At 37.1% G+C, this 57,671-nt stretch carries 58 protein-coding genes and 1 riboswitch; of the genes, 8 read left to right on the top strand and 50 right to left on the bottom strand.

Annotation, left to right across the window (positions count from 1 at the left end):
- Nucleotides 1–166: 166 nt before the first annotated feature.
- The 11 genes from EW028_RS22380 to nusB all read right to left on the bottom strand — a co-directional run bounded on the left by EW028_RS22380 (nucleotide 167) and on the right by nusB (nucleotide 11,312).
- Nucleotides 167–1,114, bottom strand: coding sequence for a SpoIVB peptidase S55 domain-containing protein (locus tag EW028_RS22380; protein ID WP_009370207.1), 948 nt, complete (start codon nucleotides 1,112–1,114; stop codon nucleotides 167–169).
- A gap of 121 nt (nucleotides 1,115–1,235) precedes the next feature.
- Nucleotides 1,236–2,927, bottom strand: a complete 1,692-nt coding sequence (recN, locus tag EW028_RS22375; protein ID WP_131522461.1) for a DNA repair protein RecN — start codon at nucleotides 2,925–2,927, stop codon at nucleotides 1,236–1,238.
- Between the two features lie 33 nt (nucleotides 2,928–2,960).
- Complete coding sequence (ahrC, locus tag EW028_RS22370; RefSeq protein WP_004231170.1) at nucleotides 2,961–3,410, bottom strand: transcriptional regulator AhrC/ArgR; 450 nt, start codon at nucleotides 3,408–3,410, stop codon at nucleotides 2,961–2,963.
- 100 nt (nucleotides 3,411–3,510) lie between these two features.
- A complete protein-coding gene (locus tag EW028_RS22365; RefSeq protein ID WP_131522460.1) occupies nucleotides 3,511–4,329 on the bottom strand; it encodes a TlyA family RNA methyltransferase in 819 nt (272 codons plus the stop codon).
- Nucleotides 4,329–6,230, bottom strand: a complete 1,902-nt coding sequence (gene dxs / locus EW028_RS22360) for a 1-deoxy-D-xylulose-5-phosphate synthase (protein ID WP_131522459.1) — start codon at nucleotides 6,228–6,230, stop codon at nucleotides 4,329–4,331. The genes EW028_RS22365 and dxs overlap by 1 nt, the downstream gene beginning before the upstream one ends.
- A gap of 163 nt (nucleotides 6,231–6,393) precedes the next feature.
- Nucleotides 6,394–7,275, bottom strand: coding sequence for a polyprenyl synthetase family protein (locus EW028_RS22355; protein ID WP_131522458.1), 882 nt, complete (start codon nucleotides 7,273–7,275; stop codon nucleotides 6,394–6,396).
- 3 nt (nucleotides 7,276–7,278) lie between these two features.
- Complete coding sequence (gene xseB, locus EW028_RS22350; protein ID WP_008179899.1) at nucleotides 7,279–7,512, bottom strand: exodeoxyribonuclease VII small subunit; 234 nt, start codon at nucleotides 7,510–7,512, stop codon at nucleotides 7,279–7,281.
- Nucleotides 7,509–8,867, bottom strand: a complete 1,359-nt coding sequence (xseA, locus tag EW028_RS22345; protein ID WP_131522457.1) for an exodeoxyribonuclease VII large subunit — start codon at nucleotides 8,865–8,867, stop codon at nucleotides 7,509–7,511. Before xseA ends, xseB begins: the two co-directional genes overlap by 4 nt.
- Before the next feature lie 230 nt (nucleotides 8,868–9,097).
- Complete coding sequence (locus EW028_RS22340) at nucleotides 9,098–9,913, bottom strand: undecaprenyl-diphosphate phosphatase (protein ID WP_131522456.1); 816 nt, start codon at nucleotides 9,911–9,913, stop codon at nucleotides 9,098–9,100.
- A 129-nt stretch (nucleotides 9,914–10,042) separates the two neighbouring features.
- Complete coding sequence (gene folD / locus EW028_RS22335) at nucleotides 10,043–10,897, bottom strand: bifunctional methylenetetrahydrofolate dehydrogenase/methenyltetrahydrofolate cyclohydrolase FolD (protein ID WP_131522455.1); 855 nt, start codon at nucleotides 10,895–10,897, stop codon at nucleotides 10,043–10,045.
- 31 nt (nucleotides 10,898–10,928) lie between these two features.
- Nucleotides 10,929–11,312 (bottom strand): transcription antitermination factor NusB, encoded by a 384-nt coding sequence (gene nusB / locus EW028_RS22330; RefSeq protein WP_004231146.1) that lies wholly within the window; start codon nucleotides 11,310–11,312, stop codon nucleotides 10,929–10,931.
- Between the two features lie 383 nt (nucleotides 11,313–11,695).
- On the opposite strand from nusB, the gene EW028_RS22320 reads away from it, so the two are divergent.
- Nucleotides 11,696–12,598 (top strand): MerR family transcriptional regulator, encoded by a 903-nt coding sequence (locus EW028_RS22320; RefSeq protein WP_131522454.1) that lies wholly within the window; start codon nucleotides 11,696–11,698, stop codon nucleotides 12,596–12,598.
- Between the two features lie 124 nt (nucleotides 12,599–12,722).
- On the top strand, nucleotides 12,723–13,892 hold the full coding sequence (locus tag EW028_RS22315; protein WP_048392291.1) for an MFS transporter: 1,170 nt from the start codon (nucleotides 12,723–12,725) through the stop codon (nucleotides 13,890–13,892).
- Nucleotides 13,893–13,988: 96 nt separating this feature from the next.
- Here the strand turns inward: EW028_RS22315 and EW028_RS22310 are convergent, their stop codons facing one another.
- Nucleotides 13,989–14,399: an Asp23/Gls24 family envelope stress response protein gene (locus EW028_RS22310; RefSeq protein WP_004231142.1), complete on the bottom strand. Its 411-nt coding sequence runs from the start codon at nucleotides 14,397–14,399 to the stop codon at nucleotides 13,989–13,991.
- Nucleotides 14,400–14,513: 114 nt separating this feature from the next.
- Nucleotides 14,514–14,837, bottom strand: a complete 324-nt coding sequence (locus EW028_RS22305; RefSeq protein ID WP_131522453.1) for a nucleoside triphosphate pyrophosphohydrolase — start codon at nucleotides 14,835–14,837, stop codon at nucleotides 14,514–14,516.
- Between the two features lie 103 nt (nucleotides 14,838–14,940).
- Here EW028_RS22305 and EW028_RS22300 point away from each other — a divergent pair, with 103 nt between their 5' ends.
- Nucleotides 14,941–15,348: a hypothetical protein gene (locus EW028_RS22300; protein WP_131522452.1), complete on the top strand. Its 408-nt coding sequence runs from the start codon at nucleotides 14,941–14,943 to the stop codon at nucleotides 15,346–15,348.
- Nucleotides 15,349–15,527: 179 nt separating this feature from the next.
- Here EW028_RS22300 and EW028_RS25945 read toward each other — a convergent pair whose 3' ends face one another.
- Entirely contained in the window at nucleotides 15,528–15,662 is a 135-nt protein-coding gene (locus EW028_RS25945; RefSeq protein WP_255501764.1) for a hypothetical protein, read from the bottom strand.
- Between the two features lie 975 nt (nucleotides 15,663–16,637).
- Nucleotides 16,638–17,576 carry a 3-hydroxyacyl-CoA dehydrogenase NAD-binding domain-containing protein gene (locus EW028_RS22295; RefSeq protein WP_131522451.1) on the bottom strand — a complete coding sequence of 313 codons (939 nt, stop codon included), beginning with the start codon at nucleotides 17,574–17,576 and terminating at the stop codon, nucleotides 16,638–16,640.
- Between the two features lie 166 nt (nucleotides 17,577–17,742).
- On the opposite strand from EW028_RS22295, the gene EW028_RS22290 reads away from it, so the two are divergent.
- Together EW028_RS22290 and EW028_RS22285 are read left to right on the top strand one after the other, a co-directional pair.
- Complete coding sequence (locus EW028_RS22290) at nucleotides 17,743–18,312, top strand: TetR/AcrR family transcriptional regulator (protein WP_193767446.1); 570 nt, start codon at nucleotides 17,743–17,745, stop codon at nucleotides 18,310–18,312.
- Between the two features lie 505 nt (nucleotides 18,313–18,817).
- A complete protein-coding gene (locus tag EW028_RS22285) occupies nucleotides 18,818–19,015 on the top strand; it encodes a hypothetical protein (protein ID WP_131522449.1) in 198 nt (65 codons plus the stop codon).
- Nucleotides 19,016–19,682: 667 nt separating this feature from the next.
- Here EW028_RS22285 and EW028_RS22280 read toward each other — a convergent pair.
- The 14 genes from EW028_RS22280 to EW028_RS22220 all read right to left on the bottom strand — a co-directional run bounded on the left by EW028_RS22280 (nucleotide 19,683) and on the right by EW028_RS22220 (nucleotide 28,908).
- Nucleotides 19,683–19,868, bottom strand: a complete 186-nt coding sequence (locus tag EW028_RS22280; RefSeq protein WP_131522448.1) for a hypothetical protein — start codon at nucleotides 19,866–19,868, stop codon at nucleotides 19,683–19,685.
- Nucleotides 19,869–20,206: 338 nt separating this feature from the next.
- Entirely contained in the window at nucleotides 20,207–21,574 is a 1,368-nt protein-coding gene (gene accC / locus EW028_RS22275) for an acetyl-CoA carboxylase biotin carboxylase subunit (RefSeq protein ID WP_004231135.1), read from the bottom strand.
- Between the two features lie 14 nt (nucleotides 21,575–21,588).
- Nucleotides 21,589–22,095: an acetyl-CoA carboxylase biotin carboxyl carrier protein gene (gene accB, locus EW028_RS22270; protein WP_004231133.1), complete on the bottom strand. Its 507-nt coding sequence runs from the start codon at nucleotides 22,093–22,095 to the stop codon at nucleotides 21,589–21,591.
- A 200-nt stretch (nucleotides 22,096–22,295) separates the two neighbouring features.
- On the bottom strand, nucleotides 22,296–22,850 hold the full coding sequence (locus EW028_RS22265; RefSeq protein ID WP_004231131.1) for a SpoIIIAH-like family protein: 555 nt from the start codon (nucleotides 22,848–22,850) through the stop codon (nucleotides 22,296–22,298).
- Nucleotides 22,851–23,270 (bottom strand): hypothetical protein, encoded by a 420-nt coding sequence (locus tag EW028_RS22260; RefSeq protein ID WP_131522447.1) that lies wholly within the window; start codon nucleotides 23,268–23,270, stop codon nucleotides 22,851–22,853.
- A 62-nt stretch (nucleotides 23,271–23,332) separates the two neighbouring features.
- Nucleotides 23,333–23,476 (bottom strand): hypothetical protein, encoded by a 144-nt coding sequence (locus EW028_RS25410; protein WP_004231124.1) that lies wholly within the window; start codon nucleotides 23,474–23,476, stop codon nucleotides 23,333–23,335.
- A gap of 1 nt (nucleotide 23,477) precedes the next feature.
- Nucleotides 23,478–24,389 (bottom strand): stage III sporulation protein AE, encoded by a 912-nt coding sequence (locus EW028_RS22255; RefSeq protein ID WP_004231121.1) that lies wholly within the window; start codon nucleotides 24,387–24,389, stop codon nucleotides 23,478–23,480.
- Between the two features lie 12 nt (nucleotides 24,390–24,401).
- Nucleotides 24,402–24,779 carry a hypothetical protein gene (locus tag EW028_RS22250; RefSeq protein WP_016994741.1) on the bottom strand — a complete coding sequence of 126 codons (378 nt, stop codon included), beginning with the start codon at nucleotides 24,777–24,779 and terminating at the stop codon, nucleotides 24,402–24,404.
- A gap of 5 nt (nucleotides 24,780–24,784) precedes the next feature.
- A complete protein-coding gene (locus tag EW028_RS22245) occupies nucleotides 24,785–24,994 on the bottom strand; it encodes a hypothetical protein (RefSeq protein ID WP_012295089.1) in 210 nt (69 codons plus the stop codon).
- Nucleotides 24,995–25,084: 90 nt separating this feature from the next.
- Complete coding sequence (locus tag EW028_RS22240) at nucleotides 25,085–26,092, bottom strand: NAD(P)H-dependent flavin oxidoreductase (RefSeq protein WP_131522446.1); 1,008 nt, start codon at nucleotides 26,090–26,092, stop codon at nucleotides 25,085–25,087.
- A 194-nt stretch (nucleotides 26,093–26,286) separates the two neighbouring features.
- Nucleotides 26,287–26,844 (bottom strand): elongation factor P, encoded by a 558-nt coding sequence (gene efp, locus EW028_RS22235; protein WP_004231115.1) that lies wholly within the window; start codon nucleotides 26,842–26,844, stop codon nucleotides 26,287–26,289.
- A gap of 17 nt (nucleotides 26,845–26,861) precedes the next feature.
- Nucleotides 26,862–27,923, bottom strand: a complete 1,062-nt coding sequence (locus EW028_RS22230; RefSeq protein ID WP_131522445.1) for a M24 family metallopeptidase — start codon at nucleotides 27,921–27,923, stop codon at nucleotides 26,862–26,864.
- A 2-nt stretch (nucleotides 27,924–27,925) separates the two neighbouring features.
- Complete coding sequence (gene aroQ / locus EW028_RS22225; protein ID WP_004231111.1) at nucleotides 27,926–28,360, bottom strand: type II 3-dehydroquinate dehydratase; 435 nt, start codon at nucleotides 28,358–28,360, stop codon at nucleotides 27,926–27,928.
- Between the two features lie 122 nt (nucleotides 28,361–28,482).
- A complete protein-coding gene (locus tag EW028_RS22220; protein ID WP_048392286.1) occupies nucleotides 28,483–28,908 on the bottom strand; it encodes a hypothetical protein in 426 nt (141 codons plus the stop codon).
- Between the two features lie 112 nt (nucleotides 28,909–29,020).
- On the opposite strand from EW028_RS22220, the gene EW028_RS22215 reads away from it, so the two are divergent.
- On the top strand, nucleotides 29,021–29,992 hold the full coding sequence (locus tag EW028_RS22215; RefSeq protein WP_048392285.1) for a DUF1385 domain-containing protein: 972 nt from the start codon (nucleotides 29,021–29,023) through the stop codon (nucleotides 29,990–29,992).
- A gap of 36 nt (nucleotides 29,993–30,028) precedes the next feature.
- Here EW028_RS22215 and EW028_RS22210 read toward each other — a convergent pair whose 3' ends face one another.
- The 10 genes from EW028_RS22210 to EW028_RS22160 form a co-directional block, all read right to left on the bottom strand.
- A complete protein-coding gene (locus EW028_RS22210; protein ID WP_131522444.1) occupies nucleotides 30,029–30,763 on the bottom strand; it encodes an ABC transporter permease in 735 nt (244 codons plus the stop codon).
- Nucleotides 30,760–31,485: an ABC transporter ATP-binding protein gene (locus tag EW028_RS22205; protein ID WP_131522443.1), complete on the bottom strand. Its 726-nt coding sequence runs from the start codon at nucleotides 31,483–31,485 to the stop codon at nucleotides 30,760–30,762. The genes EW028_RS22210 and EW028_RS22205 overlap by 4 nt, the downstream gene beginning before the upstream one ends.
- On the bottom strand, nucleotides 31,475–31,942 hold the full coding sequence (locus tag EW028_RS22200) for a DUF3021 domain-containing protein (RefSeq protein ID WP_131522442.1): 468 nt from the start codon (nucleotides 31,940–31,942) through the stop codon (nucleotides 31,475–31,477). The genes EW028_RS22205 and EW028_RS22200 overlap by 11 nt, the downstream gene beginning before the upstream one ends.
- 10 nt (nucleotides 31,943–31,952) lie before the next feature.
- Nucleotides 31,953–32,435: a LytTR family DNA-binding domain-containing protein gene (locus EW028_RS22195; protein WP_227745006.1), complete on the bottom strand. Its 483-nt coding sequence runs from the start codon at nucleotides 32,433–32,435 to the stop codon at nucleotides 31,953–31,955.
- A 413-nt stretch (nucleotides 32,436–32,848) separates the two neighbouring features.
- Nucleotides 32,849–33,775 (bottom strand): alpha/beta hydrolase fold domain-containing protein, encoded by a 927-nt coding sequence (locus EW028_RS22190; RefSeq protein ID WP_131522440.1) that lies wholly within the window; start codon nucleotides 33,773–33,775, stop codon nucleotides 32,849–32,851.
- 165 nt (nucleotides 33,776–33,940) lie between these two features.
- Entirely contained in the window at nucleotides 33,941–34,243 is a 303-nt protein-coding gene (locus tag EW028_RS25710) for a hypothetical protein (RefSeq protein ID WP_227745005.1), read from the bottom strand.
- Between the two features lie 650 nt (nucleotides 34,244–34,893).
- Complete coding sequence (locus EW028_RS22175; RefSeq protein ID WP_054549155.1) at nucleotides 34,894–35,370, bottom strand: hypothetical protein; 477 nt, start codon at nucleotides 35,368–35,370, stop codon at nucleotides 34,894–34,896.
- Entirely contained in the window at nucleotides 35,367–36,152 is a 786-nt protein-coding gene (locus EW028_RS22170) for a Nif3-like dinuclear metal center hexameric protein (protein ID WP_131522439.1), read from the bottom strand. Before EW028_RS22170 ends, EW028_RS22175 begins: the two co-directional genes overlap by 4 nt.
- Before the next feature lie 133 nt (nucleotides 36,153–36,285).
- Complete coding sequence (locus EW028_RS22165; RefSeq protein ID WP_131522438.1) at nucleotides 36,286–38,856, bottom strand: vitamin B12-dependent ribonucleotide reductase; 2,571 nt, start codon at nucleotides 38,854–38,856, stop codon at nucleotides 36,286–36,288.
- 200 nt (nucleotides 38,857–39,056) lie between these two features.
- On the bottom strand, nucleotides 39,057–39,887 hold the full coding sequence (locus EW028_RS22160) for a lipoate--protein ligase family protein (RefSeq protein WP_048392686.1): 831 nt from the start codon (nucleotides 39,885–39,887) through the stop codon (nucleotides 39,057–39,059).
- 212 nt (nucleotides 39,888–40,099) lie between these two features.
- Here EW028_RS22160 and EW028_RS22155 point away from each other — a divergent pair, with 212 nt between their 5' ends.
- Nucleotides 40,100–40,486, top strand: coding sequence for a rhodanese-like domain-containing protein (locus EW028_RS22155; RefSeq protein WP_004231073.1), 387 nt, complete (start codon nucleotides 40,100–40,102; stop codon nucleotides 40,484–40,486).
- Nucleotides 40,487–41,050: 564 nt separating this feature from the next.
- A riboswitch (glycine riboswitch) is annotated at nucleotides 41,051–41,127 on the top strand.
- Nucleotides 41,128–41,292: 165 nt separating this feature from the next.
- Nucleotides 41,293–42,630 (top strand): amino acid permease, encoded by a 1,338-nt coding sequence (locus EW028_RS22150; RefSeq protein ID WP_131522437.1) that lies wholly within the window; start codon nucleotides 41,293–41,295, stop codon nucleotides 42,628–42,630.
- Between the two features lie 33 nt (nucleotides 42,631–42,663).
- Here EW028_RS22150 and EW028_RS22145 read toward each other — a convergent pair whose 3' ends face one another.
- From EW028_RS22145 to EW028_RS22095, 11 genes are all read right to left on the bottom strand, one after another.
- Nucleotides 42,664–43,629 carry a glutaminase gene (locus EW028_RS22145; RefSeq protein WP_131522436.1) on the bottom strand — a complete coding sequence of 322 codons (966 nt, stop codon included), beginning with the start codon at nucleotides 43,627–43,629 and terminating at the stop codon, nucleotides 42,664–42,666.
- Nucleotides 43,630–43,698: 69 nt separating this feature from the next.
- Entirely contained in the window at nucleotides 43,699–45,114 is a 1,416-nt protein-coding gene (locus EW028_RS22140) for a M20 family metallopeptidase (protein WP_131522435.1), read from the bottom strand.
- 19 nt (nucleotides 45,115–45,133) lie between these two features.
- Nucleotides 45,134–46,354 carry an MFS transporter gene (locus EW028_RS22135; protein WP_131522434.1) on the bottom strand — a complete coding sequence of 407 codons (1,221 nt, stop codon included), beginning with the start codon at nucleotides 46,352–46,354 and terminating at the stop codon, nucleotides 45,134–45,136.
- 300 nt (nucleotides 46,355–46,654) lie between these two features.
- A complete protein-coding gene (locus EW028_RS22130) occupies nucleotides 46,655–47,956 on the bottom strand; it encodes a hypothetical protein (protein WP_131522433.1) in 1,302 nt (433 codons plus the stop codon).
- Nucleotides 47,957–48,108: 152 nt separating this feature from the next.
- On the bottom strand, nucleotides 48,109–50,958 hold the full coding sequence (locus EW028_RS22125; protein WP_131522432.1) for a hypothetical protein: 2,850 nt from the start codon (nucleotides 50,956–50,958) through the stop codon (nucleotides 48,109–48,111).
- Nucleotides 50,959–51,222: 264 nt separating this feature from the next.
- Nucleotides 51,223–53,577 carry a sensor histidine kinase gene (locus EW028_RS22120; protein ID WP_227745004.1) on the bottom strand — a complete coding sequence of 785 codons (2,355 nt, stop codon included), beginning with the start codon at nucleotides 53,575–53,577 and terminating at the stop codon, nucleotides 51,223–51,225.
- Entirely contained in the window at nucleotides 53,550–53,708 is a 159-nt protein-coding gene (comX, locus tag EW028_RS22115; protein WP_131522431.1) for a competence pheromone ComX, read from the bottom strand. The genes EW028_RS22120 and comX overlap by 28 nt, the downstream gene beginning before the upstream one ends.
- A gap of 273 nt (nucleotides 53,709–53,981) precedes the next feature.
- Nucleotides 53,982–54,368 carry an SMI1/KNR4 family protein gene (locus tag EW028_RS22110; RefSeq protein WP_131522430.1) on the bottom strand — a complete coding sequence of 129 codons (387 nt, stop codon included), beginning with the start codon at nucleotides 54,366–54,368 and terminating at the stop codon, nucleotides 53,982–53,984.
- A gap of 30 nt (nucleotides 54,369–54,398) precedes the next feature.
- Nucleotides 54,399–55,346 carry an ADP-ribosylglycohydrolase family protein gene (locus EW028_RS22105; protein WP_131522429.1) on the bottom strand — a complete coding sequence of 316 codons (948 nt, stop codon included), beginning with the start codon at nucleotides 55,344–55,346 and terminating at the stop codon, nucleotides 54,399–54,401.
- 30 nt (nucleotides 55,347–55,376) lie between these two features.
- The gene (locus EW028_RS22100) at nucleotides 55,377–56,147 is read right to left on the bottom strand and encodes a macro domain-containing protein (RefSeq protein WP_131522428.1); all 771 of its coding nucleotides are present in this window, start codon (nucleotides 56,145–56,147) and stop codon (nucleotides 55,377–55,379) included.
- A 515-nt stretch (nucleotides 56,148–56,662) separates the two neighbouring features.
- Nucleotides 56,663–56,875, bottom strand: a complete 213-nt coding sequence (locus EW028_RS22095; protein WP_131522427.1) for a hypothetical protein — start codon at nucleotides 56,873–56,875, stop codon at nucleotides 56,663–56,665.
- Between the last annotated feature and the right edge of the window lie 796 nt (nucleotides 56,876–57,671).

Genomic DNA, 57,671 nt, shown 5'->3' with positions numbered 1-57,671 from the left:
ATTTAGTAGATAAAACTACAGTTTTTTTAAATATCATGCCTTCTTCAGGAAATTATCGGAAATACATGTTGGATTCGATGAAATAAAGGTAAAAAATCCGTGTAGTTTCCCGCAGCTTTTGTCCTGCCTGGGGAAAATTAAACGGATTTTTACCTTTCATACCTTTTTATGAAGACCTTCTTAACATTTCCGCTACTGTTAGCGCTGCACCTTTTTTCGGCTCCTCCACAAACATATGTGTCACAGCACCGACAAAACGACCGTCTTGGATAATAGGACTGCCACTCATTCCCTGCAAAATGCCACCTGTTTTTTCAATGAGCTTCTCGTCAGATACTATAAATTCAAGGCGTTCATTTTCCACTTTGGTAATTTCTATTGAAAAGGTTTCCACCTTACTGCCTTCAATGGCTGTATAGATTTCAGCTTTCCCCGTTTTTATATCTTTTTCATGCATAATTTCTATCGCTTTGGGCAATCTTTGTTGATAACCGTCTTCCCAGCGGCCAAAAATACCATAAATAGTATTTTTATCTATACTGCCTAGACGTTCTTGATGCTTTTCAATGGAGGAAATTTTATAGCCTGGTTGGCCTGGTGTGCTTTTTCGGATTTGCTGAATAGAAGCTAAAAAAATGGAGCCAGCTCTAAAAACAGGGGCTTCTTGTAGGGTTGAATCGACAATTTGATGACCTAGTGCACCGTAATTTTTTGTCTCTGGATCAATATAAGTCAGTGTTCCTACTCCATCTGTTTCATCTTTTAAAAAGGAAATGACATGCTCTGCTTCTTGATTTTGTAATTCCAATGTAATTTGTTGGCCTTCACTATTGATCGTCCATTTCTGTTGGCCATCTTTTGCCACAGCCTGCTTGGCATCAGCAAGGGATTTTACTGGTATATCGTTTATTTTTTCAATAACAGCGCCTCCTTTCATCCACTGATTGGAAGCTAATAGTACATCGTGTGCGACAAATACATGTGACAATTGAAGTTGAATTCCAATTGCTTCGCCCATCGGTATAAGCTTTTTGGCGGCTAAAGCTTGTATAGGCATCACTAATAAAAAGATGAGCATAGGCAAAATGACTAATTGACGCCAATGACGATTCATACGACACCTCCTTTTCATTTTTGTCTTTTTACTATGTGTTGTTGTGACGTTCTTATAAGCGGTAAATATTTGTGCAAAATGAAAAAAGCCAGAAACAGCTGAACTGTTTCTGGAATAATGGTTAACGCATTTGTTTTTTTCGTTCATCTGCCATTTTTAAAAGCTCCGTGGCATGCTGTAGTGTCAAAGCTGTAATTTCTGTTCCGGACATCATACGGCTAACTTCCTCTATACGAGCATCTTGATCAATTTCTGATAAGGAAGTAAACGTTCGATCATGCTCGACTTCTTTTTTGATGAAGTAATGATGATCAGCCATCGCTGCAACTTGAGGTAAATGTGAAATACATAAAACTTGAGAATTAACAGAAATTGCGGCAATTTTCTCTGCAATCGCTTGCGCAACACGACCACTGACACCTGTATCCACCTCATCAAATATAATGGAAGTAATTCCATTGGAAGAAGAGAAAATCGTTTTCAACGCTAGCATCATTCGTGATAATTCTCCACCTGATGCAATTTTCGGTAAAGACTTTGGTGGTTCCCCAACGTTTGTGGAAATGTAGAAGATAATTTGATCTTTCCCATTGGCATCGAAATAGGGTAATTCATCGAAATTGACAATAAATTTTGCTTTTTCCATATGTAATTCACGTAGCTCTGCCATAATTGCTTCACTCAATTGTTGAGCTGCAGCTTTACGTACAGTTGAAAGTTCACTAGCCAGCTCATTGAGTACAGCTTCCATCTCTAACACACGTCGTTCTTTCACCTGCAAAATCTCATCACGATTCAACAGCTCATTTAACTCGTTTTTAATTTTTTCATAATAAGCCAAGATCTCTTCCACTGTCGTACCATATTTGCGTTTTAAAGTTTGCAACAGCGCTAAACGTTGCTCAACTTCGTTTAAACGTGCAGGGTCAAATTCTAATTCATCTAACACATTTTTTACCTGATAGGCTGCATCCTGTAATGCATAAAACGCAGTTGTCACTGCCTCAGATGACTCTTTGAATTGCTCATCAACCGTCGCAGCATCTTCTAAAGCACCCATTGCCGTTCCAATCCAATCAAGCCCTTTTGTTTCACCCTGAATGGCTTCATAGGCTGCACTAGAACGTTCAAAAATTTTGTTAAAATTCATCAAACGACGGCGTTCATCTAGAAGCTCGTCTTCTTCACCTAACTTTAAATTAGCTTCGTCCAACTCTTTAATTTGAAATTGATACAAATCGATACGTTGTGCCATCAACTGCTCATCAATGGATATAGAAGCTAAGTCTTTTTTGAGCAAACGGTATTCATCGTATTGGGAACGATAGTTTTTTTGAATTGGCGACAGCTCTTCTTCTGCAAACTGATCCAGCAAATTGATGTGCTGTTTTTCATCCATTAGCTCTTGATTTTCATGTTGGCCATGAATATCAATGAGACTTGCCCCAATGTCTCTTAGTACCGATAAAGGCACAAGCTTACCATTCACTCGGCAAATACTCTTACCAGTATCATTCAAATCACGACGTAAAATAATTGTATCTTCTTCTATTTCAATGCCTGCTTCTTCTAACTTTTTCAGAACAGGATGAGCTGAACTCGAAATTTGAAATAAGCCACCCAATTCTGCTTTTCTTGCGCCATGACGAATAAATTCAGTGTTGCCTCGTCCACCTGCAAGTAAATGCACCGCATCAATGATAATGGATTTCCCGGCACCTGTTTCCCCAGTGAGAACTGTTAAGCCTTCTAAAAAGCTGACAGTCAAATCCTCAATGATAGCAAAGTTTCGAATACTAAGCTCTCTTAACACAAATTGTCACCTCTAAATCAAATTAACCATTTTTTATAGCATGTCTAATAAACGATTTTTTGTATTTTCACGCTCATTTTCATTTCGACAAATAATTAAAATGGTATCATCTCCAGAAATTGTCCCTAAAATTTCCGGCCAATCTAAATGGTCAAGTAGGGAAGCAATGGCATTCGCATTCCCAGGAAGAGCTTTCATGACTAAAAAATGTGATGCCCCATCAATACTTACAAAAGCATCCGCTAATGCACGATGTAATTTTTGGACTGGATTGAAACGTTGATCCGCGGGTAGGCTATATTTATAACGCCCATCCTGTAATGGTACTTTTACTAAATGAAGCTCTTTTATATCTCTTGATACTGTAGCTTGTGTCACATTATAGCCTGCTTCTTTTAAAAAATCGACTAAATCATCTTGTGTTTCAATTTCATGATTGGCGATAATATCCCGAATCCGTATATGTCGTTGCCCTTTATTCAACGAAATCACCTCTTATAAATAATTGTATATGTGTATAATCACACTACCATTTTCAACAAAAAAGCACAAGAAAAAACACGGCTCTATAAGCGAGCACGTGTTATTTTAAAGAATTATGCGCTTCTTCAACGAGTGCATTAAAAGCTGTATATGCAGGTAGCACTTCTTGTTCAATAGGATTCACTAAATGGAATAAAAATTCAATATTTCCTTCTCCACCTGTGATTGGAGAGAACGAAGCATCTTTTACAACAAAACCAATTTCAGTTGCCATTGCAGCCGTTTTTTCCAAAACTTCTAAATGTACTTTTTTATCACGAACAATTCCCTTTTTACCTACTTTATCTTTCCCAGCTTCAAACTGAGGTTTCACCAATGCCATAACATCCCCGCCTGGCAGCAATAATGTTTTTAATACTGGTAAAATCAGTGATAACGAAATAAAGCTAACATCGATTGTTGCAAAATCAGGTAAACCTTCTGATAAATCGGCTGCCGTTGTATAGCGAAAATTCGTTTTCTCCATTACTGTCACTCGTTCATCGGAACGTATTTTCCATGCTAATTGGTTCGAACCAACATCTAGTGCATAGCAATGTCTTGCACCATGTTGTAAGGCACAATCTGTAAAGCCACCTGTAGAGGAGCCAATGTCAAGCATTAGCTTCCCTTCTACAGACATATCAAAAATTTGTAGCGCCTTTTCTAATTTAAGGCCTCCACGACTCACATATTTTAAATCTGAGCCCTTTACTTGTAGCGGTGCATCCACGGCAATTTTCTCGCCTGCCTTATCAATTCGTATTTCATTTGAAAAGACAAGGCCTGCCATAATGGACCGTTTTGCTTTTTCTCTTGTTTCACATAGTCCACGCTCTACAAGTAAAATATCTACACGTTCTTTTGGTTGTTTTGTCATTATTTATTCAAACCCACTTGCTGTTTTTGTTGAAGTAATACATGCATACGTGCAACCGTATCTTCTGCTGTCATATGAATTTCTGCGAGTAGCTGATCTACGTTGCCATGCTCAATATATTGATCTGGGATGCCCATTCGATCAACTAGCGCATTTAAATAGCCGTGGTCATGAGCAAACTCTAATACACCACTACCAAATCCACCTTGTAGAACAGCTTCTTCAATTGTTAAAATCGGTTTTTGACTAGATAATATACGGTGTAGCACATCCTCATCCATCGGTTTGATAAAGCGTGCATTGACCACTTCAATATCGATTCCTTGTTGCGCAAGCATTTCAGCAGCAGCCATTGCCATTGGAATCGTTGTTCCAAATGTCAAAATAGATGCATCTTTCCCCTCACGTAAAACTTCCCAGCTACCAATTGGTAAAGCTATAAGCTCATCATCTAATGGCACACCAATTCCATTACCACGTGGATAACGAAGTGCAATAGGACCACCATCATAATCAATTGCTGTTTTTACCATATGTTGCCCTTCATTCTCATCCTTTGGCATCATAATTGTCATGTTTGGAATATGACGAAGGAAAGCAATATCAAATACACCTTGATGTGTTTCCCCATCTGCTCCCACTAAACCAGCCCGATCAATACCAATAAAGACATTTAAATTCGGGCGAGCAATATCATGCAATACTTGGTCATATGCACGTTGCAGGAACGTAGAATAAATCGCTAAAAATGGCTTCATCTTTTGCGTAGCTAATCCTGCAGCCATCGTTGCCGCATGCTGCTCCGCAATCCCTACATCAAAGAAACGATTTGGGAAGTCCTTTTGAATACCTTGTAGCTTTGAACCTACAGGCATGGCAGGTGTAATCGTTACCACTCGCTCATTTTCATGAGCAATTTTACGAACCGTCTCAGCAATTAAACTACTCCAAGCTGGTCCAGTAGTCTCAGACTTCACAAAGGCACCATTTTCAATTTTATAAGGACCTGTTCCATGCCAATTTCCGATTGTATCATCCTCGGCTGGTTTATAGCCCTTTCCTTTTTTCGTAATAACATGAACAAGGACTGGCCCTTTTACTTTTTTCGCATGTGATAATGTCATTTCAAGCGCTTCAAAATCATGTCCATCAATTGGACCAAGATATTTAAAACCTAGCTCCTCAAAAAACACACCAGATACTACTAAATATTTTAAGCTATCCTTTACGCGTTCAACAGTAGAGGCAAGCTTTCCACCTAATACTGGAATCTTATTAATAAGTGATTCCAGCTCTTCCTTGGCTTTTGAATACTCCTTGGCTGTACGTAGACGACCTAAAACATTGTGTAATGCGCCAACATTTGGTGCAATCGACATTTCATTATCATTGAGGATGACAATCATATTTGTTTTTGCATGGCCAATATGATTTAATGCCTCAAGTGCCATACCACCTGTTAAAGCCCCATCACCAATAATAGGGATAACAAAGTTGTTTTCTTTTTTTATATCACGTGCTGCTGCCATACCCATGGCTGCTGATAAAGATGTCGAGCTATGACCTGTTTCCCACTCATCATGTTCACTCTCCACGCGCTTTGGAAATCCACAAAGCCCTTTGAACTGACGTAGTGTGTCAAATTGACTCGCACGACCTGTTAAAATTTTATGCACGTAAGCTTGGTGGCCAACATCCCACAAAAACTTATCTTTAGGACTGTCAAACATTTTATGCAGCATCATCGTTAACTCAACTACGCCTAAATTCGGCCCGATATGCCCACCTGTGACAGAACATTTTTCGATTAAGAAGGTACGAATTTCTTGGGCAAGCTGCTCAAGTTCCTTCTTATTTAAGTTTTTTAAAAAGGATGGACTAGTTATTTTATTTAAATCCACCTTTCTCACACACCTTTTCAATAAAATATTCACCGCAATTGTGTTTCCACCATTATAGCAGTGTTATCAATATGCTAAAAGTACGAGCACTTCATTGTTTACATATTGCAAACGTTCCCACCTATTCTAGCATATTCTTTTCCTTCAACGCCTTGATTTTCTCTTAGTTTTTACGATGAACTATATAAGCAGCAAAGTCACGTAATAGGCTGACATCTATTGGTAATTGATCGAGTGCGTTAATGGCATGTTGATAATGCTCAGCAAGCTTTTCTTTTGCTCCCTCTAGGGTTAAGAGGGCTGGATAAGTGCTTTTATCACTAGCGACATCTTTTCCAGCTGTTTTTCCTAGTTCTTCAGTCGTTCCCTCAATATCTAAAATATCGTCTTGAATTTGGAAAGCTAAACCAATATGATGCGCATATTGTTTCAATGTAGCACGGTCTTGTGCTGATACATCTGCAAGTACGGCTCCCGCTTCAATACTAAAACGCAATAAAGCACCTGTTTTATTGACATGGACTTGTTCCAATTCAGCTAAATTAAGCTGACGTTGCTCCCCTTCCATATCTAGTACTTGACCACCAACCATGCCTTCTGCACCTGCTGCAACGCTTAGCAATTGGACAAGTTCAATACGCTTTTCAGCAGAGATATCCATACGTGCTAAAATGCCAAATGCCAGTGTGTTTAATGCATCTCCAGCAAGCGTAGCCAGCGCTTCTCCATAAACTTTATGATTTGTTGGCTTGCCTCTTCTGAAATCATCATTATCCATGCTTGGTAGATCATCATGAATTAAAGAATACGTGTGAATGATTTCAATGACCGAACCGACAATCAAACCGTCCTGAAGATTTTCGCGGTAAAGCTCTAGTACCGCTAACACAAAAAGAGGACGAATTCGTTTCCCCCCTGCCTTTAATGAATAAAGCATGGATTCCTTTAAATCTGCGGGTGCATCAATTTGTTCAACAAGTGCAAACATCGTCTCTTCAATTTGTGGTGTATTGCTTTCAATAAAGTACTTTAATGGCTCATTCATTTCCTAATTCTCTCCCTTTAGTGGATCAAATGCTGTTGTTTCACCAGTCTCTTGGACAATTGATACAAGCTGCTCCTCAGCATGTTGCAGCTTACTATGGCAAAACTTTGATAGCTCCATTCCTTGCTTGTATAAATCAATCGCATTTTCCAATGGCACATCACCCTGTTCTAACTGGCGAACGATTTCTTCTAATGCCGTCATGGCTTCTGCAAATGTTTGTTGTTTTTCAGTCACAACAATTCCCCCTCATTCTTTGGCAAGATATTCGTCACTTTAGCCACAACCTTTCCATCATGGAAGGTCAGTGTCAGTTGATCTTGCTTTTGCACCTCAGTGGATGATTTGATCATTTGCTGATCTTTATATGCTACTGTAAATCCTCTTGTTAGAATGGACAGTGGATTTAAAGCTTCTAATGTTCTAACGGTTGACTCAAATTGTTGTTGCTGTTTTGCCACATAATACGTTGTAGCACGTGATAATTGTTGAACGCGCGCTTCAAGCTCTCTCTGATGAAAAGCAAGTGCCTTTTTGGGTGAATGTTGCTCCACCGTACTATGTAATTGTTGAAGTTGGGCAGCTTTTTTCATCAAGCTCACTTGCATTGCTGCCTGCAACCCTGACTCAAGCTGTGCCAATCTTTCTGTAAAAGGTCGATAAAGTCTTTCCGGCATGGACAATGGATAAGACTGCTGGAGCTTATTTAGACGTTGTCGCTCTGCCATAAGTTGCGACCTAACCATTTGATGAAGCTGTGATTTCTGCGTAAGCACACGTTGGTAGAGATCCGCTTGATCTGGCACAGCCATCTCTGCAGCAGCTGTTGGAGTAGGTGCACGTAAATCGGCTACATAATCGGCGATCGTTGTATCTGTTTCATGGCCAACCGCACTTATAATAGGGATTCGGCTTTCAAAAATAGCTCTTGCCACAATTTCTTCATTAAAAGCCCATAAATCCTCGATGGAGCCTCCTCCTCGCCCGACAATCAACACATCACAGCTTGCCTCTTGATTAGCACGTTGAATATTTTGCACAATATTCGGTGCAGCCTGAGCTCCTTGCACAAGTGTTGGATAAATCAAAATTTCAGCAAGTGGATAACGCCTCTTTAAGGTTGTACAAATATCCCGTATAGCTGCACCAGTTGTTGACGTGAGTACACCAATTTTTTCAGGAAATTTTGGTATCGGTTGTTTCCACTCAGGTTTAAAAAGGCCTTCTTTTTGTAATTGCTCTTTTAATTGATTGAAGGCAACAAATAAGCTACCAATGCCATCCGGTTGCATTTCTTGTACATATAGCTGATAGGTTCCATAGCCTTCGTAAACGTTTACATCCCCTCGGATAAATACTTGCATACCTTCCTTTGGTTCAAACGCTAATTTGGTAGCCGCTGTTTTAAACATCGTCGCAGCTATTCGGGCACCATCATCCTTTAATGTAAAGTAAATATGGCCGGATTGATGAATTTTCACATTCGATAACTCACCTTTTACATACACTTCACGCAAATGTGGATCTGCATCGAATTTTCGTTTAATATATTTTGTTAACGCTTTTACTGTTAAATAAGAAGCAGAGGACATGTTTTCGGCTCCTTTACTAAAATCAAGTTTTTCACAAAACTACACCTATCATAACATTTTTTGCAGTCGTTGACGTGCCAAAATGCAGTTTCGGTAGAAAAAATGACTGTCTTTCTTCTATTGAAAAACAACTATAACACATTCCTACACGTTCTCACTATTAGAAACCGTATATTATGACAAATAACAAATAAAGCCCCATAACTTCATACGTTATGAGACTTTATATTTTAATAGAATAGTAATAAAAGAGTTCCTACAATAAAACAATAATACGTAAAGTAGCTAAGTTTACCACTTTTCATAATGCCCATAAACCAACGCATCGCAAAATAAGTCATAATGAGAGTTGCCAAGAAAGTGGCGGCATATGGAAGAGCTAATGCACCTTTACTCGGCTCGTCTAAAAAATCTGTAATGCCAAGGACTACCCCACCTAAACTTACAGGAATATAAAGCATAAAGGAAAAACGTAAGGCTGTATCCTGCTTCATTCCTACTGCTATGGCGGAAATAATCGTGGCTCCTGAACGGCTAATACCTGGCGTTAAAGCAACTGCTTGCCCCAGCCCTACAATGATGGCATCTTTAGCACGTAAATCCGCATCGTTCTTCTTGCCACGCATATTACGAATTAGCCATAATGCAGTCCCTGTCACAAATAGCATGAGCGCAATCGTCGTCATACTTACGTTATCTGCAATGACATCACTTAATAACACCCCTAAAACGCCAGCAGGAATTGAACCGATGATAATATAGAGAGCAAAGCGAAAATCCGCGTTATACCGCTTTTCTCCAGTTTTTAAGTAAAGAAAAAAATGACTGATCAGACGAACAATATCCTCACGATAAATATACATAATAGCAAGTAACGAAGCTGTATTTGTTAAGATAGCAAAAGTAAAACCTTGTTCACCTAGTCCCAGCATTTCGCTAGCAATCATTACATGTCCACTCGACGATACAGGAATTGGCTCTGTAAAGCCTTGGACAAGTCCAATAATGATATGCTTGACAATTAACACAATATCGATATTTTCCATAAAAACCTCCTCCTCAGTATGTATGTCCCAAACGTTACATTAGACGACATAATCGAAGAAAAGTTCTGATTTTACACAACAAAAAAGTCACCTCAAACAATGTTGAGATGACTTTTTTCAAAAGGTCTTTTATTTTGCAAGCGTATTTTCAGCTGCTTGCACTGTGTTGAATAGTAACATCGTGATGGTCATGGGTCCTACACCACCTGGTACAGGCGTAATATGAGACGCAATTCCATCTACTTCTGCAAAGTTTACGTCACCGCATAATTTATTGTTGTCATCGCGATTAATGCCTACATCAATAACAACAGCCCCTTCTTTCACGTGCTCTTTCGTAATAAAGTTTGCACGTCCAACTGCAGCAATTAAAATATCTGCTTGTTTTGTAAATGAAGGTAAATCTGGCGTTTTAGAGTGTGTATAGGTTACCGTAGCATCCTTTTGTAAAAGTAGTTGTCCCATTGGTTTACCAACGATATGACTACGACCTACGATTACAGCATGCTTTCCTGCGATTTCAATTCCTGAATACTCAAGAAGCTTCATCACGCCAAACGGTGTACAAGGTAAAAATGTATCTTGGCCAAGCATCATTTTCCCAACGCTTACAGGTGAGAATCCATCGACGTCCTTCTCGACAGCAATCGTTGCAATGACTGTATCCTCATCAATATGTTTTGGGAGTGGTAATTGAACTAAAATACCATGAATATCCTCACGTTGATTTAAAAGCTCAATTTGCGCTAGTAATTCCTCTTGCGTTGTCTCTTCTGGTAATTTAATGAGTTCTGAAAACATACCAATCGCTTCACAAGATTTTTGTTTATTTCTCACATATGTAGCTGATGCCTGGTTGTCTCCAACTAATACAACCGCTAAACCAGGTGTTAGCCCTCGCTCTTTTAAACGAATGACACGCTCTGCTACAGCATTACGAATTTCTTGACCAATCTCTTTACCATTAATAATTGCACTTGACATAAACCTTCGTTACTCCTTCCAATTCAACACATTATTCTTGTTCTGTAAATTTAGAAAGTACACCATTGACGAATTTAGATGAACTATCATCGCCAAATGTTTTACATAACTCGATTGCTTCGTTTAGTACTACTCTTTTTGGTGTTTCTGGCATGTATAACAATTCATATACAGCTAAACGTAAAACCGTTCTTTCAATTTTGGGTAGACGGGCAAGTGACCACTTTTCAAGATGCTGTTCTAATGTAGCATCGATTTCCTCCAAATGTTCAGCTGTTCCATTCACGATCTTTTCGTAGAAGGCATTGGTAGGTTGACCTTTAATATGGCCCATTGCTTCTTCAACTGTTAGATCCGTATTGTCTAGCTGAAACAAAACTTGCAACGCTTTTTCGCGTGCTTCATGTCGTTTCATGTAAAGCTCTCCTTCTTAAGTGGCATTAAGGTTTATAATAGCATAAAATCACATGAGAAACACGATTTCAAGCAAGTTTTCAATAATCTGAACCTTTTTCAAGGAACTTTTTGTTTAAGCCCACTTCTCATCGAATAGTGGTATTCAAAAATAAATGTTTCCTGTTCGGAATGGTATAATAAAGAAAAAACTTTAGAGGTGTCACAATGCAACATGAAGCTATATGTTCTAGCTGCAAAAAACATTTAAAATGGTTGAAGGTGAAAAAAATATCAACAAATGAAGGAACGTACATCTCACCTATTTTACTGGGTGGATGCAAGCATAAAATTCGTTTTGATGCCATTCAAAACTTTTTTAGCTTTTATTAGTGGAGGCCATTTATGAAGGAACATTATTATACGATAGGTGAGGTTGCCAAACTTTCAAACTTATCGGTTCAGACATTACGTTATTATGATCAAATTGATTTATTTAAGCCTGCTTATATCGATACCTTCACCAATTATCGGTATTATAAAGGCAATCAGCTATTCTATTTAGACATTATAAAGTCCCTTAAATATATCGGCGTGACGCTCGATGATATAAAAAAAGCACTTAGATTAACCTCTGAGGAATTGCTTGATTTTTTAGCTCAGCAGGAGCTACGCATCAATGAAAAAATTTCACGTTTAAACGAAGCAAAAAATACTTTACTGAAAACAAAAAAGCAATTACAAGAGCAAATTGATATCCCAGTCTTCGGTGAAATTTATGTGCAGATAGAGGAAGCAATGCCCATTCTTCAAGTAACCACTACTGCATTAACACCGACATCGAGCACCAGTACATACTATGCCACTTTAATTAAAATCATCGAAAAGGAAGGCAGTGTCTTAAACAGTCGTTATGGCTGTATTTATCCACTAGAGCCTTATAAAGATGTCAATGACATCATTTATGATGCTATTTTCACTCCCCTATTAACGGAGCGCACATTTTCGCAGCTTTCACCAAACATACAACAAACTATTATTCCTGGCGGTAAATATGTATGCATTGCCTTTATTTACGACCCTGATACTTATTTTTCATACTATGAAAAATTGAGAAATCATGTATTGGCTCAGCAGGAACTATTTGAGTCGCAAGTGTATGAGCTATATATGCCAGCAACGCTCACTATGGAGCAAGAAAAGAAATTTATAGTAGAATTAAAGATTAGGCAAAAACAAGTGACACAAAATTTCTCCGAAAAAGTAGTGGCGCATTCGTATAACTCTCTACCTGAACTCCCAAACTAAGAAAAATTTTAAAAAATAAAAACAAATCTTTTGACCCTATAGTTACTATAGGGTTTATCGTATTACATGGAAATATTCTAGTAGATTGAAAACATGTATCGCGAACCATTAGAAGGAGAAGTTTATGAGCAAGAAGCAAAATATAACCTTAGCTATTTTATTATCTAATCTTTTCATTGCCTTTTTAGGGATTGGTTTAGTTATCCCTGTTTTACCAACCATCATGAATGAGCTACATATTTCAGGCTCTGTTGTTGGTTATATGGTGGCAGCCTTTGCCATTACACAACTAATTGCATCACCAATTGCAGGTAAGCTTGTTGATAATATTGGCCGCAAAGTTATGATTGTTGCAGGTCTTTTTATTTTTGGACTTTCTGAGTTTTTATTTGGGTTTGGTCGTTCTGTTGAAATTCTTTTTGTCTCTCGTATGTTAGGTGGCGTGAGTGCAGCTTTCATTATGCCAGCCGTAACCGCCTATATAGCTGATATTACGACATTGGCACAGCGTCCTAAGGCACTTGGCTATATGAGTGCAGCCATTAGCACAGGTTTTATTATCGGCCCTGGGATCGGTGGATTTTTGGCTGAAATTGGTACACGTGTCCCATTTTATGCAGCTGGGGTACTTGGTCTGTTTGCAGCTATCCTGTCATTGCTATTTTTAAAAGAGCCAACACGTGCTACAGACAATGAAGAAGTAGCACAATCCATGTTAGGTAGTGTCAAGCGTGTGTTTAGTCCACTCTACTTCATACCATTCATTCTTATTTTCGTGCTATCATTTGGCCTCGCTGCATTCGAATCATTGTTTAGCTTATTCGTCGATCACAAATTTGCGTTTACACCATCGGACATTGCCATTATTATTACAGGAAGTGGTATTGTAGGCGCACTAGCTCAATTAATACTATTTGATTGGCTGACAAAGAAAATGGGTGAGATTAATGTTATTCGTTACTCACTAATCCTTTCAGCAGTATTAACATTTGCCATGACGATTGTGAGTCATTATTTTGCCATCTTATTCGTTACATTCTTTATTTTCGTAGGCTTCGATTTAATTCGACCTGCCGTTACTTCGTATTTATCGAAAATTGCTGGCAATGAACAAGGATTTGTTGGTGGCATGAACTCTATGTTTACAAGTCTTGGTAATATTTTTGGCCCTATCCTAGGTGGTGTATTGTTCGATATCAATCTGAACTATCCATACTACTTTGCTACAATCGTATTGGTGCTTGGCGTCATACTTGCGTTATTCTGGAGAAAGCCAAAGCATATAGAATTATAAAAATAACGATACACATCCACATGAATCCTAGAGAAATCCATTTAAAAAGGATTGCCCTTTGATGAATAAATCATCATCGGGCAATCCTTTTCTTTTTTATTCATGCACTACTGTTTCTTCTTTTTCAAAGTGAATACCTGTAATATGCACATTTACTTCTGCTGTTTCTAGTGCCGTCATATTAAAAATAGCCTGACGGATTTGCGTTTGAACTTCTTTTGCTACCTTAGGAATGGCATATCCATATTTCACAGAGCAAAATACATCAATCGCAATTTCACCAGTTTCCGTTACACCTGATTTAATGCCTTTATTGTGTACTTTTTTACCGAAACGTTCCACGACACCCGTCGCAATATTCCCACGAGTTGCAGCAATGCCTTCTACTTCATTAACAGCAATCCCAGCCACAACTTCGATCACCTCTGCCGCTACCTCAATTTTTCCAAGCTCTTCTTTCCCAGAAGGTGTTGGTTGTACGAAAGATTGTCCTACTTTCTCTGCCATACAAATATCATCCTTTCCCTTACACATCACAAACAAGTGCTGTACTTACATTTATTATACTATAAAAAGGAAGGTTTGGCTGTCGAAAGCCGTTTTAAATTAAAACCGACTTTACTAATCCACTACATCGATTAAATAAATTCCCTTTTCAAATCCCCCACGAGCTTTTCTCTTGTGTTCACGCGTCACTTCTAGCTCCTCAAAGCGTACACCTAGCACACCGATAGCCATATGAATGAGCTCCAGTATATCTGCGAGCTCTTCAACACTATCTTCTTTATGCTGGGCTTCGTAAAATTCTGTAGCCTCTTCTATCATTTTAGCCTTTATTGCCTTTATTAGTTCACTAGGCTCTAAAATACGTGCATGATAGGATAAACCCTTCGCTTCAATTACTTCTAAAATTTTATCCCTCACTAGCTTATTGTATATAGGCATCCATTGTTTCACTCCTTTTAAGGGGGATGACTATTTCTTTCTTCTATTATATAGTATTCTTTCTATAATATAGAATCAATTTGAGATAAAGTAGAGGTAGAGCATGTTACAAAAATGGTTGTTTGGTATCGGTGGGGTTGTCCTCATGTTGACAATGCTCTTTTTATTTTTGGGGAATAGAGCTAATGAAGACACATTGCTTGCGAAAAATATAATGGAAAAAGCAAATAGCGGCACAACAGTAGTTTCACTAAATAAATTAACGGATTTTGACTGGGAAAAAGCGCAAATTTTCGGACCTTATACAACGAAAGATGCGATTGAAGAAACAATGGACATACAATTTAAAGGTAGTATTAGTGGATTAGATGTACGGGAAGATATTTGCCTTCTTGTCTTTGTGAAAGAGGGCCATGCGATAAAGACAGCTGTGCTTTACAGAGACATAGGAGACTATTCAACAAAGAATGGTATGTTAACACCAGATAACGATCTTCTATCTATAAAATAGAACTTTTATCATCTTTTTCACCACACTTCTATTGGTAACGGTTTAAGCTTCTATAACGGTCAATCTTTCTTCTATAGATGGATCTTCCTACCTGTAAGTAGGTCCTCTATCTATTTGCGCTTAGACATAAAAAAAACCTCCTAACTAATAATAGCTAGGAGGTTTAAAATTGCGAACGCTTACTTCACTTTTTCTGCTACACCGAATACATCATTCTCTTCTAGGAACTTCGTATTGAATTGTGCTGATTTGAAGACGTCATTGTTCATCAATGCTTGGTGGAATGGAATGGTTGTTTTAGGGAAAAATTTCAAATGTTTAATTGTATATCATTGGTCTACTTTGAAGTTTGTTCCACAGTCATATGATGCAAAAGCGTTTAGATTATTGCTGGTGAAGCCACAACCTAACTATCATGAATGTTGTTAAATCAACGTTTGTTTAGGTTGATATAGGTAACATATAAATTTGGAAGATATGTTACCATATAAAGCTACTGTCATATCGCTTCAATTTCTTTTTTATGGGGTGTTGGAGTATCAGATAGATTAGTATTCTCAACACTAATTTCCAAAATATCGGAATTAAGGGGCAAGGCAATAATAGGTTTATCATCATACCAACAATGATCCTTTTCTTCATATAGTTATAACTAACTATCACATCATAGTTCTTCTTCACCTGTTGAATTACTGTAATTGCCTCGTTAATTTCTGTATTAAAAATTCTCTATTAGACGAAACTCTCTCTCCACGTTCTTCTAAAATTGAATGAATCATCTTTTCTTCACGAACACAATCATTAAATTGCTCTTTGAAAACTAACATGAATGGAGTTTAGAACACCTGTTGATTTTGATAATTCTTCTAATTGTTCTTCAGGGGTTCTTCTAGTTAAGCATTCGTAGAAGGATTCATCATCAATCAGAGCATATATACTTTCAGAATCCCTCCCTGCCATGAAAACTATCTAACATGGATATTTATAATAAAATCCTCTTTATTAGTTGCATCTGCAAACTCATATATATTTTCTTGCAATATCCCAATATCCTATTTTTCTTCCACAAACAATCTCTCCTTTGCTATTATTATACATGGTGTAAAATAGAAAGAGGCTGGGACAAAAGTATTTTAACCAGTCAAAAAGCCGAACTATTGAAGAAACAATTGTGAAATGTTCTTCATCGTTCGGCTTTCTCTTTTTCATTTGAACTAGTTATGCCTACTATCATTCGGCTTTTTGAAGCGATTATTTCGTTATGCCCCAGCCTCTTTTGCAATGAATGATTACTTTTCCCTTAAAGCAGTCAATAAAGTAATTTGGCTACGGTCACGAGCTTCTGCTAATTGGTCGATTGTTTGCTCCCCATATGACGTTTGCACATTGGCAATTAATTTAGCGACATTGGCATCGTTTAGTTCAGGCTGTCCTAAGTTTGCCCAGCTTTGTTGCATATTGCGTCCAAGATGTGCCATAAAGTGCTCAAAGCCACCTTGTCCACCACCTAAATGGAAGGATAAGAAAGGCCCACCAATTGCCCAACGTATACCGATGGATTGTTGGACAATAGTATCTAATTCTTTGGCATCAACAACGCCCTCTAATACAAGGTGAATACATTCCTTAAATAAGGCTGATTGTAGACGGTTTGCTACAAAGCCTGGCACTTCTTTTTTTATTTCTACAGGTGTTTTTCCTAAAATATTATAAAATTCAAATGCTTTGTCAATTGTTACTTGTGATGTTTTTTCACCAGCAGAAATCTCCACAAGTGGAATCAGATGTGGCGGGTTAAATGGATGGCCAATACATACACGTTCTGGTGTTACCATGCGTTCAGCAATAACCGTTGCTGGAATACCTGATGAAGAAGAAAATAGCAATGTGTCCTTGTCCACTAGTTGTTCGAGTTTTTGGTATAAATCTTGTTTAAATGCTGGATTTTCAGGTCCATTTTCTTGTACAACTTTGACACCTTTTAATGCTTTTTCTAAGTCTTTTTCAATGATTAAATTTGCTGTTAAATTGTCTACATTATAACCTAATGCTTGCAATGCTGGCTTAATGGTATTCAAACCATGGTGTATATCTTCCTCTAATGTGTCACTAATATCATTGACACGCACTTCCATTCCATTGGCCAAAAATAATGCTGTCCATGAAATACCGATAACGCCAGCCCCAATCACTGTTACTGGGCTATATTGTGTTAATTGTTTATTCATCTTACTCAAACTCCTTCTTCAATTGGCTTTGATGGTTCTGCCTATATTATAATGAATTATATTGAAAACTAAAAAACCACCTCCCTTCAAATTGCAACACATAAGGAAAATATGTTGGAATTCTATAGAAAAGAGATGATATATGTATACAACTGCCAATCATAAAATGGAGCGTAAAATGGAATATGCTTTATTAGCTTGTATGGAACATCAAACATTTGACAATATCACAATCAGTGAAATTTGCATACAGGCTAACATTAATCGTTCCACATTTTATCGCCATTTCCCATCTAAGGATGCACTTTTGCAAAAAACTTATCAACATGCTTTAGAACCTCTTTTAGGTAATCTATATCGTTTTTTTGATAAACATCATAGTATTGCTGAGGCACAGCTTTATTTAAGTAACCATATTTTTCATTATATTTATGATAATCAATTCTTGTATCAAACATTACTATTCAAAGATTCTCATTTTTATTTCATATTAAAAGATTTTATCCAAGCTTACTATCTCTCCTTTTATGAAGGAATTGAACTAATTAATAAAGAAATATTGACCGAATCCATCCTTGCCAACTACATCGCTTCTGCCTATGCAGGAATGATTTATGATTGGGTCAAAGAGGGTTGCTCACCACCACCAGTAGAAATGGCTGAGAAAATGAGATTGTTAAATTCAAATGGTCCTATGAGCTTTTTAATTGAAAAGAAAAAAGAAAGTGAGCAATAAATAAAGAGGCTGGGACAAAAGTATTTTGGCCAGTCAAAAAGCCGAACTATCGAAGAAACAATTGTGAAATGTTCCTTCATCGTTCGGCTTTCTCTGTTTAATTTGGACTAGTTCTGCCTACTATTATTCAGCTTTTTGAAGCGATTATTTTGTTATTTTCCAACCTCAGTAGGAAATCATAGATAATAGCCTTTGAATCAAAATAAGCTTTTCTACATCGTCACGACACTCTTTGAAGTGTGCTTACGGAATGTTGTCCATTGGCTCGTAGTTAGGATTGGATTCTCGTTATCTGATTCCTTTGCCTGTCTAATAAGGTCAATATAAGCTTTATCCCCTCTGTTGGTCTTTACCTGATTATCATGGAAATATGAATATGTCAGGCATGGAATAAACATTTCAGTTTTTAGACGTTCTATACTTATTCTACTAATGTCAAAAATACATCTATGCTATCACTTACTACTTCATTTACAATTACAAGTAAAGAAGGAGGAAGTAGAAAGTGAATTTATTTATAGATAACTCAGTTGTAAGTAGCATGGCAATTCAATTAGCTCTTATTCTAATAATCATGCTTGTAGCAGGTGTTGCTATAGGTTTGATTTTGAAAGTTGTTAAAGCCCCACAGTGGGTTTTCAAACCTTTTATTACGCTAGCTGTCCTAGTTGGAATGTACTTTGTGTTCAAAGTCATAACTTAACTTCATAAACCATTGCTTTGATTTTTCTATGTGATATTACTTTCTATTTCTTCACAATTGCATTGAATAAGTTTGTTTATTACTTGATAGTCAACACATAAAACTCAGCTACCATTTAAGTGATTGCTATCTAGTGCAAATATCTACATTAGTTAATTTTTAAAAAGGTAGTTGCTCTATAGTCACTACTACATCATTGTAAACATCTTTAGTCATAACCATCATCTTTTGGAATGACTTCGGTACTTGATAAAAATTACTGTAACTGTTTGCATAGTTAGATAGCCTTTTTGATATGGTGCAAGTTGATTTTTCTGTGATAAGTGATTCACCAAATTTATTAATAAAAATATATATATTGCGTTTTCTATAATGACTTCAAATTTTATTGTTTTGTGCAATCAATCGCTTTAAAAAGCGTTCTAATTCATCGTCAATAGGAAGTTTTAATGCCTCCCTCTCCTTCATAATGTCCCCCTCAATAATTAGTAACTAATTATCAAAAGCAATGTGCTTTTCCTCTAATTGCACTAACTTATTTACTCTCAAACCACATTTATAAATTGTTAAAACTGCTACTGCATCACGAAATTGAATGAAGTTGCTCATATCAAAAGTAGACAATAGAATAGCTAAATTATTTTCATTTGCAGAGGGCTTGATTCTTTCATCTACTTTTATTTTTACATCCTTCCAAAATCGTTTTTCTATCCATATTGTCAAACATGCGATTTAATATTGCCTTTACAACACGTAGTTTACTTTGCTTTGTAATATCTTTAACATTCCCTAATGAAGCAATAAAACCAAATAATGTTTCTAAAGAAATCTCGTCTGCATATTCAATATTCATATTTTCACATGCGATTAAAACTATAATCCTAGTCCCTAATTGTCCGATTCCAAATACCTGACAATCATTAAAGCTGAACAGGCGCTAATACGATTCCCCTTTAATCGAACAGAATTAACATCTACCACAATGGATGTCGCTATAATAAGTGGCTCGTCACTCTCATTCTCAGAATTTATTCTTTTCAGCTCAATAGGACTATAATCACCAAATCAAATATTCCTGTTCTTTGCTTATTTTTGGACATAAAAAAACCTCCAACCTAAATAAATTTAGTTAGAGGTAAAAAATTTCGGATATCCCGATTTGTTTTATTCCAAGTTTTATTCCCTATACGCTTACTTCACTTTTTCTGCTACACCCAATACATCATTCTCTTCTAGGAACTTCGTATTGAATTGTGCTGATTTGAAGACGTCATTGTTCATCAATGCTTGGTGGAATGGAATGGTTGTATTAATTCCAGGACCAGATACTTCGAATTCACTTAAGGCACGATTCATTTTTGCAATCGCTTCTTCACGTGTATCCGCATGAACAATTAGTTTTGCTACCATTGAATCGTAATATGGTGGGATTGTATAGCCCGCATAGACAGCAGAATCAATACGTACACCATAACCACCTGGTGTTATATACGTATCAACAGTTCCTGCTGAAGGCATGAAGTTTTTATAGGCATTTTCTGCGTTAATACGGCATTCAATCGCCCAACCATTTAATTTTATATCATCTTGTGTGAATGGAAGCTTCTCACCAGATGCAATTTTTAATTGTTGTTGTACAAGATCTACACCAGAAATCATTTCTGTTACTGGGTGCTCAACCTGAATACGAGTGTTCATTTCCATGAAGTAGAACTTGTCCTCTTGATAGTCATAGATAAACTCGATTGTGCCAGCACCTTCATAGTTACATGCTTGTGCCGCTTTTACTGCAGCTGCACCCATTTCAGCACGACGCTCAGAAGATAGAGCTGGAGATGGTGCTTCCTCTACTAACTTCTGCATACGACGTTGAACCGTACAGTCACGTTCGCCTAAATGCACCACGTTACCGTAGCCATCTGCTAAAACTTGGATTTCACAGTGACGGAAGTACTCGATAAATTTCTCTAAATATACGCCAGGGTTACCGAATGCTGCCGCAGCCTCTTTTTGCGTAATTTCAATACCTTTTACAAGATCTTCTTCTGTACGTGCTACACGGATTCCTTTACCGCCACCACCAGCAGTTGCTTTGATGATGACAGGGTAACCAATTTTAGCAGCCCATTCTTTACCAGTTTCGATATCTGGTACAATACCAGTACCTGGAACAAGTGGAACGCCTGCTGCTTCCATTGTTGTACGTGCAACGTCCTTGATGCCCATAATTTTAATAGAATCAGATGATGGACCGATAAATTTAATGCCAGCGTTTTCACAAGCTTCCGCAAAATCAGCGTTTTCTGATACGAAGCCATATCCTGGGTGGATGCCATCAGCACCTGTCTTTTCAGCTACACTAAGTAGCGCTGGGAAGCTAAGATAAGAATCTTTTGATAGCTTCGGTCCGATGCAATAAGCTTCGTCTGCTAACTTCACATGTAATGCGTCAGCATCTGCTTCAGAGTACACAGCAACCGATTGAATGCCTAACTCTTTACAAGCACGAATGATACGCACAGCGATTTCGCCGCGGTTTGCAATTAAAACTTTTTTCATTTGTTTTGCACTCCTTACTCAGCTTTTACAAGGAATAATGGTTGGCCGTACTCTACTAAGTCGCCATCTTTAACTAGAATTTCAACGATTTCCCCTTGCACTTCTGCTTCGATTTCGTTGAATAATTTCATTGCTTCTACGATACATACGATTGTTTCGTCCCCTACTTTGTCACCCACTTTTACGTATGCAGGAGAATCTGGGTTTGGTGCTTGATAGAAAGTACCGACCATTGGAGATACAATTTTATGTAACGATGGGTCGTTAACTGATGGTGCCGCTGCAGCTGGTGCTGGCGCTTCTTCTTTCGCTGGTGCAGGTGTTACTGCTGGAGCTTCTGCTGGTGCAGATTGTTGTACAACAGGGGCTACTACTTCTTTTTTAGGTGCTACAGTTTCTGTAACAACAACATTATTCTTTTTAAGTTTTACTTTTGCGCCATCTACTTCATACACAAACTCGTCAATTGAAGAAGAATCCACTAATTTGATAATTTCACGAATTTCTTGAATTTTGAACATTTCTAACTCTCCTTATGAATTAAAATCTACTACAATAACTATTCTATATTTTTTCGTATCAATTTGAAATAGTTAAATGAAAATTAAGTAAATATGAACAAAATAAAAGGCTTTCCTTTACTAAGCGAAAGCCTTTTCATGAAGCTGATATATAACAACCCTTTGCGAATTAACTAAAAATTTGTTTTTTTCTTTATTTTTTAATAATTATTTGCACTGAACTTGACTTGCACATCATTTGCGCCTTCCATCTCTGTTTTTACCAGGTAAATAATTTCGTTTGCTTGAGCTTTTGACAATTCCTCAGCCATCACGGTCACCGACACTTTTTCTCCCTCAGCACGAACAAACGCATCAGAGTAACCTAATGATTTTACGAGCATCTCAAGCATAGCTTCCGCTGATTCACGTTTAATAAGGCCATCCATTTCATTATATGCCTCATTTTTTTCTTCGGCAGAATATTCTTCTGAGGCAATCTTTTGTGTTAACTGTTCACGAAGCTGACTTCTCTCATCACTAACCTGCATACGCATTTCTTCAAATAAGTGACTTGGTGAAGATACTTCTTGTGTTATATCATTTGTTGCTTCCTGATCTGTAACACCTGTGACAGCTGTTTGTTGCAGTGTATCATCTGTAAAAATAGTAAGACCATTGAATTGCTTGGCTGGATCTACCAAATAATACACTGAAATAACTGCTACTAAACTTAATAATGTCATAAACCAAACTGTTCTTCTACGTACGCGCATTTACTTTTCCTCCTTATTTTCCATTGGAACGATAATAATTCGATGAATCGGTAATTGCATCACTTGACTGACGACAGCACGAATTTCATTTTTCACAAAGATATCGGAAGCACCCTCTGAAACAACGAGCATTCCTGTCACGTTTTTCGCGCCTTGTTCAGTCCCTCGAAAATATTGGCTGAATAGTTTATTGGTATCCTGATCATCTGTCATCTCTCCATAATAAAAGTAGACTTTAACCTTCCCTACACCTTCCATTGCCTTCAGGGTTTGCTCAAGTTTTTCTTCATTCGTGAGCGGTGAACCTTTGTCGCTTGTCGAATTCGTTTGATACATAGGTAAAATGATGAAAATTCCCACGGAGGCAGCTATCAAAATTAAAACCATCAATGACGTTGTTTTTTTTCGTGTCTTTTCCACATCACTTGTACATTGCCTCCTTTCATCTTCTCTTTTTCAAGTGTATGTACGCTTGTTTCTTCCTATGAATTGATAAATGGAATCTTTAATAGCAATTGCAAAAATACTAACGTGATGACCAACTTTGTCAGTGAAATTATTTCCTTATCATCCGTTAGAAACACAAAAATCTGACAGACAAACAGCAATGCCAATAAAAGAATCAATCTATCTCCCCCCTGCCATGACTTGTACGAACACAATGAGGAAAAAACAAGAAAACATAAATGAAAAAGCAATTAAAAATGATACAGCACATAAAGTAAATAGCGATTTGCTAACTTGATCTAGTAGTCTACAAATATCATCAAAGGCAATGGGTTCTAAAATAGCCGCGAGCATTTTCAAAGAATAGGCACTAACTACAAGCTGCACGGTTGGGATAAAAGACACTGTAATGACAGCGATAAAGGCGCTAATACTTGTAAGAGAAGATGTAAATTGAGTCATATGCTGAAACATCGAAAAACTATCCACAATAAAAGAACCTACAACTGGAATATTTTCTTCAATTAATTTTTTGACGGGCTCCGCTACAGCCGCATTGACACTAAATGCTGCTACACCGCTTGCGGTCATCAGTAAGACATAGCAAATAACTGAGGCCGACACGATGCTCATAATTGTAAAGCGAATCAATTCAGCTATTCGAGTAAAGGATATTTCCTTAACGATTACACTGCATACATCAAAGACAATGGCCAAAAGCACGCCAGGAATAAGCCACTTACTACTGATAATGGTGAGGACTTGTACAAAAAACAGTAAAAAAGGCTGCCAGGAAGCAATCGCTGTAATACTACTGGATAATAAAAAGCTTGATGTAAGAATTGGATAAAATGCCGTAAATAGATGGGCTAGTCCTTGTGCAATTTCATCAATTAATGTAAAGGAGTTGACAACAACAGGACCGATTGTTGCTAAAACGATAAGAAAAAAAAGTATCCTTGTCCCTTTTTCAAACTCTGGTAATAGCATGTTCACAATCAAAATGATGATGACGTAGCTGCAAAGCATGAGCGTCATCTTGAGCAAGAGAAAGAATGGGTCGATTAAAAACGATAATATTTGCTCCTGCAATGGCTTCGCTCCTTAGTTTAGCCTTTTTAAAATGGCCGACACCTCCTGTAGAACAGCCAGAAATTCTTTAAACCAATACAGCAAAATCACAATTTTCACCGCAGCAAAAACGATGTTCCCGAGCACTTTATAATTATGCTCTGCCAAAAGCAATGCCACCCACTGCCCGACATAGAACATACTTGCACTGATTAAAATAGCCTTCGCATAAGGTAAAAACGCAAGTGTTTCTAACAATTGTTTGGCGAAAGGCAATAAAAGCGTCGAGAACAACATGCCAAAAAGCAAAAAAGAAAACATCACACTGATTAGCGCATGGAGTGGCTGTATAACTTCTTTTATCAGCAATAATAAAAGCAGCATGACAACAGCGACGATGACAATTTCCATTCACATTACCCGGATGAGGTAAGCCATTGGAAGAAGGTTAAAATCTCATTAAAGAATAGACGTAAAAAGCGAAGTAATTCTGCTGTCATATATAAGTAAGCAATGAAAAAGAGGAAAAATGAAAACTCCTTCTTCCCTGTTTGATCAAAGAAAACATGAAGAAGCGCAACGACTAGTCCCACTCCAGCAACTCTTAATACGTCTTGTAATTCCATTCCTACGCCCCCTCGTGTACAGCAATATATGTCGCTCTTCAAAAAAAAAGACCTCTATACAGATGTATAGAGATCTTCTACGATAAAAAATTATAATAGTTTGCTCACAATGTTTTTCACCGTATCCGTTTGCTGTATGAGGTGACTATTTTCACCCATCCACATGGATAAATATTCTGCATTACCTTGCTCAGCACTTTCCTTACGAATGGTCGTCGTTAGATAATTTTGTAGTGGATAGGGTGCTACTGTCGCATCCTCCATACGTTTCGTGAAATCATTTGCTAAACCTCTTGCTGGTTTACCAGTAAAGGCAAGCGTAATCGTCGTTTGTTGTTCTTTTGATGCCAATACAGCATTTTTATAGAGTGGCGAAATTTCGCATTCATCTGCCACTAGTAAAGCCGTCCCAATTTGAACTGCCTGTGCCCCACTTTCAAGTGCCTTTTGAATATCCTCTTTGGTTACAAGGCCTCCCGCAGCTATAATCGGAATCTCAACTTTTCCCACTACTTGTTGTAGTAAGTCATGCAATGGAATTAATTGCAGAGGGTCAGTAAATGAGCCTCGATGACCGCCTGCCTCTCCCCCTTGTAATACAACCGCATCCATTCCTGCTTGCTCCACCAGTATGGCTTCCTCTAATGTGGTAGCAGTACCAATTGTATAGACGCCATGATCTTTTAATTGTTTAAGAACAGCTGGAGATGGCAGCCCAAAAGTAAATGAACAAACTGCTACCTTTTCTTCAATCACAGCTTGAACCTGTCCTGCAAAAACTTCCTTTGATGTTACGCTCTGTACAGGGGATAATCCTAATTCATCGTAAAAAGGTTGCAGTGCCATTCTGGCTTGTTGTAAAACCTCGACATCAATTTTGGGTTCTTCTTGCACAAATAAATTGACCGCAAAGGGCTTTGTCGTTAATTTCTTCACTTCTTGAATAAACTGCTTTGTTTGCTCACCATCTAAGTAACCTGCACCAATTGAACCTAATAGGCCTGCCTCAGCACAAGCCGCCACAAATTTAGGTGATGTCACGCCTGCCATTGGTGCTTGTATAATTGGATATCGCATATCAAATGTTGTTTGTAGCATACCTTTCACTCCTTACTCTGATTGTAAACAATTCTACCAGTAATGACCATCTATCTGATGATAGAAACTTGATAGTACCTCAATAAAAATTAAATAGTGCTTCTATCTATTATCACATTAAATGAACGATTTGACAGTATATGTATAAGAAAAAAATAAAAACCTACTCTTTAATGAAAAGAGTAGGCTGATCATTATGCACGTGAAACGTAAGAACCTTCATCCGTGTTAATGATTAAAACGTCACCTTGGTTAACGAAGAATGGTACTTGTACGATTAGACCTGTTTCAAGAGTAGCAGGTTTTGTACCGCCAGAAGCTGTATCACCTTTGATTCCTGGTTCTGTTTCTGTTACCTCTAATTGAACAGTGTTTGGTAATTCAACACCTAACATTTCACCTTGGTAAGATTGAATATGCACTTCCATGTTTTCTTTTAGGAATTTTAATTCATACTCAATAGCAGATGAAGCTAGTTCAGTTTGCTCATATGATTCCAAGTCCATAAATACATGCTCATCACCTTGTGCATATAAATATTGCATCTTACGATTATCGATTTGTGCCTTTTCAACTTTTTCACCAGCGCGGAATGTTTTTTCATTCACTGAGCCGTTACGTAGGTTACGTAATTTAGAACGTACGAATGCAGCACCTTTACCTGGTTTCACGTGTTGGAAATCTAACACGCGGTATAATTGGCCATCAACAATAATTGTTAGACCTGTACGGAAATCGTTTACTGAGATCATTTGTGTTCCTCCAAAGTTTATAAAATAATGAGTTCTTTTGACGAATGTGTTAGTAGTTCATTACCCGTTTCTGTGATTAAAATATCATCCTCGATACGGACACCACCGATTCCAGGTAAGTAAACACCTGGTTCAATCGTCACGGCCATACCTGGCTCTAGCACTGTATCAGAACGCATCGATAAGCCAGGGCCTTCATGTACTTCAAGACCAATACCGTGTCCTAAAGAATGACCAAATGCTTCGCCATATCCTTTTTCTTTTAAGTAGTCACGTGCAATCGCGTCCGCTTGAATGCCTGTTAATCCAGGACCCACTTTTTCAAGTGCTAACAGTTGAGAAGCAAGGACTGCATTGTACATATCTACCAATTTTTCAGATGGTTCTCCCACAGCCACAGTACGTGTGATATCCGAAATATAGCCATTATAAAGCGCACCAAAGTCTAATGTAACAAAGTCGCCTTTTTCAATCACTTTATTCGTTGCAACGCCGTGTGGTAATGCTGAACGAAGACCAGACGCAACCATCGTGTCAAACGAAGACTGAGTTGCTCCTTGTTTACGCATGAAAAACTCTAATTCATTCGAAACTTCAAGCTCGGTTTTACCAGGCTTGATGAAGCCTAAAATATGTGTAAATGCGTGATCTGCAATTTCACACGCAGCCTTAATAATATTAATCTCTTGTTCCGTCTTAATCAAGCGAATTTTTTCAATTAGCCCAGAAATCGGCACTAAATCTGCTTGAATCTTCGATTTATACAGTTCATAGGTGCCATAGCTTACAGTATCTTTCTCAAAGCCCAATAATTTGATACCCATATTATTTACTTGAGTAGCAATTTCTTCAAAAATTGTGGCTTCATGCTTGACAATACGGAAGTCCTGAATTTGTGCAGCAGCCTGCTCTGTATAACGGAAATCTGTAATAAATACAGCATCATTTTGAGACACAATTGCTACGCCTGCTGTCCCTGTAAAACCTGTCATATAGCGACGGTTGTACCCATTCGTAATTAAAATACCATCGATGCTTTGTTCTTGAAGTGCTTTACGTAGCTTTTGTAATTTCAACATAATCAATTCTCCCTCTCGATAAATGTACGTAGTGCCAGTTCATAGCCTTTCGTACCTAGTCCACAAATTTGACCAAGGCAGGCCGGAGCAAGATAGGAATGATGTCGGAAAGCCTCACGTTTGTGGATATTGGAAATATGTACTTCGATAACTGGCACAGAAATACCTGCTATCGCATCATGCAATGCGATACTTGTATGGGTATATGCACCAGGATTAAAGATAATACCATCATATTTTTCGTCCTCTGCTTCATGCACCCAATCTACTAGTACCCCTTCATGATTGGATTGACGAAATTCAACTGTAGCACCTAAAGAAGCCGCAAGATTTTGAACATTTTCTCGAACATCATCCAATGTTTCATGTCCATAAATATGTGGCTCTCGTTTACCAAGTCGATTTAAGTTCGGTCCATTCAAACATAATAACTTCACGCTTCTATTCGCCTCTTTCTATGTACTTGCCATTTATTTTATCATACACCGTGCATTCAGCAACTAATTTCAACTAGTGGTGCCATAAATATCCCCTTAAAGGAAGGGGATATTTTGTACCTTCAACTTTGTTTTTGTGCTGTATGTTCCTTCTGATGGAAATTGGCGGTTTCAAGCAAGAAACGTAATAAACAAATAACGGTCACCATAAAGGGAATCGACAGTTTTTTGAAAGACGTAAGCTGTAATGGTAAATCCAAAGCAATCCATTCCAATGAGATGGTCACCAAGAGACCTAATAAAAGGGAAGAAAAGACAGCTGGGATAATATATACATAGCGCATAGTCATGTATAAAAATAAGCCGATAATAAATAGTAGAAAAATAAAAAAGGTCCATTGAAATAATTTGGAGCTTTCTTCAAACCAATTCCATTTTTTATAAAACCCAATCGGATGCCATTTAATGAGATGGAAATAATGTAAACCCTTTAAGCACAGCGCTAAAACAAGCGCATTGACAAGTGCTGTAATTGTCGCTACTTTCACCCTATACCTCTCCTTTATGCACACTAATTATTTCCTAAAATGTACGATTAGTGTAGCCATATAGAAAATTTACTATGCGTAACGGTAGAGGTTTTTCACTAAATTTAGTACAATGGTACAGTTGAAATATATAAAGAGAGTGGTGTTAGCCTTGAGCAATTCACCTGTATACGGGGGACAAGCACAATTAGAGGGTGTGATGTTCGGAGGAAAGGAACATACTGTTACAGCCATTCGTCGTAACGATGATTCCATTGATTATTATCATTTCAAAAAAGTACAAAAACCTTTATTACAAAAGCTTAAAAAAATCCCATTTGTACGAGGCGTTGTGGCGCTGATAGAATCCGCTGGCTTAGGTTCTCGTCACATGCAATTTGCTGGGGATCGCTATGATGTGACACCTGGTGAAGAGGAAGATCATAAAGAAGAAGGCTCTAAACTTCAAATGATACTGGGCGTTGCTGTAGTAGGTATTCTTTCTTTTTTATTTGGAAAATTTGCCTTTACATTAATTCCTGTTTTTATAGCTGATTTTTTCTCAAAATGGATTGAAGGCAAAACGGGACAGATTTTACTGGAAAGTGGTATTAAATTATTATTACTGCTAGCCTATTTATATTTTATCTCGTTAACGCCCCTCATTAAACGAGTATTTCAGTACCATGGTGCAGAGCATAAGGTGATAAACTGCTATGAAGCTGGATTAGACATTACCGTAAAAAATGTTCAAGCTCAATCACGCCTACACTATCGTTGCGGCAGTAGCTTCATATTATTCACCGTGTTCGTCGGTATGTTTTTATATTTCTTTGTACCTACAGATCCACTGTGGCTTCGTATTTTAGATCGTATTCTATTAATCCCTGTTGTTCTGGGGATCTCATTTGAAGTCTTACAAGCGACAAATGCCTGCCGTAATATTCCAGTGTTACGCTTCCTTGGCTACCCTGGCTTATGGCTCCAATTACTAACAACTCGTGAACCGAAGGACGATCAAGTAGAAGTAGCAATTGCTTCCTTTAATATGCTACGCCAAGTAGAGCAGCAACCTGAAATCGCTGCGACATTAAATCATGATTAATAAAAAAGGCAGCCCAACGTCGGAGCTGCCTTTTTCTTATTTTGAGCCGTCTTGCATTTTCTGCTTAAACATAAAGATGGCGAGAGTTGTCATAATGACTGTATAACCAATGACAACAATAAGTGAATAAAACATGTTAGCATACTCTGCATGTAAGATAGCCCTAGCTGCATTGACTGCGTGCATGAAAGGTAAAAGCTGCGCAATCTTTTGAAATGTTCCACCAATCATATCTAATTCGAACCATGTTCCACTTAACCATGTTGTCACATTAACAAAGATGGCAAATATCCCTCCTACCTGCTTATCTGTAAATAATGTCCCAAATAATAATCCACAACTAATATAGAGTGGTGAGATTATTAAAAGTATAAGGATCATAAAGAGGATAGACTTATTAAATGGCAACCCTAAAAACATGGCGGTAGCTAAACAAACAAAAATTTGTAGCAGGGCTATTGGTAGCAAAGGTATCATATACCCTAAAATGTAATCAGCAGCAGACAAAGGAGAAACAAAAATCCTCATTAAAAAGGATGAGCTTTTATCTTTTCCTAGTAACATTCCTGAAAACAGTGTGAGAAAAGAAAAACTAAATACAATGACGCCTGGTGTCAGATTATTCATTTCATATAAAGCAAACGGCATATTTTTTTGCATAACAGAAAACAAGCCTAATAAAAGGATTGGTAAGCCTATACCAAATAATAAAGTGATTGGATCGCGGACAATCTCTTTATGATTCCTTGTTGCAAACGCTGCTACCCTCACAATAACGCCTCCTCTGTTTTTTCCAAGAATACCTCTTCTAAAGAATGCTTGCCTGTTTCACTGATCAATTGTTGGATCGTGCCTAGTGCACATATTTGCCCATTGTGCATAATTCCTACACGATCAGCCAAAGCCTCTATTTCTTCTAAATAATGGGAGGTCAAAATAATCGTGACATGTCCTTTTAAGTGCTTCAATATGTTCCATACATCATTCCTTGCCCGTATGTCCATCCCTAAAGTCGGTTCATCGAGGAACAATACTTTTGGGTTTGACATGAGGGCCATTGCTACACTTAAACGACGCTGGTAGCCGCCTGATAGTGTCTTAGCCTTATCATGTTGACGTGGTGTCAGTCCGAATAAGGCCATTTTGTCATATACTTGTTGTTGTGCTTGTTCCTTTTCGTAGCCATAAATCTGACTGAATAATAATAGATTTTCATATACCGTTAAATTAGGTGCAACGGCCGTTTCTTGGGGAGAAATATTAATAACCTTTTTTATAGCCTGTGTATTTTGCACAATGCTTTTTCCATCTATTGTGGCATCCCCCTCTGTAGGTGAAAGGAGCCCACACAACATTTTGATAGTGGTTGTTTTGCCAGCGCCATTTTGTCCTAAAAGAGCAAAAAGTTCCCCTTGATGGATTTGTAAATTTAAATGATTAACGACTACGCGCTCTTTATAAAGCTTTGTTAAATCTCTTATGTTAATCATCATGCTCTTCACCTCGCTTGATAAGAATCGCATTAATTTTTTCTATGTCACGTTGTGAAAATCGATATTGTAAAACCCATGTCACAATATAAGTTCCGAGAAAGCTGGCTACGAGAGAAAAAATATTAGCCATCGTTTTTGGCATCCATAGTAGCGTTACAATCGGTATCCAAATCATTGCCGTTATGAAAAAGTGGACGAAATATTGCTTCAACATTCCCCAGCTAGCCATTTCAAAAATAAGTGCAGCAAGAGCAAAGGTAATGCCAATAACACCCGTTAATAGAATTTGAGTAATTATTGCACTTATTTCATCTGTAAAGTAAGCACGAAATTCTGGCACCACCCAAACATATTTTCCTTGCCCTATGCCCATTGATACAAAAAATTGAACAATTTGTCCCATCACTATACCGATCAAAAATCCACCAATAATACGTGTTAAAATGTCTTTTCGCATATTTATCACCTCAGATTCCTAATTGCTTCTTAATTTTGCTTACATAACGCCTAGAAGCGTATGTTTTCGTGCCATTCTTCAATTCAACTCCGATTGTACCTGTTCTACTAATGTCCATATGCTTGATCATGTAGCGATTGACTATTTCAGCATTTGAAATACGGAGAAACATTTGAGGATTGAGCTTTTCCTCCAGCTCATAAAGACGCAAACGTACCGTATAAACACCGTGCATACTCTGGACACAAACCTTTTTTTGCTCTGTATAAATACGCACGATCTCCTTACTATCGATCAATTCAACGCCTTTATGAGAGAAAGCTAATAAAGTGCTTTCCGCTGTCGTAGTAATAATTTGCATAAGATGCTCAATGTCATCAGTCATTTTATCTGTGAGAATGATTACTTTAGGTTCTTTATATGTAGGGTCAATCGATATTTCCACCTTCATATGATCACTGTCCTTTCTACGCCTCACTATAAATTTTTCCATACATGTTGTAAATGGATTATCGACAACTGGTCGTTATCAAGGAATAAGTGGTAATCTCAAAGATTCTGGCGAACAATAAAAAACACCCTTTAGATAGGCCTATCCAAAGGGGTTAAACGTACAACTTAGCTTACTTAGAATCTTTTTTTACTTACTAGTAGGGCTGTAAAAACACCCATCATATTCAGGAGCTTTTAAAATATTGGAGGTAAGCTCAATGATTGATTAAATTTTCCCAAATCAATTGCAGTGATTGATTGTTTTGAGACACCAACTAATTTGGACAAATCCTTCTGCGATTTCTGCAATTCACAAATTATATTTTTCAAATATCTACAGATAAATAAACCTTGCTAAAAATGTACAGAGAAAAAAACGTGTTTTGAATGGAGCAAAACACGTTTTTCTGTGAATTATTTACTTAGGATATTGATAATCTTTTGTTGCGCATCCACTGCCTCAGGGATCGGCATCACAACAAACACATGATTCATCTTAGGATAAACAAAGGTATTGATTGCAACGCCTTGTTCTGTTAGCTTCTCATCAAACTGTATTGCATCTGGATATAAGCTTTCGTGGGACCCAATAAAATGAGTAATCTTGCCAACTCCTTGAAAATCGCCGTAAATTGGACTAATTATTGGATCCTTTAGAGCTTTATCAGCTGCCCATATTTTTGTTATGACTTCCATCCCTTCACTAGCTAACATGGGATCGTTTTCTTCATATTCCTGAATAAGTGGATTTTCTAAACTCATATCAACACATGCCGACAATAAAATAATATCTTGCGGCTGAGGCAGACGGTCTTGCTTCAACAGTTGAATGAGACCGAGTGCTATATTTCCACCTGCTGAATCTCCTATAATGGTTAATTGATTAGAGCTTTCAATAGATGCTAAAATCTCTTTATATAAGCTGAGCATTTTTGGATACGTATCTTGATAGCTAAAATGAGGTACTTTTGGATAGATAGGCGCAATAACTTTTGCATTTAAGGCTTGTGCTATTTTATCCATGAACAACCAGTGTAAATTTAAAGGTTGATTCGTCCAAGCTCCACCATGAATATAAAGAATCACCATTTGTGATGAAGACTTTTGGTCATTTAAAATAAAAACCTGCATATCCTCGAATGTTTGCTCCTTCAAAGCGCTTAAAAGATTGACATCCTCCCCAATCACATAGGGGTGAATATTTTCTGTTCCTCTTTGCTTAATAAATTGTTGAGCATTTTCAATACTAGAAAAGCTCTTTTTATTACTTTGTGAAAACAATAATTTTTCAAATTGCACACTCTCTACAGATCGTTCTCCATTAAAAATTTCTATACTCATGTTTTTCTCTCCTTTTATTGTTCATTCTGTTTCCAAACATGTAATGATTAATAAAGTGATGTGCCAAACCACTAAAACTGAGTATCGACAATAGTAAAATGCATCTTTTTAGCGAACTTTATTTTAATTCCACATTTTGAAGAATACTCCTTCTAAAATCTATCATCAAATAAAAAGACCTTCCTGTTGTAATCCCTTGATTGTGCTGTATATAAAAAGCTGCCATTTTGAAACAAAATGACAGCTTTCATGTTGTTGAAAAAAGATGATGTCAACAGCAGAAAAAGTAACTTTGCAAGGTGAGAGGTTGATTTCCGTTCCGCCAGCGTCCTTTCCAAGGGGCGTCCCATGAGCCGCTTCACTCACTTCCGTTCGCTGCAGGGTCTCATCTGTGACGCTAAATCCCCTAGGAGTGACGCTGGCTCCACTCCAATCAACTATTCTGCAAAATGTCTTTACTTTTTTCATAGTAGTGGAGCGATCAAATCGCCCATTATCTATATTCTTAGAGGGTTATTTTCAATGTGGAGATGTGATGCTTGGCAACACCACTTCATAAAGAGTAGTGAACACCTTCAATTTACTAAAAAACTTTCGCTAAAAAGGTAACACTTTGATGGGTTGGAGTGGAAGGCTACTTGACTCCCGTGGGATAGAGAAACAGGCGAGACACTAAACGGAGCGGTAGCGGAGGAAGCGGCTTGGCGGTCGCCCACAGGAAAGAAAGTAGCTTGCAACGGAAATCCATTTCTACCTTTCAATTGACTGTTTTATTTTTCAACACTAAGAAAGCTGCCGTTTTGAAACAAAATGACAGCTTTCAATTAGGTATCTGTTCCCTCCAACCTACCGCTATATTATTGGAGGTGGATTTGATAATGGCGAGAAACAATACCTATCCTATTTTCTAACCTCTTCCACTCTATGAATGAGGCTAATCAATTTTGTCTTGCTAAATGTAGATAGTTAAGATTAATTATCCTGAAATAATTCATCTACTTCTTTTGATAAAATTTCTACCTCATCTTCTGAATTTGGAAATAGGGCTTGATTTGCCTTTTCATCTATTGCTTTGTTTTTGCTTGTTTATTATGTGGAGTTCTATCATTCAGAGGTAGCTATACAAAAGCGACACGTATGTATTCCTCGTTCTTTAAGCTTTCAAGGTGATGCAATTCAAGGTCATCCATCGTAATTCGACGGATTTTTAGTTTTTTATCATAATCCCCTGCCCAGAACCTAATTAATTCAGCACCTTGCTCTGGTTGTATATGTTCCTTCAAATAACTTAAAAAATCTTCTAAAAATTGAGGACCCCAATTTCCCTCGATGCCGTATACAAAGGATTTTTCATTATAAAGCCCTAAGTCATAAGGTGGATTATTCCATTCAAATATATTCAAATTTTCAAAAGCTGATTCATCTGCTGCATGTAAAACTCGTGCATCATCATCCATCAAATGCCACGACTGTGTTGGTGTACTCTCTGTAATTGGATATAATTTTTTTAATTCTCTTACTGTTATTTCAGCAATTCCTGTACAATCAACTGTTTGTAAAGCACTGTTCGCCACTAGGACAGAATATAACGTCATATGCTTGTCTCCTTAAGCTTTATTCTAATATTCGCTTCATAATGTTCTTCATTTAGTCTCACTACTTCAAGTTCTTTTTTATTGTCATTCAATTTTAATGCTAAACTTTGAATGCCAAAGAATTCTGTGAAGGTATGGCTTCCAATGATAAGATTTATTCCTTTAAATTGAGCATATTGAATTGTATATAAATTACATTCACCTGTAATATATACATCACATTTATTTTCAACCGCTTCCTTCAGGCAAGCTGTTGTGCCTCCATTTCCACAGACTAAGCCTACTCGATTCACCATTTTGTTATTGAACTGCCAAAATCTAACGGGTTCTTCAAGTAAAAATTCAAGTTTTGTTACGAAATCTTTAAATTCAATTTCTTTCTCATATTGAGCGATTCTACCGAAGAACAGTCCTTCCCATTCATGGGTTCTTTTAATAATCTCTAAATTCAATTTTTTTAATAAGCTATCATTTGTGCCAAAGTTACAGTCATCAAGTGGTAAGTGATTATAGTAATGGCTTATACCGTTCGCTGCTAGTTTTTCAGTACATGCCTCTTTTAATCCATAGATTTCATCCCATGCATCATGGTGTGTTAACATCATGTCCACTCCATGAATTCTTGCTTCCTCTATCGTTTCAAGCGTTAGGTTAACACAGTATCCTATTTTCTTCACTTCTTTATTTGCCTTGTATGTAACCCCAGATTCATTAGCATAGATTTCCTGATTTGTTACATTAAAAAGTTCATCAATTCTTTCAACTATTTGTGAAACATCCATACTTCCATCCCCCTTCTCATTTCAATACTTCTTATCTAAATTAATAAGTAAATATTCCCATTTACACAAAAATACCCCTTTAGATTATCTTAATCTAAAGGGGTAAAAAGTTACAACTGTTATTAAATTTAATTTATAGACCGCATTTCAACTGTGCGCCACAGTTTGTACATGTATTACAGCCGCCCATTTCTTCGACTGTGCCTTTACGGCATACTGGGCATGTATTCCCAACGTCTGAGCCAATAACAGTTGTTGACTCTAACGCTTGAATCGTATCTACTAATACGACTGGACGTTTTGTATGTTCTTCAACCAATTCCTCTTCAAATGAAAGTTGATCCATATCATTTTCTTCTGCTTTTAGTGTAAGTACTTGTGAATCACGGCTACCGTCAACATAGACCGTACCACCCTTAGCGCCACCTTTATATAGTCGCTCGTACACTTTTTCAACTTGCTGTACTGTATAGCCTTTTGGTGCGTTTACAGTTTTAGAAATAGAGGAATCGATCCATTTTTGAATAATGCATTGCACATCCGCATGCGCTTCTGGTTTTAGCTCCATTGCTGTAACGAACCATTCTGGAAGCTCTTGCTCATTTACTTCTGGATGACGGTTCAAATATTCTTGGACAATTTCAGCTTTTACTTCAATGAATTTACCTAGACGACCAGAACGATAGTACGTGAAGGAGAAGTATGGCTCAAGACCTGTTGCTACCCCTACCATTGTTCCTGTGGACCCTGTTGGTGCAACCGTTAATAAATGTGAGTTACGGATACCAGTCGCTAAAATTTGCTCTTTGATATGAGCAGGCATTTTTTGCATAAAGCCTGTCTCTGTAAAGGCTTTACGTAAACGTGCTGTTTCTTCGTCTGTAGCACCTACTAAGAACGGGAAGCTACCACGCTCTTTCGCAAGCTCTGTAGACGCCTCATACGCAGTTTCAGCGATTGTTTTAAAGATATCATCGACTAACGCATTCCCTGCTTCTGAACCGTATTCTTTTTCACAGTAAATCAGCAAATCGGCTAAGCCCATAACGCCTAATCCAACACGACGTTCACCAAGAGCTTGTACACGGTTTTCTTCTAAGAAGTAAGGTGTCGCATCAATCACATTATCCTGCATACGAACACCAACACGAACTGTTTCACGTAGTGCTTCGTAATCAACTGATTGATTTTCTTTATTCGCAAACTGTGCTAAATTCACAGCAGCTAAGTTACACACAGAATATGGTGCAAGTGGTTGCTCGCCACATGGGTTCGTCGCTACAACACTTTGACCGTATGCCTTTGCATTTGTCATGTCATTGGCGTTGTCAATGAAGAAAATACCTGGCTCTGCTGAGTATGTTGCACATACATTAATTAAATTCCATAACTCTTTTGCTTTAATTGTACGGTATGTGCGGACTTTATAGCCCATTTTCTCCCATTCACGAACATCACCAACTTCATGCCATTTCGTGTTGTAAACGCTCATTTCTTCCTTTGTATATTCTTCAACAGCTGGGAAACGAAGCTCGAAGTCAGCATCTTTTTCAACTGCTTCCATAAATTCTTTTGTTAATGTCACAGAAATGTTGGCACCTGTTAAAAACTCTGGGTTATGAACAGTGTACGTGCCACCATCACGTAATTTATTTTCAGCCTCACGAATGATCGCTGTATCAAATCCACCTAAGCCTTCAATGTTTTTATAATTCACGATGCCTTGATACATCGCTTCTTCTTGCATAGAAAGTGGCTTGAAGTTTAATTTTTCTTTGGCTAGACGGATGATTGTTTCATCCGTTGTATTTTCGATCAGGTAACGCAGAATACGTGGATTTTGCATTTTGGAAATAATAAACTCCACAATATCTGGATGCCAATCTGCTAGCATAATCATTTGTGCGCCACGACGTGATCCACCTTGCTCCACAAGATGTGTCAATTTAGCAATGTCATCTAACCAGGATACAGAACCAGATGATTTACCGTTTACACCACGAGCTAATGTGTTACGTGGGCGTAATGTTGAACCATTTGTTCCAACACCTCCACCGCGGCTCATAATCTCCATAACTTGCTTACGGTGATCACTGATACCTTCACGAGAGTCAGCGACAAATGGCATCACGTAACAGTTAAAGAAGGTTACATCAGTTTCAGATCCAGCTCCATAAATCACTCGTCCAGCTGGAATGAATTTCAAGGATACTAATTGCTCATAAAATTTTTCAAACCATTCTTGGCGTTTTTCTGGTGTTTTTTCAACAGCGGCAAGGCCCGTTGCATTTCGTTTTGCAATTTGTTCATAATATATCTCAAGAGGCTTTTCTAGCACGTCAATTGAACGCGTAATCACACCCGTTTCTTGCTCTTGCGGATCGTCTAATGCGCTACGATAATCTTCTTCAATCAAAATCTCTGCTGTTTTTGTAGAAATATCCAATTTTTGAATTGTCCCTAAACCACGTGCAGGAAATTTCGGATCAGCTTTTACCGTTAATACAACAAAGTCGCCGGCTTTCAATGTTTTCTTTTCTGTGTCTTTAAACGAATAGCGATCGATCATGACAAGTCTCGATACACCTTTGTGTGTAATATGCATATCAGATGTTACGGGATGTACCTGCGGGAATTGTTCAATATCTTTGTTTAACTGTTCAAATTGATTGTTTACTTCGGGTTGATGATTTGTGAGTACCATCGTTTTGCCTCCCTTATTTTCTTCATTACAAAATAAATACACAATATCTCGTGTTGTTAAACACTACATATTGTGTATATGTCTTTAAAAAAGATACTATATATAGTTTTTTAATTCAACTCTTGCTTTTTTTAATAGATTCAGAACTACTTGTTATGACTAGGATTGAACGTTAAAAAATATTTTTTTCATACCATTTTTTACTTTTTAAAGTTCCACTCATCTGAAGCATATTTTTTTTCTTCTAAAGCTTGGACATATTCTAATTGCTCCTCAGAAAGTGTAAATGGTTTTAATTCAATTTGCAACGATTTTGCAAAACCATCTCTAAAAGCTGTCACACATTGTTCAACTGTCACTGGCTCTTTTACAAGACTGTTGATGGCAACAGCCTTTTCTGGTAGCTTTCTACGCATACGATTCTTCGCTTCTTCACTGGAGAAATTAAATACGGATAATAATTTCTCTTGATCCAAATCTAATAAAATGGCGCCATGCTGTAAAATGACACCCTTTTGACGTGTTTGAGCACTTCCAGCTATTTTTTTCCCTTCTACGACAAGTTCATACCAACTTGGTGCATCAAAGCAAACAGCACTTTTTGGACTCTTCAGGTCCGCTCTTTTCTCCTCTGTATCAGGTACACTAAAATAGGCATCCATACCCAGGTTATGGAAACCTTGCAAAATTCCCTCACTTAACACACGATATGCCTCTGTCACAGATTCTGGCATATTCGGATAGCTTTCCGTCACAATGACACTATAAGTTAGCTCATGTTCATGTAGGACAGCTCGTCCACCAGTTGGTCGACGTACAAAACCTAAGCCTTGTTCACGCACAGCATCTAAATTAATATCTCTTTTAGCTTGTTGAAAATAACCAATGGATAATGTCGCAGGCTCCCACTCGTAGAAACGAATTACTGGTGGAATTAACCCCTCACTATGCCAATCAAGTAAGGCTTCATCTAGTGCCATATTAAAAGAAGGACTACATTTCCCTGAATTTAAAAAATACCAAGTTGTCATATGCTCATCTCCTACAAATATAAAATGATCCATCAGGCCCCACCTGTGGGTCAACTTTAACGAATAGTATACTACAGTTCAAATTGCGAACGATTGCTTGTGTAACGAAAAAAGCGATTTCGCTACAACCTAGTTAATTTTATCAAACTCATTGGACTATCGCTAGCGCATCTTTTATAATAATAGAGAAGATAGAAAGGGGTAAGAAAATCTTGGACATACTTATCACAATCGGTGTCGTTTTAGTAGTCACAATTGCATATATCGGAATTAATGCACTACGACTCAAAAAAGCCGTAACCAACCTAACACAAGAGCAATTCATAGAAGGCTATCGTAAAGCCCAGCTGATCGATGTTCGTGAGCAAAAAGAATTTGATGCTGGTCACATTCTTGGTGCACGAAATGTTCCTTCGACAACACTACGTCAACGTTATAAAGAAATTCGCCCAGATTTACCAGTATATCTATACTGTCAAAATACAGGCCGTAGCTCACGTGCTGCACTATTTCTTAAAAAACGTGGGTACAACCAAATTTACCAACTTCAAGGTGGTTTCAAAACTTGGACAGGTAAAATAAAAGCAAAAAAATATTAATGCTCTCATCAGAAAAAGTCGTCTCAAAGTACTATGAGACGACTTCTTTTTTAAAAAATTCAGAGTTTCTACTATATTATATCTATTTCAAATGATGCTGTACGAGCTTCATGTCATTAAATTAAAAAAGTAAAGCAACAAAACGCATTATAATCCCCTTTTTGATACAAAGTCTACTTTGAACGAGTTCGCTACTTGAGTCGGGTCCTCATAAAAATGAGCGCTTCGTCCACTTTTTTGAGCGTCCTTTTCATTTGTTTGAGCACTTCCACACTCTTTTGGAGCGGTTTTCACTTATGTTTGAGCACTTCGACAGCTATGTTGAGCAATCTTCCAATAATCCATCTCATATTAAAAACCCCTTCACGAAACACTTTGTATGACCAAAAATACTATTTTTCGTTAGAGATATGCCTGTTACGAACCCCATTCTTCTATTTTTCTGAAAATAGTCAAAATTTATTGTTGAATAATTTTAGAAGCACTGTTAGGATGTATAATATCTTACAATAATAATTGATTATCAAGTTAATAAGCTATGAATGCTATGGATCAAACTATAGCAGGAGCAGTTCTGGAGAGAGCGCACATTGCGTCGCCGAAGGGTTCACTATCTCAGGCAAAAGGACAGAGGAGTAATACAGCTTTTATAAGCGATGCTACATAAAATATTTAACCTATTTCATGTAGACATCTGTGAGTAAATGATATTTGTTATTCTGACGTTTTTCCGAGACTAGTGTCACAACTAGTCTCTTTTTATTTTTCCAGTCATAGTTTTTTATGCATCTTTGAGGGGGATTAACGTGGAACAGCAACAATTAAAACGAGATTTAAAAAATCGCCATGTGCAGCTTATTGCCATTGGCGGAACAATTGGGACTGGTTTATTTTTAGGCTCTGGAAAAGCCATTGCCTTAGCAGGGCCTTCGATCATCCTAGCCTACTTAATTGTGGGGACAGCGCTATTTTTTGTGATGCGTGCCTTAGGTGAATTGTTACTATCCAACGCAGGCTACACTTCATTTACGGATTTTGCATCCGAGTACATAGGGCCTTGGGCAGGTTATGTAACAGGTTGGACATACTGGTTCTGTTGGATTATGACCGCAATGGCAGACATTATTGCGGTGGGGGTTTATACACAATATTGGTTTGATCTCCCACAATGGGTGCCAGCCATTGGTTGCCTTGTATTGTTATTACTACTAAATCTATTAACCGTTAAGCTTTTTGGTGAGCTAGAATTTTGGTTCGCTATTATTAAAGTTATTACGATTGTCGCACTTATTATTATTGGTCTTATTATGTTAGTAACTGGCTTTCAAACTAGCTCAGGGACCGTATCAGTTGAAAATCTGTGGGCACATGGAGGCATGTTCCCAAATGGTATATACGGCTTTTTAATGGCCTTCCAAATGGTAGTCTTTGCATTTGTTGGAGTGGAATTAGTGGGGGTTTCAGCAGCTGAAACCGCAGATCCTCAAAAAAATATTCCTTCTGCCATTAATAAAATTCCATTTCGCATTTTGCTTTTCTATGTAGGGGCATTATTTGTCATTTTATGTATTAACCCATGGTATGAAATGTCTGCTTCAAGCAGTCCCTTTGTCCAAGTGTTTACATTAGCAGGTATCCCGATTGCTGCTGGTATTATAAATTTTGTTGTGCTTACTTCAGCGGCTTCAGCAGGTAACAGTGGGTTATTCTCCACAAGTCGGATGCTCTATAATCTTGGTAACAATAAACAGGCGTCTGCAGCATTCGCAAAACTCAACAGAAACAGTGTGCCAAGTAATGCTCTCGTTATTTCTGCTATTGTTGTATCAGTTGGTGCTCTGTTAAGTAAGTTGATGCCAGAGAATGCCTTTAGTGTTGTGACGACAATCAGTGCAATTTGTTTTATATGGGTGTGGAGCATTATCATCATTTCTCACATCATCTACAAACGAAAAAAACGTGCTTTACATGAAGCTTCCATCTTCAAAGCACCACTGACTCCTTTTATCAACTACGTCGTGCTTGCGTTTTTCGCCTTTTTATTAATGGTGATGTTTATTTCTGAGGCTACGCGTACAGCACTGCTGTTAACACCAATTTGGTTTATCGCTTTATTTATTATTTATAAAATGAAAAAAAGATGACTTCAGACTAAGCGCTGAAATCATCTTCACTTATTAAAAAATAGTCATATCCCATTCTGTTGCTAGCTGTTTCAGCAACTGTACACCTGCCACACTGTTTCCTATTGGATCAATCGCTGGTCCGTAAATTCCGATACCACAGCCAGTAGGAAACGGCGAGTGCAGGCCTGCATGTCCTGGAACAGCCGCAAGAATCGCACCTGATACACCACTTTTGGCAGGGAGGCCAATAAATGCCGCAAACTTCCCTGAGGCATTGTACATACCACACGTTACCATTAAAGCCTTCGCTAATTTTGCCACTTGTTTTGGGAATAGCTGTTTCTTTAACAGTGGGTGATAGCCATCATTCGCAATAACTAGGCCAATCATGGCTAAATCTGATACATTGACTTCAATTGCACATTGCTTCAAATAAACCTCAAGTGCCGCCTCTACTGGACAATCTAAAAACCCTGAATCCATTAAGTAATAGGCCAATGCTCGATTACGATTAGCCGTTTGCCACTCTGACTGGAATACTTCTTCATTGATACTCAATTGCTTGCCGATGATTTGTTCTAAAAATTGTAGAATCTTTGTGACCTTCTCTTGCGGAGAATGACCAGCCAACATGGAGGATACCGTAATAGCCCCAGCATTAATCATCGGGTTAAAGGGTTTACCTGGCTGATGACTTTCTAAGCGAATAATTGAGTTAAAGGTATCTCCTGTTGGTTCAACATCTACTCTTTCTAAAACATATGGTAAGCCTCGATCCATACAGGCTAAAATAAAGGTAATAACCTTGGAAACGCTTTGAAGGGTAAATAGTTCTTCGGTATCTCCCGCTTTGATTTCGTGGCCTTCAGTCCCCACAATCGCCACAGCTAATTGATTAGGATCTTTTTTGGCTAAAGCAGGGATATAATTAGCACATTGCCCTTCTTTGGTAGCTACACGATACTGTGATACCCACTGTGCTAGAAGATGATGCTGATGATTGGGTTGTGTTGACATGTCGCGTTCTCCTTTCAAAATGAGGCAAAAACAGAGCCTTCATAGTTCTCCTATGAAGACTCTATCCTGTTAGCGCTTAGGTGGCTGTGTTCCCTCTGGAATTAAAGATTGATATGTTTCACCATCTAGACGTTCTTGCCATTCCTTTTTCGCTTTTTCAATGTATAGAGGATTATCCAGCAACGCTAAGGCTGTACAAGCCATAATTTTAGCAGCCTGTAGCATTCCTTTATGCGCTATTGGGGTCACTCCCTGAGACACTACCTGCCATGTATGTAATGGTGTCCCTAATGCCATGCATACAGTTGTACACTGTACGGTTGGTACGTTCCAGCTAACATCGCCAACATCTGTAGAGCCACCCATAATAAATTCAGGTAGCATGCCTGGAACATGATCAGCAATCACTTTGCCTTGTAATTGCTTGGCATCTTCTCTGCGTAAGCCCACTAATGAAGCTGCTTGTACTTTTGGTGTAAACGTATTGAAAATTGCCTGCGCATACTGTTCATCCTCTATTGTATAGTCTGGCATACCAATTTCAAGTATTTGTTGATACATCACATCATAAAGTGTTTTATTTGTAATAAGATTTGATGCAGCACCTTCAAACTCAATGTCCACTGACGTCCCTGTCATCATTGTGGCACCCTTTGCAATGTTCTCAACGCGCTGATAAATTTCCTGCACTTGCTGCTTTTTAGGTGCCCTAACTAGATACGTTACCTCTGCATATGGTTGAACGACATTTGGCGAAGTTCCGCCAGAATTAGTAATGGCATAATGCACACGTGCTTCTGGAATGATGTGTTCTCGTAAGTAGTTTACCCCAACATTCATAAGCTCAACAGCATCTAAAGCACTTCGTCCAAGATGTGGTGCAGCTGCGGCATGAGCACTTTTGCCCGTAAACTTAAACGTTGCGGCATAGTTTGCTAGAGAACTACACGTCATCACAGTCGAAAACGTACCTGGATGCCAAGAGATCGCGATATCAACATCATCAAAAAGGCCAGCCTTTGCCATATAAGCTTTACCAGATCCATTCTCCTCTGCAGGGCAACCGTAAAAACGGATTGTTGCTGACTGATGATTTTGCTCTAAATAATCCTTTACAGCAACAGCAGCTGCGAATGCGCCAGTACCTAATAAATTATGACCACAGCCATGTCCGCTTCCACCATCAACAAGAGGCTCATGTTGTGTCGCCCCACCTTTTTGACTCAAGCCTGGAAGCGCATCATATTCACCTAAAAAGGCAATGACAGGCTGACCAGAACCATACGTTCCAACAAGCGCTGTTTCAAGAGCAGCAACACCGACTTCTGTTTGAAAACCCTCTTTTTCTAGTGCCTGTTTCATATATTCCATCGATTTCTTTTCTTGAAAATGAAGCTCGGGCACAGCCCAAATCGCATCGCTTAATGCTACTGTAGCTTGCTGTTTTGCTTCAATTAATGTTGAAATTTTTTCATGATAACTCATATTTGTCCCTCCAAATTCATTATGCTTTTAATAATGTTCCTTTTTGGTCGTTTAATGTGACAAGCGATACAATACAGATAAGCGCAAAGCCAATTAACATCCAAAAGGCTGCATCAAAGGAGCCATTAAAGGCATCAACCATAAATCCAATTGCCATCGGTGTAACAAACCCTGCTAATTGTCCCCCTGTATTGGCAATCCCCATTGCAGAACCTGTGATAGAGGAAGGTAATTTCTTGAGCACAATAACAGGTAGTAATGTAATGACAAACGCAATAAAGATCGAAACGACTGTTTGGTAACCAATAAATAACGTCACTGTTTTGGCAGTAAACATTAAATACAATAAAAGACCAATGACTGCGCAGGAAATAGAGCCTAACACTTTCTCCATACCTTTTGGTAGCTTATCAATGATATAGCCACTACCATATACACCAATTATCGTTGTAATAGCTGGTATTGTTTGCGCCCAACCAATGGACATTAAATCCAAGCCTCGATTTTTTTGAAGATATGTTGGAATCCAAGAAACTAATCCCCAGTTCACTGCATAAATACAAAAATAAGCAATGATTAAATTCCACATTAGGGGTGTTTTCAATAACTCTTTAAAATTCACTTTGTTCGTAGTATTTTCTGTTCCAGCAGTAGCTGCCTCATCTTGCGGGAGTTGAATGTATTTCCAATATAAAAAGGCAATTATGGCCCCAATTGCTCCAATGATGATAAACATCATGCGCCAGCCAATCGTTCCTAATAGATAAGCAGCTAGCAAAGGGACGATGAGTGAAACAATGCCACCAGAAGTAAGCATGATGGACATCGCTCTACCTCTTTCCTCTTTTGGGAAAATCGTAGCAATAATTTTAGAGCTTGATGGCTGAAAACCACCCTCACCAATACCAAATAAAAAACGAATTACAATCATCGCTGTTAAAGACCAAGCAATAGCTGTTAGGCCCGTAAAAATAGACCACATGATAACAGCCATCAATAAAACTCGTTTTGCGCCAAACTTATCGGCAAGCCAGCCACCCGGTATTTGCATAATGGCATAGCCTAAAAAGAAAGCGCTTAAAATAATACCCGTTGAAGATGCATCCAGTTGCAAATCTCCTGTAATCGAAACCACTGCATAGTTCATAATATAGCGATCTAAATTCCCTAAAGACCAGCCTAAAAATAAAAGTGCAAGGATGACATTTCTAGATTTCTTCGTTATTTCATTTGTTGTCATACATATCCCTCCCATATATAGAAATCCTCTCTTTATTGCCACGACTATTCTTGAATATGCTTGCCCCCTTGTCCGTAAATCCCCTTTTATATACCGACATTTTCGTTATATATTCGTATAATAATCAAAGTTCAATAAAAAGACAATATTTTTTTGAAAATTTCTAATAGATAATCGTCTTCGTAAATCCATATTATGTACCTAAATAACCGCTGAATTTAGTGATTTATCAGTATTTAAGGCTTCAAAAAGCATAAAAAAATGTCCCACACCATTTATTGGTTTGGGACATTTTTGTTTTTAGACAAGTTGATACATTTTAATAGGTCTGCCTCGAGTATGCTGTAATTCTTCTCCACAAATTCTCGCTAAATCTACATTACATAAATCTGCTACGATTCGTTGGGCATTTCTCTCGCTCATTTGCAGTTGTGTCGCTAAATCCTTTGTCGTAAAATGCTTCCAATGCATTTTTTGTACAAGTGCATGGATTTTCATATAGGTTTTAATACTAATATTCCCTTTTTTTAGTTTTTCTAAAATATAAGGGTCTTCTGCTCGGTAGGAATAGGATAGCTCTTCTACATGCCCTACCGATTCAATAATGGTGCCATCATCCTGTATCATCACGATGTCAATAGCCTCGTTTTCCTTCGTCTGTCTTAGTCCTCGGTGAGCATGTAACTCAGCATTGAACACTGTTTGAGCAAAGCCAATGCCTGCTGTCACCTTTGTCTCCATTTCAATCGACAACTGATACATTTTTTCCTGTAAAAATCGTATTTGCCCTTCAATCGCACCTCTTGTACTAAAGATCGTATATTTACCATTCCCCTCTTCAATAAGAGAGCCATCAATCTGTTCACAGAGCTGTAGTAGATTTTCCTTCGTGCGCAATTCTAAATATTGAATACGATAGCCTTGCTTCATGCGCTCTTTTAATGAATCGAAGTCCTTAATTTCAAGCATGACTGCACCAATTTGTGTCTCTTTATAATAGGACGTTTTGATCTTCTCTGTAAAAAGTTGAACTGTATGATAAATTTCTGTTTTTGTTGGGGAAACCCAATAAGATGGCACACCACGTTTCTTCAGCTCTTCATCAACAGAGGGATAACAAGTAATCGCAAAATCAATTTTGCCCGCCTGCCAAAGGCTATAGTGGAAATCAAATAGCTCTTGTGGATCAATAGCGACATCAAATTCCTTTAGATACATATGGTGGACATTATGCCGAATCTCTGCAAGACTTTCTGAAGCCATTTGAGAAGGCGAAGGAATAATATCGATACTAACATTTTCTATAAACTTTTTTTGCTGATAGGATTGTTCTAAAAAACCCCGATAAATAGCCGCTTCGGAAAAAATAATATGGGTCAATTTATCTTGGGATACATTCGTTTGGCGGGCAAGTTTATAAGGGATGTAACCAGAAAACAACCAGAAATCGACAGCCTGATTATGTGTCTCCACAAGATGCTTTGTTTCCGTCGCCACTTCATATATATACGGAATAAATTCCATATCCTGTTCGATTTCTCGTGCTAAGGCAATAATTCTTTCAACGGATTGAATGGGACCAACAACACCTATTTTATACATCTTTTGTTCCTACCTTCTTTGTGAAACTACAATCTTATGTAAAAAATTTCTTCCTTTGTTGTACATAGTATAGCGGACAATCAAATTACTAGACAAATCTTATGTATAAAGAAAAGCCTCGAAAACTGTTCGAGGCCATCTGGAAGTAACAATTATTGCTCGGTTGGATACATGTTTGTATAGAGTAACTCTAATCTTTTAGAGAGCTTTCCATAGGCTGTTTGCCATGCTTTACGTGCAGCATCATTACTGCTCCCTGCTGGTTCGTATATAGCATGGACCTCTTCAACCTTCTTCAAATCACCCTCTGCTTGCGTGAGCTTCGAATAATTTTTAACAACCTTCTTATCAGCATCACTCAGAGCATCATAGGCTTTACGGATTTCACTTACTTTCTCCTGTAAACCATTGATATATTCACCTTTTACAAGAAGTGAATTGATGGATTCAATTAATGACAATGCATTTTCATTCGTTTGCTGTTGTCCTTTTTGCTTATCAATGATCAATTGTCTAGTTCCTGCATCAATCAGGCTCACTTGTTTAGATGTAAGCTTTTCATATGCCTTGATCACAGTGCTTGGATTTGAAGCAAAGGATTTCTCATAGGTCTTCATAAAGCTTTCCACTTTTTTCACGTCAGCAAGCGCAGTTTTTAAAATATCATAGTTTGTAATCAATTTTTTCTCACTTGAACTAAGGCTACTATATTGTGTCGAAAGATTTTTAATACTTTCAATCGTTACGACATAGAGATTACTGGAAACAATTGTGGCAATATCATTATTTAGCTGTGTAATTTTCGATGCATTTTCATCTATATTTTGATTTTTTAATAAAGCTTCATATTGTTCTTTTGCTAAATGCTGCTGATTCGCAGGTAATTTCGCATAAGCTTTTTGCACTGTTTCAATTTTTTTAGCCTTTTTCGCAGCATCTGTTTCTTCTCTAGCGGTCTGTATTTTTTTATAGAAGGATTTCACACCTGTAATATCCTTATTTGCTGCTGTTAATAAATAATAATTTGTCACGTATTTTCTTGCAGCTGAAGACAATTTTTTATAGGATTCAGAAGCTGTATTAACAGCGGTTTCTAATTGATTGAATGAATATTTCGTAACATCCGCAAATTTGGCAATATCCGCCACTAACGCCTCTGCTGCTGCTTTATCAGTAGGCACTTTACCATTGCCATCAACTGAAATCTTTGGCGTGTTTAGTAAAAATTCTTCAGCATTATATACAAGTGATTGCTGTAAATTTGTAAGATTATTATAAGCTTTTAAAGTACTTGTATAGCTTGAATTAAGTTTACTTTCCTTTACACCAGTTGTTGCAGATAACTTTTGATAGGCATCCATATCTTTAATTACTTTTTCAGCTGCTTTTAAATCTTTCTGTAAGGCAACAAGACTATCGTAGCCAATAATTTGTGCTGCTGAGGCTTTCGTTAAGCTCTTATATTCCTTGATCATTTGATTGACATTATTGACATGACTTTGCCATGAACCAGCAGACGGATTGAACGGATAAACATCATCGCTAATATAGCTATCTATAACATTATTTAAATTTATAATTTGGCTTTCTTCTGCACGTTCTGCTGTAGTCAAACGCTGCACATACACATCTGGCACTAATTTTAATTGTTTATACGTTAATTTTTCATAGACTGTACGGATTGATTTAGCAGTCGTCACTTGTTTATTAGGCGTACTATTTGTAGCTAATTTATCAAATGATTTAATGAATTGCTCGACCTTTTTAATATCCGATTTAGCCTCAGACAAAATTGCTTGGTTTTGAACAGCGGCTCGGAAGCTTTGTGATAATTTCTCAATATCTGCTTCGATTGTCTTTACGCTCGCTTGTAAGGAATCAACATCCGAAGCTACATATTTCACAAGTGAATTCTCATAGGATAATAAATTAAGAATAGCTTGATTGAGTTTTCTCACTTCTTTTATCTCTTCAAGATCATTTGGCTCGTTTAATAGATTTTTAATGCTCTTATATAGGGTCTCATCTACATCTAAGCTACGCTGTAACAGATCTAGCTTATTATAAGCCTCTTCTAGTTCCTTTATTTCTTTTTCATTACTAGTCTCTATTTTGCTCCATTTTTCGTTTAACTTAGTTATTAATTCAACATCAGCAAGTGCTCGCTTTAAGACATCATAATTAGACACATTCCCTTTAGCTGCCGCTGATAAGGATTGATAGTTTTTTTCTAGTTCCGCAACTTTAGCACCAAATTCTGCTAAGCTTGATACATTGTATTTATTATCATTGACCAGTAAAGCTTTAATCTCTTTCGTTAAAGTATCAGTGGGTTGTTTAGAGACAGTAATGGTATCAGATAGTTTAGATTCCGCAAAAGAAAGACCCACTTTTGCTTTGACGGTGACAGCAATATTTTGAATATCCTTTTCAATGGCATCCTTCGGAATCGTATATGTACTACCTGAAGCACCCTCTATGATCGTAAAGGAGGTATCACCTAATTTATAAAACCATTGATAACTATATGTAATTTGATCACTTTGCAATTTTGCACCATTCTTATCAGTGACAGTAATACCAGCTACTTTCACTGTTTCTCCAGGTGCTACAAAACCAGCGGATTGACCTTCTAACGTTGGGATGGTGATATCGAGCTCTAATGGCTCAATATGGCGCGGTGCACTTTTAAATTTTTTACCGTCTGTCGTAGTTGCTTCCACAAAAATGCTTTTTCCAGCTGCTTCAACAGGCACTTTTAAGGAAATAGACGTTGCACCAGAGATGGGCTTATTTGTTGAACCCTCATCACCAGTAATTTCCTCTAGATAATACCATTGATAGGCATTGACGATTGTATCATTTGGTAATTTTTCTACTTTTAATGTTGCATTGACAATATTTTCACCAGTGACTGAAACTGTTTCGGCCGCACCTGCTACAGTGGGAACGATAAGTGCTACAGGAATAGCTGCTGCTGTTAAAAATAATTTTTTATTCAAATCTATTGACCTCCTCAATCCTTCTCCTGATTATATCGGTCATATGGCCATAATTTCCTTGAATATTAGGTAAATACTCTAAAAAGTGTATTTTTTCCTGATTTACTATTTAACAAATAATATTTTTTTGATAACGTTTTATTATTTTTGATTATAAATAAAATACTTTTCAAACAAAAGCCTTCTAACCCACATTCGTAGCCTCTACGAAGAGATTAAAAGGTATTAAAAAAATATATGCACTTTTGCTTCCGCTTCATCTGGTTATCCTCGTATCATATAAGTTGGTCGGGTCAGGGTCTTATAGGTATAGGGATTCGTATGCTGGGTTTCACTTACTTGGATACGAATCGTCATCCCTTCTCCTACTTTGCTATTTAATGCGAATTTCCCATTAAAAGCTTGAACGCGCTCCTGCATGCCTTGTATGCCCATAGAATCGGCAAGTAGAATATCATCTATATTACAACCAACACCATCATCGCTATACAAAATTTGGAATCCCTCTTCGGTGCCTAGTAAATGTATTTCAACTGTATTAGCATAGGAATGTTTTAACGCATTGTTTAATAGTTCTTGGAACAGCCGATAAATCATTAAATTTAAGCGCTCATCCTCTAAATAGAGGCGGTCAATTGTATAGATCAAAACAAAATTAGCCCGTTTATGAATTTTTTGTATTAATTTTTCAAGGGCTGCATTTAAGCCCAATGTATCTAATAGAGGTGGCTTTAAGTTTTCGCAGTAGCCCCTCAAATCATTCAGAGAGATAATCATATGTTCATGAAGCTTTATAAGTTTAGATGGGATCTCCTCTTTTTCTTTTGTATGCATGAGGACATCCATTTCCCTTGCAATGTGCAGTTGCTCTTGTAAAATCGTATCATGAAGTTCCTGTGCTAACTGATATTTTTCTTCCTCAAACCTTAGCCAAAGCAATTTATTGAGCCATGGTAGCTGTCGATTATCAGCTTCTTTCATATGCTTTAACTGATTTAAAAGCTCCTCAACCATTTTTGTGTTTTCGATAAAATTATTTAAATAGAGTAGCAATAATTCTAGCCATAGCAGTTCCTCGTCCTTGAGATAAATCGTTTTATTATGATCCACAACAAGGATTCGTTTAAAGTTCACATCCTGATGAATAAAGGCGATATAGAAATGATCTGTCTTTTTTATATCTCCCAAGCCTAATCTTTCGACTAGTACCTCATCTATTTGATGCTGCGTGTATTCTTTGGATTTATTGGTTAAGGTAACTTGATGTGTTTGAAAATCATATGTGAGCACATACACACTTTCCATTTCAAGCTGCACCACAACCTCTTGTACAAATTTCTCCAATAAGTCCTCAATCTTCACCACTCTACCAATACTCTCAACGGTCGTATACAAACGGTGGATGTAGTCGCCTTTTGTAGAAAATAAAATTTTCCGCTTACGATAATCAATCCGCTCTTTAATGTAGAACAACGCCATTAACGATAGAAAGGCAAAAAAGAAAATCTCTGTCATACGCGAAACTGATAAATCTGCAAATAAATATAAACCGATTAACAGCCATATCGTAAAGCCAAATGAGAAATTAAAATAATAACGCAATCGAGAAATGAAATACTCCATATCAAAAATACGTTCAGTGAGTTGTGTAAAAATGAAGCTGAATGGAATTAGTAAAAGAAATAATGAACAAATATCAGCAGAAAGTAGTTGTTCATTGACAAAAATTTGAGGTAAAGCATATAAAAATAAAAAAGGCAGAAATGGGATAATTATACTCATTAATAAAAGCTTTAGATGGGAAGATTTATACTTAAAAAAACCTACAATTAAAATTCCAAGATTCAATAGTATTAATAGAAAAAATAGCCATAGTATCAATTCAGATAATATCGGATTAATTGATGGATAAAAAATACTAAAAACACTCATTGCTACAGCCAAAAAAGGTAAAACAAAGAAATTTCTTATATTTTTTAAGAATAACCACTTTATATCTAAAAACAAAAAATATTCTTTTAAAAAGAGCAATAAAATGACTAAACACAGAAGTAAACTACTACGATTAATAATCATACCTATATTATCTAAACGTCCTGAAGCACCAATACTTACATAGGCTAAAGAAACACTTAGAATAAATAATATAAGTAAATTAGTAAGTTTTTGGTTAATTCTTTTAGAATATAAGTATATTGTAATGAATAATGTTAGAAAATAATAACAAGCTGGTATTATCAATAAATAGTAAAATTGTTGAGGAATATCTAGATTTTTTATCTGTATAGAGACTATCCTTCCATCCGACTTTTGAATTGTAATTTCTTTCGCTGCTCTTATGGCAGAATCAAAGGATATATAAGATAAATTACTTATTTTAACATTATCAACGTATAAAACAATATCTCCAGGAACAATTTTATGCTTAGACGCCCAATTTTTATAGTAAGAATCCGTTATTGTCCAATTATCATTTATTTTTTCTAATTCTATATTTAAAAAGGGCGTGCTATAAGTAATATAAAGTAAATAAATACCTGAAATTAAATAGAATCCTATAGCAAGCCCAAACCATTTATTTTTTAAATATTTTAGTACCAAACGCGATTTTCTAAACATACATCTTCATCAAACGAATCCAATATTGCCTTTTGTTCTAATGCTGTTACACCAATGAGAGAAGCTTTTTTTTCTTTTAACAATGTCACCAACGTCGGATTTTGCTCTAAATACTGAATCATGTTAATCATTAAAATCGCCTCATTTCTTCATTTTTTAAGTTTATAGTCACTATTTTTTGCCAATAATTCCTCTTAATAAGGAATTATTAACCATATATGTAACTATATTTTCATTATACTACCACTCTCCAATAATTCAACATTATTTTCTAAAAAATTCAAAAAATAATAGAATACGTAATAATTTTGCTTTATTTTCAATTATTTTTCTCCAAAACTAGACATAGAAACAAATAAAAAGCTCCTTCCTTCTAGTAGGAAGAAGCCTTTCATTTATATTTCTTACTCATACTGACATCCTTCTTGTAGCCACTTGCATAAATCACAAGTAATCAATGTTGCATGCTCCGGGTTCATATCACCACTATCTACTGCTAAAACACGATAATCCTCTGCCTTTATGTCCATTAAAAAGACCATTCCTCCACTATCATCACCAATTGCAATATAGCCTTTTGCATATTCCTCCACTTCCCAAGTCTGGTTTCTTTCTATTACTTCCTCTGTACCATAAATGAACACACCATTCGTAAACGATAAACCGTTACTTTCCTTTAATACAAGTGTATACGCACTCGGAAGTTGGCAATTCAACTTATTTTCTATGTGTAAAATTTGGCGATCTGTTGCTGGAGGATATGCCGTATAGCTATTATGTATAGGTAACATTTCGTCACCGTCCTTTCCTCTATATTTTTTTCACATCTGGGCTGTACAAAATTCATAAAATGCTAGGATTAAGTCATCTACCTTTTGTTTATTAGCAATTTTATCCAACCATTCTTCTGGAATTTCATCCAACTGTTTATACATACCCGCTATCGATCCTGTAATCGCTGCAACTGTGTCCGTATCTTCTCCTAAATTAACTGCCTTCAGAATGGCGTCTTTAAATGTTGTAGAATTACCTACGCACCAAATGGCCGCCTCTAATGAATGAACAATATAGCCGCTTGATTGAATCTCGTCTTCAGGCGTATTTAAAAAGTTTTCATGAAAAATCCTTGCATAAGCATTTAACTCTGCTTTCATTTCATGTTGTAAATTATTTTGAAGTAGTTCAAAAACCTCTTTTAAGGCCACTTCTAGTGAATTATTTCGGTATAAGCTTAATAATAGCTCAATGTAAATAATGGATCCTACTATGGAACGCGGATGACCATGAGTAATCTCTGTATATTGATGTACTAAATCTTTTCTTTTAGCAAAATCTAACTCATGCATGACCACGAATACTAAAGGAGCTATCCTCATTAGTGTACCATTGCCATTATCAAACTCGCCCGTTTTACCACATTGTGCTGGCGGAACACCTTTTTTATAGTTGGAAACGGCTTCTGCTGTAGTTATTCCAATATCAAACATTTCGCCAAATGGTGTAAGATAGCCCTGCTCCATGTATTGTACAAATTTGTTCATTAATGTTTTGGTATCCCCATTTTCAATAATGTTCTCGACCAGGCAGAGTGTTAGCGAAGTATCGTCAGACCAAGTGCCAGGTGGCTGATTATAAGTACCATACCCCATCACATCTTGCACATGGAAAGTTCCTCTTTGTTTAAACTCAACAGGTACGCCCATTAGATCACCAATAATCCCGCCGTATAAAGTGTCAAACACTCGCTCCCTCAATTTTGTATCTACCATTGATGCCACCCCTAACTTTTATTTAATTTATCACAATTCAAAAACAGTACATTTAATTTTATAATAAATCAATTCCTCATTTATTATTTTTTCAATCTCTCTCCAACCCCCTCCTGCTAAACCTGAACCAATTTTAGGCATCTGTATCGATAATCGATTTTTTAATGCAAATCTCGCAACTTTTCTTAAACATAAACGAAGCGCATCATAATCAATATAGGTTGTACGATCTTTATCATTTTTCTTCACACCGTGTTGTGCAAGCATATTGGCAACAAAAGTAGCTTTCTGCTGGTCTACACATACAAACTGAACCTCTCCTAACCCAAAAGTTTCTTTATCCTTCGACCATTTTATATATTCATTTTTGGCAAAAGGGAATTGCTTTGATAAAGATAAAACAAAGCCTTTTCCCCATTTTCCTAAAATATTAACAACATGAATGATGAGTGTATGTTCTTCGAAAGGAAGAGAAGCATCACCCTTTAAGTAGTTTATGTGAGAATTGTTAGCTACAATTCCCTCCTGCCATTTATTCTCAAATTCTAATTGAGTAATAGGTACACTATCGCTTAAATCTAAACTCTCGATATGTCCGTCATACAATAAAGATCCAACATCTTCGTTCCAATCGTGCAATGATGAAGAACTATATATATCATTATTTATTATGTTGATCTGCCTAGTTGCAACGCCATCATCAAATTCTGTATATAATTGTCCATAACCTTTTAAAAATTCAATATTATCACATTTATAGTATAATAGACTATTACTAGTCCTTGCGTGACTCTCTACCACTGTTTACCTCCATTTTGGAATATCCAAATACATTTTTCAACCAATAATAAAAGTCCTGTTTCGACTAAAACTTTAATTCGCATATATTTAACAATCAAAACCACTTCCATAATCAATTTTCATAATTTAAAGACACTTTCCCTTTTTATGAATAGTATAGCATTTCTAGGTATTTCACCTAATATGAAAACCTCAGCATCTTTCTTTGCATACCTATATGCTGGATTTTCAAGTGGGCAGTCATTTGTAAGAGTGTTTCTAGTAATCTACCACCAGCACCATAAACACGATCTTTTTTGTCTTTTGTTTCATATAGATTGCCTACATCATCGACGCTACGGTATAAGAAATAAGCATTTGCACCCTTCCAAGCTAATACTGTACGAGGAAGTGGAGCGTAATACGCCTTTTCGCCCCAATCTGCTAATGTATAAGATGTTCCACCGATAATTTATTCAAATTTCGGGAACTCATTTGAGATTGTATAACGTGAAGCTGTTACGGTAGGTAGCTTTTTATGAGCCATTTGCATCTTTGTAAATCACCATTGTTTTTTTAGCAGTTTGATTACCTGAAGCGTTTAAGTTATAGTTATGGTTTTTTGCGAATGTTTTACCATTCACAGTAATTGAATTTCCAATTTCATTAACGTCAACACAGATAGAGCTAGAAGATGTAGGTGTTTGATCGTAAGATTGAGTGTTGTAAAAAACCGCCATTGATACCATAATACGATGTACTCGTTAAGGGTTTACAGATTGTTTCTGTGCAAATGTTAGATAAAGGTGTTTTAATCATGTGAACGAAGGGGCGACCCATCATCCAAAGTTCGCTTGAATAAGTATAATTTGTAGCCATAAGATAGTTCCTCCTAAAGTTATGCAATATTTTGTTGCAACACTCTATAAAGGGGAATTTCGATTTGATTTAACAACCTCCTAAAAAAAGGTTTTAAAAAGGTTTTATTCACGTTCATACATATTTAGTCTTATTCGTAAAAAAAGCCCAAGCTGTATACAAAATGGGAAATGCCCCCGAACATCCTCGCTACAATGACTGTTGTAATTTTATAGATTTGGAGTTTTCGCGATAAATATCCATAGGTTATACATCGTTGATTTAACAATGTTTTTCGATTGGATCACCAATCGCAGCATGTATAAAATTCTGCATAAATAGCATCAGAATTTAATCTTTACTTCTTATGATAAACAAAATATTCTAAGCCTCCATACGTCTTAAGCCATTTAAAATCAAAGTATGAGTATAATAACCTTGAATAAAATAACCATCTTAAACGAACGTAAACGACCTATAATTTGATTTCCATGAGTCTTATTTGGTAAAACAAACAAAAAAGCATTTCCCAAAAAACAATACAATACTGTTAATTTTCGGCAATGTATAAATAAAAAAGACCACCTCGTATGAGATGGATACATCATTCATCTATTCAATTAAAGCACCACGTTTGTTGAACAAGGAATTTTGTTTACCCTTCAACAATTGCAAGATATTTTTTGA

It is taken from the genome of Lysinibacillus sp. OL1 (assembly GCF_004332175.1).
Taxonomy (GTDB): Bacteria; Bacillota; Bacilli; order Bacillales_A; family Planococcaceae; genus Lysinibacillus; species Lysinibacillus capsici.
This window is presented reverse-complemented; position numbering and strand designations above follow the sequence as displayed.

Excerpts from the sequence above, each read along its gene's own strand:
- EW028_RS22380 (WP_009370207.1), bottom strand. The coding sequence starts at position 1,114 with ATGAATCGTCATTGGCGTCAATTAGTCATTTTGCCTATGCTCATCTTT.
- EW028_RS22365 (WP_131522460.1), bottom strand. The coding sequence starts at position 4,329 with ATGACAAAACAACCAAAAGAACGTGTAGATATTTTACTTGTAGAGCGT.
- EW028_RS22355 (WP_131522458.1), bottom strand. The coding sequence starts at position 7,275 with ATGAATGAGCCATTAAAGTACTTTATTGAAAGCAATACACCACAAATT.
- xseA (WP_131522457.1), bottom strand. The coding sequence starts at position 8,867 with ATGTCCTCTGCTTCTTATTTAACAGTAAAAGCGTTAACAAAATATATT.
- EW028_RS22340 (WP_131522456.1), bottom strand. The coding sequence starts at position 9,913 with ATGGAAAATATCGATATTGTGTTAATTGTCAAGCATATCATTATTGGA.
- folD (WP_131522455.1), bottom strand. The coding sequence starts at position 10,897 with ATGTCAAGTGCAATTATTAATGGTAAAGAGATTGGTCAAGAAATTCGT.
- nusB (WP_004231146.1), bottom strand. The coding sequence starts at position 11,312 with ATGAAACGACATGAAGCACGCGAAAAAGCGTTGCAAGTTTTGTTTCAG.
- EW028_RS22320 (WP_131522454.1), top strand. The coding sequence starts at position 11,696 with ATGAAGGAACATTATTATACGATAGGTGAGGTTGCCAAACTTTCAAAC.
- EW028_RS22315 (WP_048392291.1), top strand. The coding sequence starts at position 12,723 with ATGAGCAAGAAGCAAAATATAACCTTAGCTATTTTATTATCTAATCTT.
- EW028_RS22310 (WP_004231142.1), bottom strand. The coding sequence starts at position 14,399 with ATGGCAGAGAAAGTAGGACAATCTTTCGTACAACCAACACCTTCTGGG.
- EW028_RS22305 (WP_131522453.1), bottom strand. The coding sequence starts at position 14,837 with ATGCCTATATACAATAAGCTAGTGAGGGATAAAATTTTAGAAGTAATT.
- EW028_RS22300 (WP_131522452.1), top strand. The coding sequence starts at position 14,941 with ATGTTACAAAAATGGTTGTTTGGTATCGGTGGGGTTGTCCTCATGTTG.
- EW028_RS22295 (WP_131522451.1), bottom strand. The coding sequence starts at position 17,576 with ATGAATAAACAATTAACACAATATAGCCCAGTAACAGTGATTGGGGCT.
- EW028_RS22290 (WP_193767446.1), top strand. The coding sequence starts at position 17,743 with ATGGAGCGTAAAATGGAATATGCTTTATTAGCTTGTATGGAACATCAA.
- EW028_RS22280 (WP_131522448.1), bottom strand. The coding sequence starts at position 19,868 with ATGAATATTGAATATGCAGACGAGATTTCTTTAGAAACATTATTTGGT.
- accC (WP_004231135.1), bottom strand. The coding sequence starts at position 21,574 with ATGAAAAAAGTTTTAATTGCAAACCGCGGCGAAATCGCTGTGCGTATC.
- accB (WP_004231133.1), bottom strand. The coding sequence starts at position 22,095 with ATGTTCAAAATTCAAGAAATTCGTGAAATTATCAAATTAGTGGATTCT.
- EW028_RS22265 (WP_004231131.1), bottom strand. The coding sequence starts at position 22,850 with ATGCGCGTACGTAGAAGAACAGTTTGGTTTATGACATTATTAAGTTTA.
- EW028_RS22250 (WP_016994741.1), bottom strand. The coding sequence starts at position 24,779 with ATGGAAATTGTCATCGTCGCTGTTGTCATGCTGCTTTTATTATTGCTG.
- EW028_RS22245 (WP_012295089.1), bottom strand. The coding sequence starts at position 24,994 with ATGGAATTACAAGACGTATTAAGAGTTGCTGGAGTGGGACTAGTCGTT.
- EW028_RS22240 (WP_131522446.1), bottom strand. The coding sequence starts at position 26,092 with ATGCTACAAACAACATTTGATATGCGATATCCAATTATACAAGCACCA.
- efp (WP_004231115.1), bottom strand. The coding sequence starts at position 26,844 with ATGATCTCAGTAAACGATTTCCGTACAGGTCTAACAATTATTGTTGAT.
- EW028_RS22230 (WP_131522445.1), bottom strand. The coding sequence starts at position 27,923 with ATGTTGAAATTACAAAAGCTACGTAAAGCACTTCAAGAACAAAGCATC.
- EW028_RS22215 (WP_048392285.1), top strand. The coding sequence starts at position 29,021 with ATGGTACAGTTGAAATATATAAAGAGAGTGGTGTTAGCCTTGAGCAAT.
- EW028_RS22205 (WP_131522443.1), bottom strand. The coding sequence starts at position 31,485 with ATGATGATTAACATAAGAGATTTAACAAAGCTTTATAAAGAGCGCGTA.
- EW028_RS22200 (WP_131522442.1), bottom strand. The coding sequence starts at position 31,942 with ATGCGAAAAGACATTTTAACACGTATTATTGGTGGATTTTTGATCGGT.
- EW028_RS22195 (WP_227745006.1), bottom strand. The coding sequence starts at position 32,435 with ATGGAAAAATTTATAGTGAGGCGTAGAAAGGACAGTGATCATATGAAG.
- EW028_RS22190 (WP_131522440.1), bottom strand. The coding sequence starts at position 33,775 with ATGAGTATAGAAATTTTTAATGGAGAACGATCTGTAGAGAGTGTGCAA.
- EW028_RS25710 (WP_227745005.1), bottom strand. The coding sequence starts at position 34,243 with ATGAAAAAAGTAAAGACATTTTGCAGAATAGTTGATTGGAGTGGAGCC.
- EW028_RS22175 (WP_054549155.1), bottom strand. The coding sequence starts at position 35,370 with ATGACGTTATATTCTGTCCTAGTGGCGAACAGTGCTTTACAAACAGTT.
- EW028_RS22170 (WP_131522439.1), bottom strand. The coding sequence starts at position 36,152 with ATGGATGTTTCACAAATAGTTGAAAGAATTGATGAACTTTTTAATGTA.
- EW028_RS22165 (WP_131522438.1), bottom strand. The coding sequence starts at position 38,856 with ATGGTACTCACAAATCATCAACCCGAAGTAAACAATCAATTTGAACAG.
- EW028_RS22160 (WP_048392686.1), bottom strand. The coding sequence starts at position 39,887 with ATGACAACTTGGTATTTTTTAAATTCAGGGAAATGTAGTCCTTCTTTT.
- EW028_RS22145 (WP_131522436.1), bottom strand. The coding sequence starts at position 43,629 with ATGTCAACACAACCCAATCATCAGCATCATCTTCTAGCACAGTGGGTA.
- EW028_RS22140 (WP_131522435.1), bottom strand. The coding sequence starts at position 45,114 with ATGAGTTATCATGAAAAAATTTCAACATTAATTGAAGCAAAACAGCAA.
- EW028_RS22135 (WP_131522434.1), bottom strand. The coding sequence starts at position 46,354 with ATGACAACAAATGAAATAACGAAGAAATCTAGAAATGTCATCCTTGCA.
- EW028_RS22130 (WP_131522433.1), bottom strand. The coding sequence starts at position 47,956 with ATGTATAAAATAGGTGTTGTTGGTCCCATTCAATCCGTTGAAAGAATT.
- EW028_RS22120 (WP_227745004.1), bottom strand. The coding sequence starts at position 53,577 with ATGTTTAGAAAATCGCGTTTGGTACTAAAATATTTAAAAAATAAATGG.
- comX (WP_131522431.1), bottom strand. The coding sequence starts at position 53,708 with ATGATTAACATGATTCAGTATTTAGAGCAAAATCCGACGTTGGTGACA.
- EW028_RS22110 (WP_131522430.1), bottom strand. The coding sequence starts at position 54,368 with ATGTTACCTATACATAATAGCTATACGGCATATCCTCCAGCAACAGAT.
- EW028_RS22105 (WP_131522429.1), bottom strand. The coding sequence starts at position 55,346 with ATGGTAGATACAAAATTGAGGGAGCGAGTGTTTGACACTTTATACGGC.
- EW028_RS22095 (WP_131522427.1), bottom strand. The coding sequence starts at position 56,875 with ATGGTATCAATGGCGGTTTTTTACAACACTCAATCTTACGATCAAACA.